This window comes from Nonomuraea antimicrobica (assembly GCF_039536965.1).
Lineage (GTDB): Bacteria > Actinomycetota > Actinomycetes > Streptosporangiales > Streptosporangiaceae > Nonomuraea > Nonomuraea antimicrobica.
This window is the reverse complement of record NZ_BAAAZP010000047.1, coordinates 1-45,127: the sequence shown is the minus strand read 5'-3', so window position 1 is coordinate 45,127 and position 45,127 is coordinate 1. Positions and strand designations below refer to the sequence as shown.

The following is a 45,127-nucleotide window of genomic DNA, read 5'->3' as shown; positions in this document are numbered from 1 at the left end:
TACGAACACCTGGGGACCTCTACTTGGCCACCAGCGGCGACACGCACTCGGCCGTTGACATGTCCGTAGGCGCGCCTGCACAGATGAGCCCGGCATGGGTGCGCGGGAGAGCGGTGTTATCCAGGGGGCGCCGGTTCGGACTTGTCTGCGATCCAGCGCAGCAGCCGGAAGGCGTGTTCGCTGAGGCGCTCGGAGCCGAACAGGGCACTGGCCAGGATGATGGCACCGAGGGCGATCACCAGGCCGCCGATGGTAAGGTTCAGCGCCGGGTGGACGAGCCAGGCGGCAGCCAGCGCACCCGCGGTCGTGAGGGCGGCCAGCCGGCCGTAGCGGGACGTCGATCGAGACATGCTCCCATATCAGCGGGTGAGCGCCGGGTGAGTCAGGTAAGCCGGGCCAGCCCGGATAACCACGGGTCGCCTCGAACGCGGGCGCAAGGACAAGGTGGCCTGTTTCCTCCCCGGATCTGGTCGCGGTGTTTACGCTGTGCTCAGCGCATCAGTTGTCGGTGACCATGATCTTCGGGGGCGGGGAGCAGGAGGATGGCACAGCCGACCACCGGCCTCGACCAGCGCGGCTGTCGCGAGCGTCTCGCGGGCTGGATGCACGGTGGACCTCGGCCGGCTCGTGCCAGGCGGCCCTGAAGGGCACGCGGTCGTGGGGCGATACGTCGCGGCGGTGCGGGCCGTCCGGAAGCGTCATGGCGATCTGGGTGTGGTCGACGCTGCTGGCCGGGGTCGACCCGGCGGCTGGTGCCGAGCGGCGGATCGGCAACACGGGGATGGCCGTGCTCTCGGGGCAGGCGGACGACGGCTGGGGCCTGGACACCTGACACGGCGATCCCCTGGGTGGCGCGGCGCTCGCGGGCGGGGCGGCGCGCGACGTCACCGGCGAGAGCTCGGGGGAGGCAGCGGCGGACGCCTCGTCGTGACGGTTCGCGACACACCTGCGGGCCTGCCGGACATGACCTAGGCATGAACGTCACTGACACCGAGCCGCCGGAGCGCACCCAGCGCTTCGGCCATCTCTACGAGCAGACGTATGCCGCGTTGCTGCGGTTCGTCGAGCGTCGCGTCCACCCCTCTCACGCCGAGGACGTAGTCGCCGACGTGTTCCTCGTCGCTTGGCGGCGCCTGGACGACGTGCCGCTGGCGGTGGATGAGGCGCGGGCTTGGCTGTTCGGCGTCGCGCACCGCACTCTCCGCAACGGGTTGCGGGCTGATCAGCGGCGGCAGGCGCTCACCGTCCGCATCGCCGACGGCCATCTGACTGGCACCGCGGTGGCCGGGCTGGACCCCGAACTGGTGGCGCGCCGGCTCGACCTCGTGCAGGCGTGGCGGCAACTCAGTCCGCTCCACCAGGAGGCGCTCGCCTTGGCCGTGTGGGATGGACTCACAGCCCCGCATGCCGCGCGGGTGCTCGGTATTTCCCCCGTCGCGTTCCGGCTTCGGCTCACCCGGGCTCGGCGTGCCTTGCGCCGCCACGCCGACGCGGCTCCCACTACAAAAACCCAGCCCGTGGCGACCGCCACCGTCGACTCTCGGAGCACGCGATGAACGACATCCTCGACCACACCCTGCGCGACCTCGACCCCGCTGTCACCCCGGCCGACCTGGACACCAGCACCGATCTCAAGGCTCGTTCCCTGCTGGCCCGGGTGGTGGCCGCCGACCCGATGGGCGCGCACGCACCGACGACCAGCAGCCCTCGCGTGCTCACTGCCCGGCGGCTCACCATGGTGAGCGGAGGTGTGGCTGCCGGCATCGCGGCGGCGTTGCTGCTGCCTGGCGTGTTCGGCGGCGGCACGGCGATGGCAGCGTGGACCGCGACGCCGCACACGGTGAGCAGTGACCGGGCCGCCGAGGCCCAGGAGAAGTGCCTCGATAAAGCCCAGGACACCGCCGGGCGCACGACTGGGCGCAAGCTCGACTTCCGGCCCGTAGTGACCGAGGGCCGGGGGCCATGGACGCTCGTCTACGTCAACGACGACAGCAGCCATCTTGCCGAGATCAGATGCCTGCTCCGCGATGGCGACATCGCTGCGGCGGGTGGCACCACGCCGGGGCCCGACGCACAACCGCTTTCGCCGGTTCCCGCGGGGTCGGCGCGGGCCGCCCTCGGCTCGGTCGTGAGCTCGAGTGAGGAGAGCATGCGTATCGTGACTGGCAGGGTCGGTGCCGGCGTGGTGGGTCTGGAGCTCTCCACGGAGGCGAAAGGCAGCGTGACCGCGACCGTCACCGGCGGCTACTTCGCGGCCTGGTGGCCGGACGCGCCGACGACGGAGGAGCGCGAGAACGCCTCACGTCGGGGCGGCGTCACGGGCGTCACGACAATCCTCCAGGACGGGTCGCGGCGCAGCGTCTCGCTCGAGGAGCTCACCGGCCGGACGAGCGCGCAGTTGAACACCCCGGCCACGGGCGGCTCCGTCAAGCTCGACTGACAGTGATGATGTAGATGAGCGCTTCCCGCCGGGGTCTGACCCATCGACTGACTGACCTCGCGGTCCTCAACGGGATCTGTCGTCCCTGGCCGGGAAGCGCTCATGTGCACTCACCGGACGTGGCGCCTGTGACTTCATAGGAGCCTGGCCAGAGGCCCCACCACTGTCTTGTCCGCGTCGCCCGGCTGGTGCGTGCCGCCCTGCCCCCGGTCGAGACGACAGGACGACGACGACCCCCATTACAGCCGAGAACGCGCCGATCAGCGAAGTCGCCGGCGGCGTGGACACCCATCAAGACACTGCGCCTGCCGAAAGCTCCGTCCACGCAGGTCAAGCGGCATATGAGTACTCGTGGAGAACCCCGCCGAGCCGATCTCGTCGGCGTATGTTCAGATCGTCGATTCGCTTCGGATCAGTGATCGGATCCGGGACGGTACGCAGCGGAGCTGCTTGGCGCAGGGCCTGATGGGCTCGGTGCTGGTTGTAGAACCGTTCGTACTCGCGCAGGGCGTGACGCAGGTGGCGCTCGTTCCAGATCAGGCAGCGGTCCACAAGCTCGCGGCGGCACGACTGCACCCACCGCTCCATGACCGCGTTCATGCGCGGCATCCGGATACCGGTGAGCACGGTCTCGATGCCGGCATCGGAAAGGATCTCATCCATGAGGGCCGGGAACTTCGCGTCCCGGTCTCGGATCAGATAGCGCGCCCGGCAGCCCGCATCCTCCAGATCCATCACGAGATTCTTGACCACCTGGATGATCCAGCTCGCGGTCGGGTGCGCGGTGGTGCCCAGCACGCGGACGCGCCTGCTGGCGTGCTCGATGACCGCCAGGATGTACTGACGCTGCCCGTTCAACGTGGTGGTCTCGATGAAATCGCAGGCCAGCAGGGCACCGGCCTGCGAACGCAGGAAGTCGGCCCACGTGGTGGACGCCCTCTCGGGCGCCGGATCAAGCCCTTCCTGCTTGAGGATCTCCCAGACCGTGGACGGTGCGATCGTGATGCCGAGCGTGGCGAGCTCACCGTGCACCCGCCGATATCCCCACGAGGGATTTTCGCGAACCAGACGCAGCGCGAACCAGTCGCAGGATGAGGACACGAATGGAGCGAACCGTAGGCGGGCGTCCTCTCCTGTTCGGCCGGCAGGTACGGGCGTGACGCCGTTTCATCAGATCGCGGTGCCGGCGCAGGACGGTATCCGGCCGGACGAGGAGCCGTACGCGGCGCAGGGCCTCACGTGGCAGCGATGTCAGCAGCGCGGCCAGGAAAGCCCGGTCCCCCTGCGTGAACCTCACCCTGGCATCGGCGCCGAGTTGCCGTTCAAGCACGGTGATCTGATGGCGCAAGGCGAGTATCTCGACGTCCTTGTCCCGATCGCCCATCGGCAGCAACCGCAGCGCGGCAAAGGCGTTCGTGACGGCGAGATAGGCCAGGCGAAAGAGCACGGCCGATCATCATTCCGCATGAGTCTCACTCTGCTGAGGGCCGGAGCTCGCGCACGCCATGCAAGGCCCACATGGCCGTGAGCTGGGCGGACGCAATTATCGGCCAGGCGCACAGCTGTGCCTGGCCGAAAGGCAGATCGACCAGCGCGGGCCTACGCCAGAGGCCCACCGCCTCGCGCAGCAGCCCGCGCCTCCCGGAATCCGCCCGAGGCCAGCAACCGCCGCCCATCACCGGCCAGCTGCCGGAACCGGTGCACATCCACATCCAGCGGGTCGATCGCCAGTCGGTAACCCACCCCGTCGAGCTCCACCGGCAGGCTCTTGCGCAACCGCGAGACCTGAGCCTGGATCGCGTTGGCGGCACCGGCAGGCGGATCCTCGCCGTACTGCCCGTCGATCAGCTGCTCCACGCTGACCACCCGGCCCGCGTTCACCAGCAAGATCGTCAGCAGAGTGCGCGGCCGTGGCCCACCCACCGCGAGTTGCTCACCGCGGTCGGTGCGCACGTCCAAGGGGCCCAGGATGCCGAACCGCATGGCCGACATTCTCGCATTCCTTGTATTGCCTACCCTTTTGAGCTCGTGCCGGACCAGCGACCATTTCCGTCACCATCTTCGGGATCGCAAGACAGTCGGCGGTGTCACGGTTTGTCGGCCGCGCCGATGTCGCTGGCCAGGTCTTGACGACTTCCTTACCGACGCAGGCGGGTGCTCGGATCTAACCTTGAACTGGAAGGGGCATGTAGTGATCATCAACATCGTGCTCGGGCTGATCGTCATGCTCACGGTCTGGCTGGTGGTCAGCAGCATCCGAGTCGTGAATCAGATCGAGCGAGGCGTGGTCTTCCGCTTCGGCAAGGCCCAGCGGGAGGTCCGCCGACCAGGGCTCACCTTCCTCATCCCGGTCGCGGACCGAATGAAGAAAGTGAACGTGCAGATCGTCACGATGCCTGTGCCCACGCAGGAGGGCATCACCCGTGACAACGTCTCCGTCCAGGTCGACGCCGTCGCGTACTTCCGGGTGGAGGAGCCGGTGCGGGCAGCCATCGTAGTGCAGAACTACCTGTTCGCGATCGAGCAGGTAGCGCAGACGTCACTGCGCTCGGTCATCGGTAAGAGCGATCTGGACGACCTGCTCTCCAACCGTGAGGAGCTGAACAAGGGCCTGGCGCTGATGATCGACAGCCCTGCGCTCAGCTGGGGCATCCACATCGACCGCGTCGAGATCAAGGATGTTCATCTGCCCGAGGCCATGAAGCGGTCCATTGCCCGCCAGGCCGAGGCTGAACGGGAGCGCAGGGCCCGTGTGATCACCGCGGACGGAGAGTTCCAGGCTGCGCGGAGGCTCGCCGATGCCTCGGCCATCATGAACGAGACTCCGGGCGCGCTTCAGCTACGCCTGCTGCAGACTGTGGTGGAAGTGGCGGCTGAGAAGACCTCCACGCTGGTCATGCCGGTACCCGTGGAGTTGCTGCGCTTCTTTGAGCGCTCCGCGAGGAGCAGCCCGGCTGCGGAGGCCACTGAACAGGTCGCCGGTCCCTCGGAGGGGAAACCCGAAGGGCAACCGGCCGTGACGGACACCACCGCGCCCGAGGTGGCCCCGCCAGGGCCCTTCTGCGAACGTTCCGCAGCGGAATCGGCCGCAAAGAGCGGCGCCTCGCGCACCGCATAGTCCAAGCACGGATCCGTCGCCCGGCACGCTCCTCCACCCTGGTCGGCTACGACAAGGTGTACCGCTCGAAAATTGAGTTACGTGGCCTGAGCTGCGGTTAAGCGACGTGGCGGTATTCGTTGATCGTGCCTGCAGCGACAGGTTTTCGGTGAACGGTCCGCAGGTCCTTGAGGTCGGTCACGTCCCCGGCGGGCTGCGTTGAGGTGTCCGGGGGTCGTTGGTGTCGGGACTGGTGCGGCCGGTGGCCGTTGTAGTGGATCAGGTATTCGCGGAGCACGAGGGCCAGGTGGCGTTCGTTGAGGATCAGGATGCGGTCCAGGAGCTCACGGCGCAGGGTACCGATAACGCGCTCGCAGATGGCGTTCATCCTCGGCGTCCGCGGCAACGTTGTGATGTCCCGTAGCCCTTCAGCTGTGAAGACCTCCCTGAAGGCGGAGGCGAAGAGCGGGTCGCGATCGTGGATCACGAACCGCAGCCCGGCGATGTGGTCCCCTAGGTCCATGGCCAGGTTGCGGGCTTGCTGCACGGTCCATGCCCCGGTCGGGTGTGCGGTTATTCCGGCCAGGTGCAGTCTCCGGGTGCCGTGCTCGATGAAGACCAGCACATACAGCCGTTTGAGCAGCATCGTCTCGACCACCAGGAAGTCACACGCGATGATCGCGTGGGCCTGAGCGGTCAGGAACCGCCGCCAGGTCGGCCCCGCCCGGCGAGGCGCGGGATCGATACCGGCGGAGTGCAGGATCTCCCACACTGTCGAGGCCGCAATCGGATACCCCAGCCGAGCCAACTCGCCTTGGATCCTCCGGTGCCCCCAGGTCGGGTTCTCCCGCGCCATCCGAACAATCAGTGCCTTGACCGGCCGGCGAGTGCATGGCCGCCCCGGACGCCTCCTACTCGTGAAGGTCCACTTACGCGCTACGAGATGGCGATGCCAGCGCAAGATCGTCGCCGGGGTGAGCGGGAATACCTCCGCCCACCGGCGGCGGTGGATCAGTCGCGACAACGCCGCCAGCCAGAGCCGGTCGATGTGATCCCATTGCAGCCGGCCATGGAGCTGACGGCGGAGTACCCGGTTCTCGTGACGGAGCACCAGCAGCTCAACGCCCTTGGACAGATCAGCGCGGACCAGCACCATCAGCAGGCCAAACAGGCACCTCATCAACCGGCAGACAAGCGATAACAACACCCCGCGATGGTCGCAGCCGCCGCCCTGATCGCGAAGCAAAACCCCAGCTCACAGCACAAAACCCCGTTTTCGAGCGGGACAGGCGTCGACAAGCCCGAACCCGTCGATCCCACTGCTAAGGAGGAGTACAACCCCTACCGCTTCAACGCCAAGCGCTGGGACAACTCCACGGGCATGTATGACATGGGGTTCCGCAACTACAACCCCGGCCTCAACCGCTTCCTCAACCTCGACACCTACAACGGCGCCCTCGACGACCTGTCGCTCGGTCTCGACCCCTGGACCAGCAACCGCTACGCCTTCACCGGTGGCAACCCCATCAACGGCATCGAACACGACGGTCACGAACCACGCCCCGGTCACTGTCAGAGCACCTGCCCCACCTCCCAAACTGACATAGACAAGGCCAACGCCGAAAACCGCTCCGGGCACGAGAGGATGCTCGCGAACTTTGCAGCGCGAGAAAGGAAAGCTCAGCCTACGCAGAAGCAGGCGACAGAAAAAGAGTCTGGCGGATTATGGGATTGGTGGAAGGGCTTCTCGGAAGGGCTCTTCTATACGACTTACCCCTTCGGTTTCGCCCTTCCGGATGACGTTACTCTGGACAACGGCACAGAAGCATATAAGTCAGGGTCAAACGTATGGCCGGAAATCAACCCATGCGGAGATTTGCCTGCAAATACTAACTGCGGTGTAGTCTTCCCGTTCGGGGGAAGAGGCGCCCGAAGTGCTGGCAAGACACGCGCTATCGACGACTTTATTGGTGAGGGCGTCATCGCTTCGATGAGCGATGACGGCATCGTCACCATGGTTATTGAGAAGGGGGCAAATACGCCTAAGGGTGGTCAGATGTTTACAGATGCATTTGCCCGTTTCGGTCCAGATAGCATCAAGGGTTTCGACGCTAAATGGGTTCCCGCGTTGCCCGCAAATCTCGGTGCGTTCAATAAAAATCTCCGTGCCGGAATGAGTATGACCGAGGCTGCGAAGGCAACCTTCACAGGCCATATGCTGTCCAAGTACGGGATCACAGAGGCTGTAGTCGATTATAGCTCTCTACGTGGGACTCGCGGCTGGTATACCAACGTCGAGGTCGAGTTTCGGAGGTCAGGAGGATGACACAGAGAAGGCCAGAGCTTCGAGCCCTTGTGGACGACGGCACGAGCCTCGCAGAGTTGCTGGAGCATCTGAGGTCCCAGGAGTCGTTCACGCTCACGCCACTGGCCTTCCTCAAGGTGGTTCAACTGGAGCTGGGAATCTCCTTCGTGCGAACACGGCATCTCTTGGAGTTCTTCGATCCAGAAATGGAACCCTTGGCCGACAGCGCGGTAATCGAGGAGTATTGGAGGGGCCTTCTTCGCGGAACTTGGCCTTGATTGTCTTTGACGCGATCACGGCCTGCCTCGTTGATTAGAGGATGCCCCGCCAGAGCACTGCTCTGGCGGGGCATCCTGCCGGGGCGCGATCCGACCGGCCCGGGAACTGCGCGCGTCCGGGGTGGCGGTCACCCTCGTGGTGCACGAGCACAAGCGGCTCGGCCGAGCAGCGTTCCGGACTGGGCCAGCGCTAGTACTACAGCGAGCCGCCTTCTGGCTTGGGCTACTTGAATGCATGGACGACAACGGCGAAGAGGCGATAGCTAGCTTCCAGAAGGTTATTGATCTAGGAAGTGATCGATATGTCGACCATGCTCGCAAGATGCTTGATGCCTTGACGATGCCGAAAACGCCCAGACGATCACGCGTCTTCGGAAGCGTGTGGAAGCGTGTGACAACCCTTTCGAAAGGGCCCATGGATCAGTAACTTGGTACGCAGCTTTGACGTCCGGTCCTTGAGCGTCGTCCGGCTCGCTGGTCACGATCCTCCGATCACACCGAAGGCAGCTTCGCCGGCGGTCATAGCGCAGGCTCCGCTTGCTGCGGTCAGCAACGGTCTTACGCGCGCCAGGCCACCCGCCGGCGGGCTGCTGCGAGCCTGCTGAGCAGCGTCTCAGCTGCCAGCACAGCGCCGTGCCCGAGCAGTCGGCAGGAGGATGTGGGATGTGGTGGCCTCCGGTTCGAGCGATCGGTGTCCCGGATTCGGCGTTGGTAGGGCAGTTCCCGCGACTCGGATGGTCTCAACTCCGCAGGTGGGTCGCGGCGATCCAACGCGGATGCGAGTCCGCTGGCGTGGATCGGCATGTGCCTGAACCGGTGGTCAATCGCTGATTGATGCTGATCCCAACCTCATCTGAGACGGCACACAACATGGAGCCACCTGGCTGTCACAGCTAGATTCGAAGCGCGATCATGGTCCACGACTGGTCCACAGCCAGCGAGCTACAACGAGAACGGGCGGGACTCCGTGAGACTGGAGGCCCGCCCGTACCTGCGATGTCTGCCCTGGTCAGCGGCCTGAACCGCTGGTCAAGATCGAGTGCCCCCTGCAGGATTCGAACCTGCGCACCCGGCTCCGGAGAGCATTGCAGGTTTGCTGGTGGGCATGCCTCTGAGCAGGGGCAACGCACGAATGCCACTCGATCAAGGCCATAGATGGCCCACACGTGGCCCACGATCAGGTAGAGAGCCTCCCGTTGACGTGGTGTACAGCGGGCGCGAAGCGCATCACGGGCTTCAACCCATGGCGGTCGTGGAATGCTCTGCGTTGTGATCGCCCCCTGCCAGGAGGTTCGTCGTGTTCCACAAGATCGTGCGATCCTTCACCCAAACTGCTGCAGACCAACGGAAGGCAGCCGAGGACGATGCGTGCGCTTATGGAACGCAGTTGCTCAGAGAGGCCCGCGAGGAGCTCAACCGGGCGGACACCAAAGCCCAGGTACTTCTCGGCATCGTTGGCATCGGCCTCGGTGCCGTCACAGGCGGCCTGCTCGCGGGCAACTGGTCACCTTTTGCGATGTCAAATGCCGTCGAGTGGCTGTGGTGGGCAGGGGCGGCGGCAGCCTTGGCGTCCGTGGTAGTGCTCGCCGGCGCGGTCTATCCGCGGTTGGATCGACGGAAGGGGAACGCCGCCGTCATGTACTACGCCGATGTCTTACGCCTCGACTCCACGGTGACCGTCACCAGCGCTCTGATGCGGTCCTCGGCACTGGACCTGGAGCGGGTCGCTGATCAGCTGTACCGGGTCAGCCGCATCGTCGGGCAGAAGTATCGGCTCATCCGCTGGGGGTTCTGGCTGCTCCTGAGTGGAATGACGGCCACGGTGAGCGCGGCGCTGATCAACGTCGTGCTCACCGGGTCTCCGCCGTGACCGCGCAGGCGTAGGTATGACGCCACTCCGACAGGCGGGTCACATTCCGCCTACCAGCAGCGTTTCGTCCTCCAGCGGCGGAACGGGCAGGCCGAGAAGTTCCAGGGTCCTGCGGAGCACGGTTTCGTTTTTGACCATGAAGTTGAGCATGTCCACCGTCTCGTACCGCTGCATGATCGAGTCGACGGTGCCGAGCAGTTGTTGTGCTCCCTGCTGGCGCTGCTCGACGAGTTCCGCGATGATCTGCGGTAGTTGCTCCGGGGAGACAGCCAATTTGATCGCGTGCTCCACTTGAGCGCTTCCCACCACGGTGGTGAGAAAGTCCTGCCATTCCTGCCGGACCTCGTCGGTGCTTTTGATCTGGAGAAGCGCGGCGGCGGCGTCGGCTCTGATGTCATGCTGCTTTCTGTGGGCATCTCGGTTGAGCTGGCGTATCTCCTCAGGAACGTTGACCTCGGCTCTGACCGCCCACCGGTAGACACCCGTCATCGAGCCTGAGATCGCTTGGAGTCTCTCGTTCGTGGCCTGCTCCGCCGCGCCGGGCGCGGTGATCTCGAACTGTCGGGTGGTCGTACGTACCTCCTGACACGCGCGCTGGAGGACCGCCTCCGCCTCGGGGACTTCATCGCTGAGGAGGGCTCGGGCCCGTTTCCCGCCCGAGGTCGCGGTTCGGAACAGGGTGACGGAGAAGTCATAAGCGTCGCCCTTGGCGGGCGAGGACAGAATGAACGGCTCGATGTCGACGGGCGGTTCGGTCTCGGGCTGGTTCTGCTGGACGCGGTAGAGCATGGGTGCCAGCCATTTGCGCATGAGATCAGCTCCTGTGAACGAGTTGACGCAGGTGATGATGAAGTTCGGCGGAGATCTCGCCGTGGTGCCGCCAGAGCCGGAGGTAGAGCAGGGCCCGCTCAGCGTTCCGCACATCGGTCAGGCTGAAGATCTGGTCCGTGATCTCCCGTACGGTGGGCCGCTCGTCGTAATGGCGCAGCCACTCGTTCAGCAGCAGATCCCAGGACTCGGGAACGACCAGGCTCCCCTCGTCCTCGTAGCTGAGCGCGTTGCGCCAGAGCATCACCAGGGAGGGATGGGGATCGAGCTCACTGGGATGCGGCCGATCGGGGCTCGAGACGGGAAGCGCGGCCAGCCGTCCGAAGGCGAGGGCGGCGCCGCGACGACCGGCCGCTCCTCCGTCACTGACCCAGTCAGCGAGGTGGTTCATGATGGTGGGCGCGGTGTCCCTGCGATAGAGGTAGGCGATGGACTGGGCTACATCGTGGTGGAACTTGGTGCCCCTGGTCAGGACCAGGGTCCTGAATGCGGCGAGGGCTTGGTCGGGTGCGGAGAGGCCGACGGACGAGGCGTAGGCGCGGATCGCGATCGCTTTCTTCGCGTCGTTGCCATGGATCATCGAATCGAGATGGAGGTGGACGCGGCGGGTCATCGATGGGTCCTCGGCGGCGGCTTCCAGCGCCAGGGCTGCGAGTTGATGGTCACGGGACCGGCGGGAGCGGCTCCACACGTCCAGGAACCGCTCGTTCACGAGGGCGAAGTCGAAGGTCGCGAGCTTTCCGACCGCGTGCCCGACCTTGATTCTTGTATGCCAGGATCCCTCGCCGCCGAGCCAGACCAGCCAGTCGACCAGCGAGTCGCGGATGGTCGGCTGGTCCTCCCAGATCACGCGCAGCATGACGGCCGCCAGCTCGGGGCGTCTCAGCCTGATGCTTCGCCCGCCGCCGGGCCCGGCGGGTGTGGCCTCGGCATCCACGTACTTCAGCCAGGCTGGCAGGTTCTCCCAGAGCTGGACCGATTTCGGCGAATGATCACGGCGCCACTTCTCGTCGAGCCGTTCGGCCAGGGCCAGGGCCGCGCCGGAGATTTCCGCCTCGGGCAGTCCGTGCAGTACGGCGATGCTGGTCATGAAGCATCGGCCCAGAGTCGGCCTGCGCTTGTCGAGGTTTTCGCCCACCTTCGCGCGCATTCGATGGAATCGCCGGTTCAGCATGGTTTCTATGGAGCTGCCGGACTCCATGGTGGCGGCCACCTGCCTGACCAGTTCGACCACTTGCCAGGGTGCGGAGAGGGCGCGGAGCTCTTCGTCCAGAATCCGCTGATCGTCTGCGGCAAGCCGTGCGCCCGATGCCTGAACGGACAGATGCTTGGCGAAGATCCGGCGGTTCGGCGGAGGGTCGTGCTCGATCACGGGCGCGATGGAGGACTGGACATGCTCCGGCACCAGGACGATCATCCTGCAGTCCACGTTGACGCCGGCACGCTTGAGACTCGTGGTCACCCTGCCCACGGCATTGGGTGTATCGACCAGGTCCAGCAAATAGCCGTGACCCGATTCCAGTTTCCAGTCGCGGGGGTTCGGCGTGCTCGCTCCGTGCGGCATGATCCAACTCACCCTGCCACCCCAGTCGAGCAGCGCCGCCAGGGCCGTTGTCGCCTTTCCCGTCTCTGCCGCTCCACCGAGCAGGACCAGGCGCCGGCTGTCGAGCAGCCTGCGTATTTCGGTTTGTGACTGGGTCGGTACCAGCGTTCGCCGTAGGTCTTCGATCTCGGTTTCTGTCAGTTCGTTGATGGTCGCTGTCGATTGTGGCCGCCCCTGGCCTACGTGGATGTCGCCCTGAGCGAACCAGATGTTGCCCTTCTTGACTCGGTTGCTCACGCGGCCGCTCAGGTCCCGGGTACCGGGGCTGGGCAGTTCGTCGCCGTACAGGTCGTCCAAGCTCTGTCGGCGTTCCTGCCACTCCTGCCGGGAAGCGGTCATTTCAGAACGGATTGATTGGTTGTCGGGTTCCTGGAATGGCTCGTCCTCCTCTTCGGGCGAGGCGTCCCCGACCAGCGGTTCTTCCGGCTGCGGGACTTCAGGGCCCGATGCCCCGGGCGGGGAGTCGCTCATTTCGTCCTCCGCTTCGAGTCACGAGTGACGTTGATGTCCCCTTGCGCGAAGAGAATGTCGCCTCTCTTGACCTTGTTCGTGATTGGTCCGCTCCCCGGCGACGGTGGTGAGGGAGCGTCCTTTCTGGACGGCGGGGGCTCCGGACCTTCCATGTCGTGGACGTCGAAGTGCGGCACGTACAGGTATGCCTGATATTCCTGTCTCTTCTCCGCTACCGCGACCTCCAGGAACTCCGATGGTCTCGGCCGTCCCGGTCCCTGTGACACGTAGTCGCGGAACACCTCCCGCGAGATGATCAGCGCCAAGTCGGCGTCGCGGAAGGTGTCGAGCGCGGCCCGTATCGGCGCCGAATCACGCAACCTCGCGGGCTGTACCGCATGTTGCCCAGGCCACCCGGCCGCGCCATCCAACTGCAGCGGTCCGACATGGATGGCCAGCCGAATTCTCATCCGCGCCCAGGTGGGATCGGCGCGTCGGCTGTTGTGCGCTGCGATGGCCATATCCAGCTCGGTCAGGAACTGGTCGAGGAGGAGAGGAATCGTGACGAAAGGGCCCGGCTCGGCGGGAAGGCGGGCGGTCAGCGAATCACCGCCCACCTGACGCTCCCACTCCCCATGGTCCAGATGAACGCGGTCTGCCGCCGTCTCGATGGCGCTGATCAGTCCAGACTGAAGGGTTCGCTGTTGGGCGTCGGTGCGGCCGCCGTAGTTCTCGATGTCTGCTGTGAACAGGACACGGTAATCGTGCGCAACCATGGCATCTCCAATGAGTGGGTGGGCTCAACGGTGAGGCACGACCCGGCGGGAGAAGCCTTAGAAATATGGCTTGGCGAGGAACGGGAGGTCAGCTAGTGCAGTCAGCCCTGCCAGGTCCTTCACTACCACGTCGCGGCGCCCACGCCGGATGACCCCCTCTGCGGCCAACTCGCGCAGCGCCTTCTGCGTCGTGATCTCCTTGGCGCCCACCAGCAGGCCCAGCTCGGCTCTCGTGAGTGGGATGCCGATGCTCACGCCGTCATCCGTGGCGGGCCGTGCCGCGAGATCAGCGCGATCAGCACGCGTGCCAGGCAGATCTTCGTCTCATACCCGGCAAAGTCGAGGCGCCGTTGATTGGACCAACGCAGCCGCTCGGTCACGACCTGCGTCAGCGCCAGCGCCGCAGCCGGGCGCCGGGCCACGAAAGACCGGAACACCGGACCCTTGACCTGTTGGCAGACGGCGCGCCCGCAGGTGGCCACAGTCGCTGACCGCGGTGACCCGTCCATGGCGGCCATATCGCCCACGATGTCACCCGACACCCGGATTGCCAGGGTGGCCTCCACTCCGTTCTCAACGCCCCCGGTCACCTTGACCAGAGCGTCCAACAGGATCCAAACCGATGTACTGCGATCCCCCTGCCTGATCAATGCGTATCCGGGCGGAAACGAGCGCAAGGTCCCGAGCCCAAGGAGTTCCGAGCGCAATTCGTCCGTCAGACGGTGCATGAAGGTGCCGATCGGCCATCGGTTGGGTGCCAAAGTTTCCTCCAGCAGGCGACGTCTCACACATATGCCATCCCGGGTTGTCTCGGCAAGATACTTATACCTTCACGAACGTTCAGCCCTATCGTGTCTGTCAATGGCCAAGTGCGTCTGGGCCGGACCCACTTTTACATTGCCGCGGAAACACCGGTGGGGCCTTTGCGCAGGGTGGTCCACCTGCGAGCTTCAACAAGAACGTCTCTATTGCGGCAGGGTGAACCCGGAGGACGTCTTCTGCGTACATCCCGGCGTCTGGGCATATCAGGAACCGGGGCTGAGCATGCTGTTACGTTATGCCCCCTTCGCCGGGGATCTTGATTTGTGGGAGGATTTGACTGTTGTCGAGCAGGCCGGAGACCCGCCATGACGACGCCTACGCCAGTCCCCCAGCCGTCTCCCGAACAACCGCCGGTACATCCTTCAGGAGATCCTCCGGCCCATGCCGACACAACCCCGACGCCTCCCTCTCTAACTCCGCCGGCGGTCGCGCAGCCGCCCGACTGGGGGTACTCGGGGATCGACCCGAAGCTGATGGGCGACTTCGAGCGCGACCTGGGCCAGGCGGAGGCCACGCTCGGCAGGAACGAACCACTGATCCGCCGCACGTTGCAGGACCTCGACCTGGACACCTCGCGGTTGACCGCGATACGGGAACTGGGTAACTGGATCGGCGCCAAGCGTCCGGAGCTACGCCGCCGCAACGACACGATCCAGGCCGTGAGCTCGGAATGGGGCCCAGCGGCACCAGGCGGAATGACACCATTCGACGAGGCCCTGTACAGCAGTGCCTCCGGCGATGCCGACGTGTACGCCGCCGCGGCCAAGTTGAGTGAACTCGACCAGTCCAGTGAGGTGGACGAGAAGACCGTCGCCCAGTTGGAGAAGCGCGCGGGTGACGCAGATTTCGCCACGTCGCTGATGTACGCGCTAGGGACAGAGCGGTTTCGTCATCTCATGGCAGCGCTCGTGTACCAGAAGGATGCCAGGAAGCAGCGTGTGCAGGCGGCGCTGGGTAAAGCGCTCGGCGCGGCCAGCTCGCGGCTGAGCACGTCATGGCGGAATGAGCTGCTCACGAACCTCAGGGTGCCGGTGGATCAGCACGCGCTCGCAGCGCTGCTCCCGTACGGCACGTTCAACCGGGACTTCCTGGTGGCAACAGCCAAGACGCTGGAGGCTCTGGATCGGAAGACTGCGCAGGACAACCTCTCGGGAGGAATCCCGCACGATCCGATGATCGGCGTGATGAGGGCGCTGGCCAACCACCCGAAAGCGGCCCAGGACTTCTTCGCCGGCGATCCCAGCGTGCTGAAGCGCTATGTGACCGAACGCCCCATGTACGACGACGGGGCAGCCTTCGGCAAGGCGCTGGAGGCCGCGACGATGACCTACCGAGACCGCGACGGCTCGCCACAGGAACCATCGCCGGGCTTCACCTCGGCCGCAATTGCCCGGGACTTCATCCACTGGGAGGCTCAGCGAGTCCTGGCAGGCACCGAAGGCCCTTCCTTCGCGACCACCGGCACCACAGCCCGCATCCTCGCCGCCTACATCAACGACGTCAACCGCGCCGCCAAGATGCCCAATGCCGGTGATTCAAAAATCTATGGACCCGACCGCGTCTACCAGCCGAAAGAAGGGCAGATCTGGGGCGCGCAGTTCAACAGAGAAGATCTGCGCAAGGTCATGGAGGACGCGTTCAAGCAGGACCCTAAAGCATTGGCCACAGTTCTGGCAGCCGAGACCACATGGTCGAGGAAACTGCTGGACTACGGCGCTGCACAGGCTGCAGACGGCACGGGTGTCAAAGCTCTAAAAGCCAACGCACAAGAAGCCGGAGCAGGCTTCGGGCTGATCACCGACGCCAGCGGGCTGGCCACCATCCAAAAGGGCAAGGAATTGGATGAGGCGCAGGAGCGGAACATGAAGATATTTATGGCGGTGGTCAACAGCGGGCTCGCGATTCCGCAAGCAGCCCCCTGGGCGATAACAGCCGGGGTAGTGAGCTCGTGGAATAGCATGATCGAAAGTGCAGCCGCGACCGAAAAGAATACGAACCAGGCGACGTACGACGCCAACACGGCGAAGGAGAAGGCGAGGTTCCTACTCGATCAAATGGCCGTCGACGCTATGCTCAAGCACGAGCTGTTCGGCAAGGCAGAGCCTGCTGCCGCCACGCATCCGTGGAGTTCTCTGGAAGGGCTGGGCAAGGGAGAAGACCCTCGGAAGTCACCCAACAACTTCTTGAAAGAGGACGGGAACTCGCTGATGACGCTGCACGAGATGGCTCCGTACCAGGGTGACATCCACCCACGGCTCCAGGCCTACCAAAGATGGCTCTACGACGGCCTCGCCGGGGATCCGTGGGAGAAGATCGCTGGCGATTTGGACACGGGGTTCGAAAGAGGGTTTTCGGAGTACAAACCGTCATGAGATCACGTCTCGCATGGTTGGCCGCAGCGCTGAGCGCATTTTCGCTGCTATCCGCATGCCAACAGGAAGAAGCCCCAGTAAATAAGGCGTCGCTTCCGCCGGTAGCAGCTCCACCGTACATCTGCGATTACGTCCCGCTTGACGCCGTGCGGCTGATGACCGGCGTGCACGATCCCATCGTCAGAGGGCGTTTCAACATGTCGACGAGCGATGACGGGGGTTCCGGAGGGTGCTTCGTCTACCAGCCGACCGGCAACAAGCTGAAGGTTCTGGACGTAACCTTGTCCCCCGGCGGATCTCAGAAAGAGGCCGAGTTCCAAATCAGCCAGGGGGCTCAGCGTCTACCGGAGATCGTTCCCGGCTCAGTCGGCTATTACGGTCAGGACAGCAGCGCCGGCAACACCCAAGCCGCAGCGACACTCGTGCGCGGGGACGACCTCCTGATCGTCGAACTGGTGCGGGGCGTCAAAGGACGGGATAACGCAGCCGACGTGGTGGCCCTGATGAAGCTGGTCGCGCCAAAACTGATCCTCAACGTGACTCCATCTCCGAACAAGGCGAAGGGCTGAGCCGATGGCCGCGATGGTTCGCAACCCGCTGCATGAGGCGCTCCAGCAGGCCATTCGCACAATCGGCCCGATGATCGAGCAGGTCGACGCCGACGTCGACCGGCCCTGCCGGATGTTTCATACCGGCAAGGTCTGGACCGGGCCGACCGCCAAGCAGTTCGACGCCCAGCTCACCCAGTACAGCACCCGAGCCCGCACCTCCGGGCAAGCAATCATGGACGAGTTACAGCAGGCGCTGAACCGCACGCCGAGCGAGGTACCCGAGGAAGAGGCCGCTTCGATCAGGCGGAAGTACGGCATCGTCTGAACCCCGCCGAGGCGCCCGACTAACCGACGACACGAATTACCTGCCGTGCGCCGTTTCCAGTCAGGGACGTCGAAGTTCTCCGTTGTTCCGGAGGAGTCGGGGAACGCGAGTCAGGGTCAGGCACTCTCCTCGACCGATGGCTTGTCGGGGCCGGAGGCGCGTCCCATTTTGCCGCTGTAGACCAGCGTGAACCGATCGGCCGGTACCACGATGTCGGCCGTCTCCACCTGCATCTCCCCCGAGTAGTACGTACGCTTGATCGTCACCATGATCGAGCCCGGCGCGTGCCGTAGCCGCTCGCATTCCTCAGCCGTCCCAGGTCGCGCTCCGACCTCTTCCACCCAGTCGTCGATGGGCATGCCGATGCTCAGCATGCGCTCGGCGACTCCGCGGCCGGCCAGCATGCCATCCTCCGGCAGCACGATCGGCGTTCCACTCGTGATCGCCAACGGTTCCCAACTGGTCGAGAGCATGACCGGCTCGCCATCGGCTGAGAAGACATAGTCAGTCCGGACGACGTCTTCCGCATGACCCGTGGCCTCACCGAGGCTCAGGCGGTCGCGGATCTCCGGCGGAGCCTGGACGCTCTGCGACCGGTAGGTCCAACCGGCCTCGCGGCCCTGCCGTTCCATGTCCTGCATGAACGGTGAGCCGTACGGCGTCGCGCGGTACCACGCGCGGATGAGGCGCTTCGGCTCTCGCGGAAGCCGAACGAACGTGCCGGCTCCGGACCGCGCAACGGCGAGGCCCTCGGACACAAGCACCTTCAGTGCCTCGGAGGCGGTGGAGCGCGAGATGCCGAGTTCGTTCGCGAGCCCTGGTACGGAGGGCAGGCGATCTCCTTCCCGCAACTCTCCTGACCTGATGCGTTCGCGCAGTTGGTCGGCGACTCGCAGGTACAAGTAGCGCTCGTCTTCTCGATTCACGCGGGTAGCTTGACAGCCTTACCGGTAAGCTTCAAGCTTATCGGGACGCAACGCAACCTACCCGAGAAGGTTCTGCATGTGATGTATCAGCAGCACCTACCACCCATTCCGGACAGCATCGACATCGTCGGCGTCTGGGCGCGTGGCATCGCTCAGGCCGAACGCCCAGATCTCGCAAGAGACGCCGAGCGCGTCGCCCGTACCCTGATGGCTGCGGCCATCCGACGCACCATGCGAGGCCAACTCATCCAAACGCGGATCGACGTGGCCCACGACAGCCTGTGCATCGAGGTCCACGATCCGGGCGGTTACGACAACCTCGGCGGCTTTGAGACAGCCGAACTGTCTAGCGCCACCACATCCTTCGGCGCGTCCCGCGACCACAGCGGGCATCGAACGTGGGCCGTCCTGCGCTGGTTCGGGGAGGCACAGCATGACCTCGGATAATGATCACAGTCTTGGCTGGACAGGAGCCGAACTCGGGGTCGCGCCGAAAGGCCATCGATCGGTGGGCGGTGGCGGACCGACTTCCCTGCCCAGCACAACACCGGAAGATCAACCACCTGCGACTTCCGCACCCAGCACCCTGCCCGATGACCTGCGGGGTGCGTTCAGGCGGTTCTACGTCTGGCGCGACGCTCAAGGCAGATGGCGGGCAAGACCGTTGCCCAGGCTGGCCCCCGATGAGGTCGCTTTCGGCATCAGGCAAGAGCTGGTGGCCGATACGCCGCTTGAGCTTGCTTTCGCGTGCACGTGGCAGCGGAGCCGCCGCACCGTCCATCGCTACCTGCAGGAGTACGCCCCCTGACAGGACGAGCCGTGGTTCAGCCAAATGATGGAACGGTCCCACGGCGGGAGCTGTACGCGCGCCCCGTGAAAGATCGCATTCGGATCACCGAGACCTCTTGCTGTGGCGCATACGAGTGGGCCTGCCAGGGAGGGCAGTTCCTCATCCTTCGGGCCAGATGCCCCGAGGGGTACGAAGAGACTGGTAGAGGGCTCTATAGGCAGGCGCGCTCGGTCTGGGACCTTCTCATTTCCGCCCATGAGAACGAACACCGCCGTGAAAACATGATCTCTGGCGCCGTCAAGTCCAGGAGCCGACGTCCGAGGGCACGCCGCGATCCTGCGGCGTAACCGGGTTCCTCCGGCCTGCCTTGGAGAATCACCACGCCCGCCTATGCGCGGGCGTGGGGCTGCGATTCCTCGCAGATCCGAGACCGTCCGCTCTACTCTAGAGACAGTGTGGCTCGGCGAGGGAGCGCGATGAGCAAGGCGAAGGATGGCCCCACCTACGTACGGATAGCGGAGGACCTTCGCCGCCGCATTCGCGAAGGAGATCCGCCCGCCGGCGGAATGCTGCCCTCCGAGGCAGACCTTGCTCGAACGTATGGCGTGGCGAGAGGGACCGTTCGTCAGGCCGTCGCCGAGCTGGAGCGTACGGGACTAGTGGCCAGCGAGGCAGGCCGTGGACGCAGAGTGGTAGGAGACGGTCTGCCAGGCGCTGACCGCGCGGCCTCGACCCAGTACGAAACGATCGCCGAGGCTCTACGCAAGCGCATCGAGAGCGGCGAACTCACTCCCGGCCAGCAACTACCGGGCGAAGCCATGGCCGCGGATCAGTACGGCGTCTCGAAGGGAACTGTCCGACAGGCGTTCCAATTGCTTGCCGCTGAAGAGCTGATCACCGCCGTCCATGGCAAAGGGTGGTTCGTCGGTGGACCCGACCATGCACGGACGCGCGCTGACGATGTTGCCGCCGTCCTGCGGCAGGACATAGTCAGCGGGAGATTCGCCGTTGGTGCTGTGCTTCCTGGGGAGAATGCACTGGCCCAAGAGCGAGGCGTTGGTCGTATCACTGTCAGACGAGCGTTCGCGCTGCTAGAAGCAGAAGGGGTAGTCGAGAAGCGGGCCGGAAGAGGCCGCGTGGTCAAGACGCAACCAAAGGGCTCCTAGTGACCGTGTTCCAGTCAGCCGCAGGTCCGTTCACCTCTCAGGAGGCGCAGGCGACACTTCAGGAGGCATGTAAGGTTGCCGGCCTCTCCAGCGAAGGAGCGCGGTTGATCCGCCTCGGCGAGAATGCCCTCTTCGTTCTGGTGGCCGAACGGGTCGTCGTGCGAATAGCGCGGAGCCTGGACGTGCTTGACGACGCTCGCAAAGAGGTGGCCGTGTCGGCCTGGCTTCATGAGGCGGGACTGCCAGCGGCGCGAACGACCCATCACTCACAGCCTCTTATTGTCAGGGACAGGCCCGTCACGCTGTGGCACTTCATCGACAACGGCGGCGGTTCAGCGACTTTGACTGACCTAGCCGAGGTTCTGCGGGCTCTCCATCGGATGCCGGTCCCTGAAGGGCTGGCCCTGCCACAGATCGACATCCTTGGGCGCGTCTCGGAACGCATCTCCTCCACCAATGTTCTCTCGGACGAGGAACGTGAGTTCCTGCTGAGGAAGTACCAACTACTTCGGACGGCTTATGAGGCCCTGCATTTCCCTCTCGCCGACTGTGCCGTACACGGTGACGCTCACTCTGACAATCTCATCAAGACCACCGACGGGACTATCGTGCTGATCGACTTCGAGCGTTTCGCCTTCGGCCCTCCTGAGACCGATCTCGCCGTCACAGCCCTTGAACACTCCCTGGGCTGGGGCACCCGTGCCGAATATGATCAGTTCGCGGAGCGCTACGGTTTCGACGTCCTGGCCTGGGAGGGCTATCCCGTGCTCAGAGACATCAACGAGTTGAAGATGACGACATGGCTGATGCAGAACGTCAACGAAGACGAGGCCATCGCCCAAGAGTTCCGTAAGCGCCTTTCCTGCCTCCAGAATCCGGACGCGCCTCGTCAGTGGCGGCCTTTCTAATCGCCGAGGGAAGGATATTTCTCGACGATGAGGGTGTTGAACGCCCTGACCGAATCTTCGCCGCCGAAGCCCGCGAGGTCGGCTTTCAGATCTCGAACGTACCGGAGATAACGCGCAGACTTGAGAGGGCCGGCAAGGTTGACGGCTTCTAGCGCCACCAAGGCGGCCTTCGCGGGCTGCCCCATGTGGACGTAGCTGGCCGCCTGCACGAGGCGGTCGAAGGCAAGCGTCCGCACGTACATCGGGTCACAGAGATCGACGGCCTGGCCGACGAATTCCATGGCCTGTGAGGGGATTCTGAGGTCGCGATAGCAGTGCGCGCCTTCGCTAGCCAGCTCCGCAGCGTCGAAGTAGCGTGACCATGGAGGGTCATCCTCCACATTGCGCTTGCTGAAATACCTCTCGGCCTGGAGCAACGCCCGTGCGCATTGGGCCTCGTCGCCATTACCTGCGTGGGCTCGCGCTTCCATGGCGTAGAACAAGGCCATGGGTGTGGCGGTGGAGACGTCCTTGCACCCTTCCTGCGCTGCCCGTGCAAGCTGTATCGCCTGGTTGTACCGACCGAGATAGTTGGCCTGATGGCTCATATCGGCGAGCAGCAGACCGCCCATCATGCGGTCACCCGATGCCTGCGCGAGGCGTAGCCCTTGAAGGAAATACCGCTGAGCGAGCCCATGTCTGCCCAGGTCGTAAGCCGTCCAGGCGACCAGTTCGGTGATTTCCGCAGCCGCCGCGTACAACGATCTTCCTACCGGCTCGGTGAATTTACCGTTCAGCATCGGGACGACTTCGCGGTTGTAATACTGAATAAGCGCGGAACGCGCGTGACCGCCGCCGAACTGAAAACCCATATTGGCGAAGATCTCAGTTGTCGCCCGGATCGCGTGCACGTCCCACGCACCCACGGATGGGCGGGCGTTACCCCTGGCTTGATGCAGCTCCGGCCGCGACAGCAGCCACGCGATCAGAGCCTCGCTCCAGGCGTCCGGCACGATCACGGACTCCAGGGCGACGGGATCATCGGCGAGGTCCCGCCGGGTAAGGCCCAGCAGCAGGCTTCCGACGTCGGATATCCCACCACCGTGGGCGAGGGTGGCTTCAAGCGTCTCCTGAGTGACGGCGCTTCCCAAGCCCACGTCGTCCAGCGAGAACGTCACGCCGGCCTTCTGAGAGAGGGCCTCGGTGATGAACCGTGCTGTCGTCGGGCGAGGCTTCACGCCATCAAGCCACCGCTTGACATCCACATGGGTGCAATTCAGGTTTATGCCGTCTTTCTGGGCAATTTGCCGCACTCGCGAAGCAAGTCCCGAATTTGAGCAATCCGCGCGCCGCATGGCCTGCGCGAGCGCGACATTGGGCATTCGAGACACGTTCACCTCCGGATATCCGCGCCTTCGCATCATGGCCCGGACAAGGCTTCCGCGGCTCGAACTCCACAAATTTGGTCTGGGTGTTTCTCCTGGTCGAGGAGCGAAAGCACCCCCAAAAGCACCCCCTGTGCATTCAGTCCCGGGGGCGATCACAGTGTTGCCGGAGCTCGTAGCGAGGAACCCTTGAGTCAGCAGGAACGAGCGAGGCGAGACCCGCAGGAACCCACGACAGTCGGTGCCTAGGACTTGACTCCCCGTGACTATACATGTTCTATGTCTCTTAGAACCTGCTCGCAGGTTCTCGAACCGAGAGGGCTCAACATGCTTGTCCGTCCGCGAAAGGTGCTCCCGACCGTCCTCATGATCTGTGCCGCCCTCTACGCCCTGAAGGACCCAGAGGGCGCGGCGACCATCGTCAAGGCGGCGGCGCACCTGGTCATGAGCGCGTCCGAGTCGTTCGCGCGGTTCGTCCAGACCGTCAGCAACTGAACGCAGGAAGAGAGATCCACCAGTGGCACACAACACCAACCGCCCGATCCACCCGGCGCGGATGTCGCTCGCCGACGTCGAAGCGACGTGGCGAGTGGACGGCGAAACACCCCTTCCCGAATGCACCTACGACCCCGAGTTGCACACCGGCCCTCGGCTCACGATCGAGACCACCGAGGAACGCGCCGCTCGCGAGGCCGTCGCCCGAGAGGTCTGCGCCACCTGCCCGGCCCTGCTGTTCTGTGGGCTCTACGCACTGGAGACGCGTCCGACCTCGGGCATCTGGGCAGGCCGGACACCCGCCGAGGTGGCCGAGCACGCCGCCGCGCTGGAAGACCTGGAGGCGGCCTGATGGCAAGCCGTATCCTCGCCCGCTTCTGGGACCCGACCGGCGACCGGTACAGCATCCCCACCTACCCGTGGAAGATGGCTCCATCGCACCTGCGCACCCTTCGCCAGCTCACCGCCGAGGGGCTGCGCCCCGGTGGCCAGGGAGTTCAAGCCCAAGTGCTGTGGTGCTCCCGCCGCTACGGGGCTCCCGGCGTTCGCGCCGCCTACCTGTACGACGTCCTGTTCGCCCTGCCCAAGCGCACAGCGACCCCACGCCAGCGCGCCGCCTTGTCGAAGGCGAACGCGGCTCGGCGTACCTGCCCGGAGTGCCTGACGGATGTCGGCTACGTGCTGCCGCGCCACCTCGGCACCTGCCTCGACTGTGCGGAGGAGATGGCCGCATGAACACCTGCCACAACGCACCCCGCCCCCTCACCGAGGGCGAGCGCACAGCCGTAGCCGTCACAGCCGCCGTTACCGGCGCGCTCGGCCTGATCGGGTTCATCAACAGCTTCGAGCGCGTCGCACACGCCGCCGGCCCTTCGTTCGGCTGGTTCGCCTGGACGGTCCCGCTCGGCATCGACCTGGGCATCGCCGTGTTCTCGGCACTCGATATCGTGCTGGCCCGCCTCGGCATGCGGCTGAGCTGGCTGCGATTCATTCCGTGGGCGCTGACCGGCGCGACGGTCTACCTCAACGTGGCCGCCTACCTCAGCGCACCGGGTTCTACCGACTGGTTCGCGGTCGTCGCCCACGCACTGCTCCCGCTGCTGTGGGTCATCGCCATTGAGGTCGGTGCCCACGTCATCCGCAAGCGTGCCGACCTGGCCAAGCCCGACCACATGGACGGGATCCGGCGCTCACGCTGGCTGCTCGCGCCGATGGCGACCGTCGCACTCTGGCGCCGGATGGTGCTTTGGGAGATCTGCAGCTACCCCGAGGCCCTCGGCCGCGAGCGCGAACGCATCCTGGCCAAGACAGAGCTGCAGGACCGGTACGGCCTGCTCTGGCGCTGGAAGGCCACCCGCCGCGAGCGAGCCCTGTACCACCTCGGCGAACTCACCCCGAAGAACATCCCGATGAAGGCGGAAGCCGTACGTGTCATTCCAGAAAACGCCTACCCGGCCCTGCCGCCCGCGCCGCGTAAGCGCTCTGCCACCAACCGCACCCGTGCCAAAAGGTCCCTGCCGCCGAAGCCGAACGTGGGTGACCTGGTCCCCCTCGGGCGACGTGTTGCCGCTGACCTCAAGGCGCAAGGCGAGCCCCTGACCCGTGACCGCCTTCGAGACGCCATTCGCCGCGAAGGACAAAGCATCTCGACCGACCGAGCCGGGGCGCTCCTGTCGCGCTTGAAGACCGAGGGCTCCGCGAAACAGACGACGCCCGTACGCGAAGACGAGGCCGCCTGATGACCCTGAGCATCACCGACACACACATGACCTCGGACGACTGCCCGAACGTGGCCGAACTTCGCGGCCTCCGCTGGAGCGTCACCGGCTACCCCGGACGCACCTTCGACCGCAACCAAGGCATCACCGCCATGCTGCTGGCCGAACTACTGGCTCAGCGCCCGTTTCCGGAAGACCGTACCGAGCTGCTCGCCGCCACCTGGCGCGCCGAACTCGGCATCACCGAAGTGGACGGACCGCACACTCCGACCGCCACCGAAACGCCCGCAGACCGACCGGACGAGAAGCGGTCCGACCGCGCATCGTTGACCGCCACATGGGGCGCGGCCTCATCCGCCAAGACAACGACCGCGCCCCAGGACCCCGCGACCAGCAAGTCAAACGAGGTGCACACATCATGACCCACCGGCACGACAATCCCAACCACGAGGACGACAAGGCCCCGAACCGGTCCGCCGTCCCGGACCAGGAGAACGGCAAGGACGCCGAGATCGTCCACCTGGACGCCGCCCGCGCGGGACGTCAGCCACAGAATCCCGCGGACCGGTCCGAGCAGGACGCCGAGGACAGCCCCGCGAACGCGGACGGACCGGTTCTGGAAGGCGCGGTCGTCCGCGTCGACCAACCCGGTCCGACCGCTGCGGACTGGCTGGCCGCGCTGGAGGCCAAGGCGCGCAGCCGACAGCCGATCGTCCCCCTGTGGCTACGCTCCCGGACGGAGGCCATCGAGACCGTCAAGTGGATCGGCCTCCACTACCTGCACGTGGCCGGATACCAGGTCTCCCGCGTACCGCTGTACGGCGGGCGGCTGACCGCACGCGCCCCGCGAGGGTTCCTGCGCCTGGTGGGCGGCGTCATCAAATGGACCTTCGACCTGGAGGGCGAGCCGGTACGACTGGCCGCCGTCCAGAAGGCCGACCCCGAGGCGTACCTGAAGCTCAGCAGACAGCGTGACTCCCGCGTACGGCTCCGCGCCCTGGTCTCCATCACCGCCCTCGTCACGCTGCTGATCGCAGGCGTCATCGTGGCCGATCAGACGAATGCCGTGCAGTGGATGGCGCTCGCGGTCGCCATCGCCACGCTCGGCGTCCTCGGCAAACCCGTCGACCGTCCGCTGATCAACCGTGCGGTCGTACCGTCCACGGTGGAGAAGCTCACCAGCGACATTGTCGTCCGGTCTCTGACCGTGCTCGGCATCGCCGGCATCAACCAGGCCATGGCCAAGAACCCGAAGGACGCCATTCGGTTCGTCGCCCCGATCACTCGCGACGGCCCCGGCTGGCGGGCGGATATCGACCTGCCGTACGGCGTGACCGTGGCCGACGTGATGGACAAGCGAGACCGCATGGCCTCGGCGCTACGCCGCCCGTTGGGCTGCATCTGGCCTGAGGGCGACTCGACCATCCACGAGGGACGGCTGATCCTGTGGGTGGGGGACAAGGACCTGTCCAAGACCGTCATCAAGTCCCCGCTGCTCAAGACCAGCTCGCACGACGTCTTCAAGGGCATCCCGTTCGGCTGCGACCCGCGAGGTCGCGCCATCGTCGTACCGCTCGTTGAGCAGAACATCCTGATCGGCTCACAGCCCGGCCAGGGCAAGACCGCCTCGGTGCGGGTTCTCGCCTCCGGCGCGGCTCTCGACCCGAGCGCCGAACTGTGGATCCACGAACTCAAGGGCACTGGCGACCTCGACCCGCACGAACAGAACTGCCACCGCTACGTCTCCGGCATCGAGGACGAGGCCATCGGCTACGCCGCAGATTCATTGGCGCTGCTTCGCAAGGAGGTGATGCGCCGTGCCGCCGCTCTCAAGGCTTTGCCGCCGGACCTGTGCCCGGACAAGAAGGTCACCCGGCAGATCGCTGACAAGCGCTCACTGGGGCTGCATCCGCTGGTCGCCATCTTCGACGAATGCCAGAACCTGTTCGCTCACACCGAGTACGGCGACAAGGCAGGCGATGACGCCGAGTTCATCATCAAGCTCGGCCGCGCCCTGGGCGTGATCCTGGTGCTGGCCACCCAGCGCCCGGACAAGGACAGCCTGCCCACCGGCATCAGCGCGAACGTCACCATCCGGTTCTGCCTGCGAGTCGCCGGCCAGCTCGAAAACGACATGATCCTCGGCACATCCGCCTACAAGAACGGCATCCGCGCCACCGTCTTCCAGCCCAAGATGGACGCCGGTATCGGCTACCTGCTCGGCGCAACCCCGATGCCCAAGGTGGTGCGCACCGCCTACTTGGACACACCCGCCACGCAACGCATCGCCGACCGTGCCCACACACTGCGGGCAAGCACGGGAGCACTGAGCGGGCACGCCCTCGGCGAGACACCCGAGCAGCACGCGCCCACCTTCGACCTGCTCGCCGACATCCTGGCCGTGGTCCCGCCGTCCGAGGCCAAGGTATGGAACGAGGCAATCGTGGATCGCCTCGCCGAGCTGCGGCCCGACATCTACGGACCGTGGGCGCGCCTGGAGGGCGGCGCGAAGACGGCCCAGCTCACGACGGCGCTCAAGCCGTACAGCATCAAGACCATGCAGGTGTGGGGCACGCCCGAGAGCGGCGGCAAGGGCGCGAACCGGATCGGCGTGGCCCGAGACGACATCACCGACGCCATCACGCGCCGTGATCGCCGCAGAGGCTCCAGCGCCGCTTCCTAAGGCCCCGATCGCCTCTAGACCTAGAGGCAGACCCCTCTAGGTCTAGAGGCCCGCCTAGAGCTCAAAACGGCATTCGACCTGCGCTCTAGCACCTAGACCCTGACCTGCGGAAACTCCGGAAAACGGCCCTGGAGGCCCTCATGGCCACTGTTCTCACTCTTCTAGCAGTCTGCCTACCGTCAATCACTCTCAGTTACATCGTCATCTGCCTGGCGTGGCCCTGGGGCCGCTGCATCCGATGCCGCCCCGGCGGCAAGAACCGCACGTGCCGCGCCTGCAACGGCACCGGCATGCGGCCCCGCCTCGGCTGGCAGCTCTACGTCTACCTCCGCAGCCTGTACCGCGACGGCAACCACTGACCCAGTTCCGAGGAAGGAAACCCGCCATGTCCGGCGAGACCACCATCACGATCATCGGCAACCTGACCAACGACCCCGAACTCCGCTTCACTCAGACCGGTACGGCCGTCGCCACCTTCACCATCGCCTCAAGCCCGCGCACCTACAACAAGCAACTTGAGCAGTGGGAAGACGGCGAGCCCCTGTTCATGCGCTGCTCGGCCTGGCGCGACCTCGGCGAACACGTCTGCGAGTCCCTCACCCGAGGCACCCGCGTCATCGCCTCGGGGCAGCTCCGGATGCGCAGCTACGAGACCGACGAGGGCGAACACCGCACCGTCTTCGAGATGACCGTGGACGAGATCGGCCCGTCCCTGCGCTTCGCCACCGCCAAGCCCGTCAGAGCGGCCCGCAAGGCCTCTACCAGCCACAACGGCAGCGCGCCTGACGCATGGGCCACCACCGCCCCAACGGGTGACAAGCCGCCGTTCTAGCCACGCTCACGCATCACCGGGACACGGCCTCGGCGACCAGCCGCCAAGCACAACCGCCGAGGCCACCCACCCCGATCACGAGGAAAGGCACTGCCAGCATGACATCGACCAGCACCCATTCCCACCGCTACGCCCGAACGACCGCACCGCGCCCGTACCTGAAGGACCTCAACCACCTCGGCCGGGGCCGGCTTACGCTCGACGCGCACGCCGCCACCCCATTGGACGCACCGATGCACGTCCCTGCCGAGGGCTACCGCCTCCGGTTCCTTGAGGCCAAGGAGGCGTCCAATGGGGTGGCCTGACCTGACCCGCGCCGCCTTGAAGGCCGCCGCCCGTGGCTGGTGTGTCTTCCCGCTCACCCCGCGCGGCAAGAAGCCGTTGCGCGGCTTCACCGACTGGGAACAGCACGCCACCACCGACACCGACCGCATCGTCGCCTTCTGGCCGCACCAGCCGTACAACATCGGCATCGCCTGCGGCCCGTCACGCCTGGTCGTGATCGACCTCGACCAGCCCAAGCCCGGCGACCGCGCGCTCGCCGGCCTCGCCCAGCACCACCTGCAGAACGGAGAGCAAATCTTCCGCCTGCTGTGCGGCGAGCACGACCAGCCCTACCCCGACGACACCTTCACCGTCCGCACCCGGCGCGGCGGCACGCATCTCTACTTCACCCTGCCTGAGGGTCTACGGCTGCGCAACAGCGCAGGTCATCAGGGCGGGCTCGGCTGGCTGATCGACACCCGTGCCCACGGTGGCTACGTCGTCGGCCCTGGCAGCCACGTGATCCAGCCGGACGGCACCGGCCGTTACGAGATCACTCGCGACCTACCACCCGCACCGCTCCCGGCCTGGCTCGCCGAGGCACTCACGCCTGCCACGCCACCCTCGCTCAGTGCCGCTGACCTCCTGGCCAGCCTGCCCGATCACCGGCTGACCAAGTACGGCGAGGCAGCGCTACGGAGCGAGGTCGAGCGCGTAGCCACCGCCCAGCGCGGCACCCGCAACCGCAACCTCAACACCGCCGCCTTCAATCTCGGCCAGCTCGTCACCCGCGGCGTGCTACCCGCCGAGGTGGTCATCACCGCCCTGCAATCCGCCGCCGAAAACGCCAACGCCGAAGGCGACCCGAACCCGCCCCGCCAGATCGCCGCGGTGATCGCCTCGGGCCTCTCCGCAGGCATGAAAGCCCAGCCACGCCGTCGCAGGGCCGCATGAACACCACGCAAGGAGCACCAGCTATGAACGACCGCACGCCCAACGGCGCCGCCCTGCTCGACCGACTACGCGCCGCGCTCACCCGCTACGTCATCCTGCCAAGCCCCGAGGCCGCCGACGCCGTCACCCTCTGGATCGCCGCCACCCACGCCCAGCCCGCATGGGCACACGCGCCCCGCCTGGTCATCCGAGGCCCGGAGAAACGCTGCGGCAAGTCCCGGCTCCTGGACGTGGTGGAGGCCACCTGCCACGAGCCGTTCATCACCGTCAACTCCTCCAGCGCCGCCGTCTACCGCTCCATCACCGAAGACCCGCCGACCATGCTCGTGGACGAGGCCGACACCATCTTCGGCCCCAAAGCCGACGGCAACGAAGACCTCCGCGGCCTTCTCAACGCCGGACACCAGCGCAATCGCCCGGCCAAGCGCTACGACGCCGCCACCAACCGCGTCGAAAGCATCCCGACCTTCGCCATGGCCGCGCTCGCCGGCATCGGCGCCATGCCCGACACCATCGAAGACCGCGCCGTCGTCATCCGCATGCGCCGCCGCGCCCCAGGCGAGAACGCCGCCCCATACCGCCACCGCCGCGACCGCGCTCCGCTTCGCGAGCTGGCGACCGACCTGAACCAGTGGCTTCGCGCCGACCTGTCCGCGCTGGAGGAGGCTGTGCCGAGCATGCCCGTCGAAGACCGTGCGGCCGATACCTGGGAACCCCTGGTCATCGTTGCCGACCATGCTGGGGGAGGCTGGCCTGATCGGGCCCGCGCCGCCACGTTGCAGCTCACCGCCGAGGCCGACGACAACGGCCAGACCTCGGTCCGCGTACGCCTACTGACGGCTTGCCGCACCGCCTTCGGCCCCGACACCGCCCTGCCCACCGCCGTCTTGCTGGAACGGCTCAAGGGCGACCCCGAGAGCGAATGGGCCGACCACGGACCCGCCGGCCTGACCGCGATGAAGCTCGGCACGATGCTGCGCGAGTACGACATCCGCTCAGGCAACATCCGCTTCCCGAACGGCCAGGCCAAGGGCTACCAGCGTGCTGACTTCGCCGACGCTTGGGCTCGCTATTGCCCGCGCCTCGACCCCGTTCCAGACGCCGATGTCGTGCCGATCGAGAGGGACGCTCGTCCCAGCCGTCCCAGCCTCGTCACCGCAGGTCAGAGCGGGACGGCTCCGATCGCTGGGACGGCATGACCCGTCCCACCTGATCAAGCCGTCCCAGACTTGACCTGCGGAAATGACCCTGGGACGGCTGGGACGGCTTCCCCCGCCCATCCGCCCGCGAGCGCCCTCGGCGACCAGCCGCCAAGCACAACCGCCGAGGCATCACCCAGCACCGATCACGATGCCCGAAAGGCAAGCACCACCATGACAACGCGTCCCAAGACCCTGCTCACCATCGCCGAAGTCCTCGACGAGATCGACGTGCCGAAATCCACCTTCTACCGCTGGCTGAACACTGGCCGCGGCCCGCGATCCCTGAAACTCCCCAACGGCAAGCGCAAGGTCCGCCGCTGCGACCTGGACGCCTGGCTCATCACCTTCGAGCAGACCGCAGCCTAGGAGGACAGCACATGGAGACCCTCGACGTCGTCATCTGGACCATCCGCCAGCGCAAGGGCCGCGCCAAGCCGTATGAACTCCGCTGGAAGGTCGGCCCCGAACCCAAGTCCAAGTCCTTCCTCACCCGCGCACTCGCCGACCACTTCCGCGCCGATCTGCTCAAGGCCGCCAAGAAGGGCGATCCCTTCGACACACTCACCGGCCTGCCCCCCTCTATGACGAAGATGGAAAAGGTCAGCCTGAGCTGGTACGACTTCTGCCGCAAGTACGTCCACATGCGGTGGAAGGGTGCCGCCGCCAAAACCCGCGAGAGCATCGTGGACAGCCTCACGGTGGCCACCTTCGCCCTCCTCACAGAGGAGACCGCCGGCCTCTCCAAGAAGGAGATCAGAGCTGCGATGCAATGGGCCCTCATACCTCGTCAAGAGGGCGATGCGGCCCCGCTTCACCTTAAAGACGCCGTTCGCATGCTCAGCAAGGGCACGCTCAATGTGAACGACCTGGCAGACCCCATCGTGGCCCGCAACATTTGCGAGGAACTCACCCTCACACGCGACGGCAAACGAGCGGCCGCCGACACGACAGCCCGCCGACGCCGCGGCCTCAACACCGCCCTTGAATACGCGATCGACCTCGGCGAACTGGCCGAAAATCCCCTCAAGCGCGTCAAGCAAAAGAAGGTCGCCAGAGACAACACCGTTGACCGACGATGCGTGGTCAACCCCGGGCAAGCCCGCGAACTTCTCGTGAGTCTCTCCTACGTTGGAAGCTGGCACCGCGGAAGAGGCCGCCGCCTTGTGGCATTCTTCGCCACGTTGTATTTCGCTGGCTTGCGCCCCGCCGAGGCGATCGGACTTCGCAAGACTGACTGCCATCTGCCTGAAGAAGGATGGGGATTGCTGACCCTCGAAGTTACGCGTCCGAGCAGCGGCAAACAGTGGACCGACAGCGGGACCGTGCATGACCAGCGTGGACTCAAACAGCGGGAGGAACGAGACGTCCGGCCTGTGCCGATCCCACCGGAACTGGTTCGCATCCTGCGTGCACACATTGAAGAGTTTGACGGAGCCCCAGATGGCCGGCTGTTCCGGAACGAACGCGGTAACGTCCTCGGAGCGTCCACCTACTCTCGGGCCTGGGAAGAAGCCCGGCGCTTTGCCCTGACACCACAACAGGTCACCTCGCCCCTCGCTGGGAGGCCCTATGACTTGCGTCATGCCGCTCTCTCTACATGGCTCAACGCAGGCGTCGATGCGACGGTCGCAGCAGAGCGCGCAGGCAACAGCGTGGAGGTCCTTCTCAAACGGTACGCCAAATGCCTTGATGGGCGCGATGGACAGATCAATCGCCGTATTGAAGCCGCACTTGAGGCCTAATTAGGCGGTGCAGCAAGGTGTAGCTATGGCCTCAAGCGGTAAGAGGCGTTGAAGTATGCACGGGACCTCCAGGTGTCTTCTGGAGGCTCCGTCAAGAGGTTTAATGGCAAGCACGACAATGAGCATCATTACCGCCTTGGGAACGCTCAACAGAATACTGTAACGAAGGCGTGCTATTTTTGGGATGAAGGTTGTGGGTAGTTGCACGCACACGTTCCACTGAATCTCTCAAAGCTCGCTTCTGCGCACCATTAAATTGGTGGCGTAGCGCACCGAGCGTAGCGGAAATATAAGGATCGCCACTACTCGTGCTGAATTAAGAACTTTTCGACACTGTCAACAACGAAATATGCGGGATCGTCTCCGCGATCCTTCATGTCCAGCATCTCTATCAAATGGGCAGTTGTGAAAAATAGGACTATTTTCTTATATTCGGAGAAGATGCTGTTGCGGTATCGATGCGCACTGTCGTTGGGGAGTTTGTTGCAGCACATGATGGCCAGCCTGCCCATATCGTTCTTGAGATAGCTGGCCGTTTGATTAGTTTCTTCCTTTCCTATTTCATCTCGCTCGTAGTTTTTAAATTCGATGGGAATCAATCTAGCGGACAGGTCGTGTCGCAACAAACCCCAAGGTGTGCTGGTATCCACGACCCTGTTCGGGAAAATAGCATCACGGCGATCAATTCCCGAGTAGGTTCGAGCTTGAGGTATAGGCTCGGCTAGAGGCGGAACAAATAAGTGTCGCATTGTAGCCAATGCTGTGTTCTCATATGTCCTCCATCCATTCCGGCCTGGTGGGCACGCGCTGAGCATGCGCCGGAGGTCGTGAGTTGTGTGCGGTGTGACGCTGTCCATCAGCGGTTCCCGGTTGCCGGAAAATAGTGGTTGACCAGATCTGGCTGTGCCAACAAAAAGCTCTTGAAACGTACTCCATCGATGACACGGATTTGGACGTTCTTGCGTGTCAGGTCGGCGAGCGCTTCTGAAGCAACGCTCGTAATCTGGGCATTCGTGATAAGTAATCCGTGAGGGCGGTCTGCGTGGGCCGAAATTATTGACGCTAGTCGATGAAGATCCCCCACAAAGCTCCGTTGCCGATGGTGGAACTTGATTTGGACTATATAGGAAACCGGGTCGCCGAACCCGAGGGCGTCGCGGTACTCTGCGGCGAGATCGTACCCCATATCTCGACGAGATGAATTTATTTTTTTTACGTCAAAGTGTATCCTTCTCAGAAGGATGGAGGTGAGTTCTTCGAACTCCTCCGATGACAGGATATTAAGATCTATCCGCGAGTTCACGTTGAGGGCTGACATCAAATCGTCGACACTCCTCGTGACATCGACGACGGTGCGCTCAGCCAATGCTCTCGGTAGGAAGCAAGGTTTAAGTACTGCCGGAATAATCTCAATGCCACGACGCTCCAGGAGTGAGTCCACTTCTGGATGTGACCAGAACGCGTCTACACTCGCTTCTGAAAGAAGCGGCACAAGAGTGTCGCCCGCCTTGATCTTAGACATCACCAGCTCAATGGCATCAGTGGCTTCCTCGCCTTCTGCTGGATGTATGATATTGACGCCTTGTCGCCGAAGGCTTATAGCAACTGATTCTGCGTCGTGGGAATCCGCAGACGCGGAGGCGAGAAATACCCGAGGATTCCGTTCGCCGAGATCGCCAAGATCGCCGAGTGTCACATGCGCATAATTTCGGTTCGCGCGAGGGCGAAGTTTCGCCGTCTGAGAATCCACGAGTGAACCGTCATTGATAGCCTGTTCTAACCCGTAGCGATAGACTGGGAATGCTTCTTCTTCCGCGTCGTCGTCTAGGAAAGGTGTAGAGTCGAAGAAAATTTCAATGGCATCAAAATATTCAAAGACTTTCTTCCAGGACGGCTGAGACTTGCGCGCTGGCCAAGAAACGCCATCACTGATAATTGCATCGAAGGCGTCGATATGAATAGGTTGCGCCTTCGTCGTCGCTCTCTTCGCAAGTTGGGCGCGCATAGATTGTATCGTTGATGCGTATACAAATGTGCGTCCGACGGTCGCTCCGTGAATTGCGGCGGGCGAGTCTGCGAATATAGGAACGACAGCGTTTAGGGACACTCCAGGCTCTACTTCGAGTGCGCCAAACGCATGTATTGCTTGGTTGAGGAGCAATCTGCTATCGGTCAGATAAAGAATTCTACGAGCAACATCAGAGCTGGCAAGTCGGTACATCTGCTGTGCGATCGTTGTAGTTTTACCGGTGCCCACTGCCATAATGACGGATAGCCGTCGACGTCCGCCCTTTAGTGCGTCCTCAATCGCATTGATAACTCCCGCCTGATAATAGTGGAGGTGCTGAGTCGGTGGTAGCTGGTTGAGTGCTTCAAAGGGTTCGAGAGGATCATGCTCCGCCCATTCTTCTAAGGCTGCTGGAGTATGGAACCCTTGGGTTTTTCGCACTTTGCTTTCTTTGTATCGAGCATCTATGAAGTAGATATGCTCGCTATCAACAACATACGCGAAGGCAGGAAATTCCTGAGTGCTGTTCTTTCGTTGCCTTGCATCATTTTTTATGCGCGCGCCAGTTGCGGCCAGTGTCTCTGCGAGAGGTGTGGCATCCTGCTGTACTTCGACTATTCCTAATATTCTCTTGCCGATTGACAGCGTGTAGCTTATCGCGACGTTATCAAGCTGACGCGCGATTGATGCCACAGGCTGGTCTTCGAGGGGCTGAGATGTGGGGGATGCGCTTCGAATCTCCCAGCCAGCCCAGCCTAGTTGCTGCTCAAGGCGCCTCTGCCGAGTATGTGGGTCACCACTCATGGATAGAGCTTAATTGATAAGCGCGGCAAAGCGAGGTTCGTGCCAGCTCGAACTGCGCACTCTCGACCGTACTTCGTAACCACAAGCATGCGGTGCTGGCGAGACTGGCCGAAGAGTTGCCACGCCGCCCTGTCGCAGGGTAGGCGGGGCAGGCGGACGCATCTTGTAGCCGGTGGAGGCAGGGCTGCAGAGAACTGCAGCAACGTCTCCTGAGCTGAACGGCCGCAAATGAATTCGGACTGGTCAGAGCTGGAAGCAGGACTGGTCAGCGCTTATAGCCCTCAACGTCACTCCAGGCGATCAGTTCGAACTCGGTTGGGGGAGCTTGACCGGGCAGCTGTGTGCGATCGGATGGGGGTTGACGCTGGCTGCGCGCATCAAGCGGGATCGAGCACAGCGCCACAGCACACCCCTGAGCCGTGGGTGGCCGGCAGTTGGATCGGCAGTCGGACACTCTTCGACGGATCTAGCGGTCACTACTGCACTCGATCGCATCTGACGGTGCCATGAAATGGGAACCTCGCTGTTCGATCTTGATCATGGCCCACGACTGGCCCACAACCTGCGAGCGTCAACGAGAACGGGCGGGGCTCCGTGAGACTGGAGGCCCGCCCGTACCTGCGATGTTTGCCCTGGTCAGCGGCCGGAACCGCTGGTCAAGATCGAGTGCCCCCTGCAGGATTCGAACCTGCGCACCCGGCTCCGGAGGCCGGTGCTCTATCCCCTGAGCTAAGGGGGCTCGACGAGTGACAAGGCTATCAGCATCTGAGCACCACTCGGCACCAGATAAACGTCCTTGAACACTTCCAGAGAAACCGCCCGTGACCACCCCGCTACCGGTTAGCTTTGCGGCCGTGGGTGAGGCTCTTGGGAAAGTACTGGTCGTGGATGACGACGAGGTCATCCGGCAGCTCATCGCGGTCAACCTGAACCTGGAGGGGTTCGAGGTCGTGACCGCCACGGATGGGCAGGATTGCCTTGATCGGGTGCTGGACGTCATGCCCGATGTGATCACGCTTGATGTGATGATGCCGTTCCTGGATGGGTGGACCACGGCGCAGCGGTTGCGGATGGGCGAGGCGACCAGCCATATCAAGGTTGTGTTGATCACGGCCAGGGCGCAGGACGATGACAAGGTCCGAGGACGAGGGATCGGGGTGGATGCCTATCTGACCAAACCGTTTGATCCGGCAGAGTTGATCCAGGTGGTACGGGATCTGGCGGCGCGCTCTCGGAGTTGAGCCGCGAGTCCCGTGGTGTTCGTTCGTGAGGTCCCGTTCCGTTCGTTTTGGGGCCTGGGGTCGTCAAGTGCTGTGGTGAGCGGATTCAGGGGCTGGTGGTCCCGTGCTGTGCGAGGGGTCTGCGTGGGCAGGTGTCGCTGCAGTGCGGGGCTTTTCCTGTGTGGTGGGGGTCCGGCGGGTGGTCGCTGCCGCGTGCTTCTTCTGAAGGTGCGGGTGTTACCAACCGGCGGCGCGGGCCAGGGTCGTGGTGTCGCCCGGGGTGAGCGGGTTGGTCAGGATGACCGGCATCTGGGCCATGAATCGAGGCTCGGCGCCCAGGTGTTCCTGCGCGGCGTGGACGGTGAAGGGGTGCAGGATGTACGCATCGCCCGGTACGCCGGTCGCCAGGGCGAGTGGACGGTCCCGGCCCGCGTCGTCGAAGACCGGGCCCATCCGCATCGGGTCGCCCACCTTCTCGTCCAGGATCTTGGCGAGGTCGCGCTGTGAGCCTGCTCGGACCCTGGTCGGCGCGTCATCCGGGCCGACCTCCGAGAACAGCACCAGCAGCAGGAGCGTGGCCGGGCGCCCGCTCACGCCCCACGAGCCGTCGGGTCGCTGGGTGTTGGCGTCAACGTGCCAGCCCCGGTCGTCTGCCGGGGGCAGCCTGGGGAATCGGATCGGGATGTTGCCGACGCTGCCGCGCCGCATCCACCCGCCAGGACCGGCAATGGCGTCCAGTGCCCCGTGCAGTCGCGGACTGGCCATGAACTGTCCGAACGGGCCCTCGCCGGTCAGGTCTGCGGTCCACACGACGGGCTGGGTCCAGCCGGAAGGGTCGTCCGGCGACAGGCCGATCCGCTGCCACAACAACGCCCTGGCAGCGTCGCCGACCTCGCGGGGGACGATGCCTTCCACCTTGGCGAAGCCGGTGGCGACGAACTCCTCGACATCGACCCCTTCGACCCCAGCACTTTCGACGCCGGCTTCTTCGATTCCGACTCGTTCCACATCGGCCCCTTCCGATTCGGCATCGGCATCGATGGTTCAACATTCAGGACGTTATCAATGCCGTCCACTGGTTTTGGGGCGAGAAGTGGGTGGCGGGTGCCGGCGTTCCTTTCCTCAGGTGGAGTGATGGCTGGTCGGGTGGTCCTGGTGAGGGGAGGGGCGGGGCACGGTGGGGTCGGCGCCGCGAGGCCCCTGGGACGGGTCCGCGGCCCGTAGGTCGGCGGTCGCGACCACCTTGCTGATGTCGCTGGGTGTGAGCAGGCCGACCAGGCGGTCCGTGGAGTCGAGGATGACGGCGCGGCCGTCCGCGCTGCCGCCCATCCGTCCCAGCAGGTCCGTCAGCAGTTCGTCCGGATGGGCCTGCGGCACCTCGTCCGGTGGGCAGGCGATGTCGCGCAGGCGCGTCTCGTCGCGGTCGGGCGGGTGGACCGTGCGGATGCGGTTGAGCGTCACCAGCCCGGCGAACCGGCCGGCGTCGTCCACCAGCGGGTACGTGGACAGCCGCCGGTGCATCACGACCCGTTCGATCAGGCCCGCCACGGTCTCGTCGGGGTGGGCGACGACGGGCGGTCCCGACATCACCTCGCCCACCCGCAGCCCGTAGAGAGCGGTGCCGAGCTGGGTCTGCTGCTCCTCGGCGGTGGCCGCGTTGACCAGGAACAGGCCGATCAGGACGAGCCACAGTCCCTCGAACCCGCGGCCGGTGACGACCTGCAGGAAGCCCAGGGCGATGAGCATGTAGCCGAACGCCCGTCCGGCGCGGGCCGCGGCGACCGCCGCCCGCGTACGGTCCCGCCAGCGCGCCCACAGCGCGGCCCGCAGCACCCGCCCGCCGTCCAGGGGCGCGGCGGGGACGAGGTTGAAGACGGCCAGCAGGACGTTCACCCCGGCCAGGTACGTGAAGATCCCCGCGAGCAGCGCGGGCCCCGCCACGGCGGTCACCAGCACCGCCACGAGGCCGAAGACCACGCCCGCCAGCAGGCTCGTCAGCGGGCCGACGATGGCGATCTTCAGGTCGGCACCGGGCGTGCGCGGCTCCCCGCGGAGTTCGGCGACGCCGCCGAGCAGCCACAGTGTGATCTGCGACACCTCGATGCCGTGACGGCGCGCTACCAGTGCGTGGGCCAGTTCGTGGGCGAGCAGGGACGCCAGGAACAGGACCGCGGCGACCAGTCCGGCCAGTACGTACACGACCGGCGAGCGCCCGGGGAAGACCGCGGGGAAACGCCCGAAGGCCAGACCGACCACCAGGATGACGACGATGACCAGCACGCTGACGTTGAGCCCGACCTTGACTCCGCCGATGTGACCCAAAGGGATCGAGGAGCGCATTTTTCCTCCCCGGGATGGATGTCCCGGCCCCTCTACCCTCATACCGCCGTTCGTCACACTCGAACTGCGGCGCGAGCCCCCGGCTCTCGGCGGGAAACGGGCTCCCCGCCCGCAAACCGCCTACCGGCCCCCCATCGCAGACGTCCACCGCGCCCTCCGCTCCACGCCTGCCCCGCCCTCCCCTCCGCTCCTGCCCCGCCCTCCGCTCCACGCCCATCCCTCCCTCCGCTCCGCGTCCACCGCGCCCTCCGTCACACATGCACCCCTCCTCAGCGGCATCCCTCGGGCCACCGACAGTGCCTTCAGTGAACAGCCGTCCCTCCCTGCGCAGGGGCAACCGAGTCGTGGTCGATGAGCGCGCGGTCGGCGGCAGGCCCCGCGCGTGTGGGCCTATCCCGGCCGACGTAGCCCGCGCCAGGCGATCCGGCCCTGGTCTTCGCCCAGGTGGGCGCCGCCACTTGCCAACGTCGTCTCTTTTGTAGACAATGTTTTCAGGCGCTCGCACGAGACGGGACGCCGTACGTGGTAGTACTGGAGATCCGCGAAGGAGGCCGGACGGACGAGTAGGTGCATCCATGACCGAGCGCTACCTCGGGGTCGTCGGCGTGGCCGAGGCCCTGGGAGTGACCCGGCACGCGGTGCACAAATGGCGCACCCGCTATCCGGACGGTTCCGATCACCCGTTCCCCGAGCCTGACGTCGAGGTCGACGGGGCTCCGGGCTGGCGGGCCGATCGGCTGGACGAGATCGCCCGGTGGCGTGCGGGCCTGCCGGGGCGCGGCGCGGGGGGCGGTCGGCCCACCGCCGCCCGCCAGGAGTACTTCAAGGCGGCGATGGCGCGCGGCCTGGACCGCGATGAGGCGGCGCGGGCGCTGGCCGCGTTCGCCGTGGAGTTCCCCGAGATGAACGAGCCCGAGCTGTGCGCCTGGCTCATCGAGAAGTTCCGCCGCTGAGCCTGCTCGAACGTTCGCGGATCACCTCACGACGAAAGACGAAAGGTGATGACACATGCCCAAAAGCCGCATGCCCGAGATCGGCGGGGAGACCGCACCGGGATTCGAGGCCGTACGCGAGGCGTTCGCGGCCAACCTGGCCGGCGGCCAGGACGTGGGCGCCGCGGTCGGCGTCTACCTGCACGGACGCAAGGTCGTCGACCTGTGGGGCGGGATCGCCGACCCCGAGACCGGACGGCAGTGGGAACGCGACACCCTACAGGTCGTCTACTCCACCACCAAGGGCGTCACGGCGGCCTGCGCCCACCTGCTGGCGCAGCGCGGCGAACTCGACCTGGACGCGCCCGTGGCACGTTACTGGCCCGAGTTCGCGGCCAACGGCAAGGAACGCGTCCCGGTGCGGTGGCTGCTCACCCACCAGGCCGGACTGCCGGTGATCGACCATCCCGTCACCCCCGCCGAGGCCATCGCCTGGAAGCCCATGGTGGACGCGCTGGCGGCCCAGCGTCCGGCCTGGGAGCCGGGCACCGAGCACGGCTATCACGGGCTCACGTACGGCTGGCTCGTCGGCGAGGTCGTGCGCCGGGTCACCGGACGCAGCCTCGGCACGTACCTCGCCGAGGAGATCGCCGGGCCGCTCGGCCTCGACCTGTGGATCGGGCTGCCCACGTCGGAGCACCACCGGGTCAGCCGCATCCTCACGGACCCGGGCGGCTTCGATGTCTCCGCGATCGACCTGGACGCCCTGCCCGAGCCCGCGCGCGAGGTCATGGCGGCCTGGGCCGACCCGTCGTCGCTGACCGTGCGGACGATGCGCGTCGTCACGCCGCCGCTGGACCACAACGACCCGGCCGAGCAGGCCGCCGAGATGCCCGCCACCAACGGCATCTGCACGGCCCGCTCACTCGCCCGGTTCTACGCCGCGCTCATCGGCGAGGTGGACGGGCACCGCGTCCTCACCTCGGAAACGCTGGCCGACGCCGTCGAGGAGCGGGTGTCGGGCGTCGATCGGGTGCTGCGGGTCCCCGTACGCATCGGCACGGGGTTCGGGCTGCCTTCGCCGGAGGCGTACTGGTACTCCCCCACGGCTTTCGGCTTCCCCGGCCTCGGCGGGTCGATCGGCATGGCGGATCCGGGGAGCGGGCTGGCGTTCGCGTACGTGATGAACCGCCTCAGGGAAGGGGCCCCGGACGATCGGGCGGCGAGCCTGTTCCGCGCCGCCCAGAGCGCCGCCCGAAGCGCCGCCCAAAGCGCCGCCCAAAGCGCGGTCAGGGACATCGGGTAGAGCATCGGGTAGAGACCTCAGGGGCCGGTTCTGGCCAGCAGGTCGAGGATCTCGGCCGTGGTGCCGGTCTCGCCCAGGCGAGGGAAGATCTTCTCCACGCTGTTGCGGTGGGCGTCGGCGTCCAGGTCGGTCATCGCGTCGACGGCCAGGCTCACGTGGTAGCCGTGCTCGTACGCCCCCCGCGCCGTGGAGTCCACGCCGATGCTCGTCGCCACGCCGGTGAGCACGATCTGGGTCACGCCCCGGCGGCGCAGGTGCAGGTCGAGATCGGTGCCGTAGAACGCCGACCAGTTCCGCTTGGTGACCACGAGGTCGCCCGGGTGGCCGGTCAGGTCGTCCGCGATCGTGTCCCAGCCCGCGGGCCGGGCGCCGGAGGCCCCACCGCGGTCGGTACGTCCGGGCAGCGCGTCGGAGCCGTCCTCGGCGGACGTCACGCGTACCAGGACGACCGGCAGGCGGCGGGCACGAAAGGCGTCGGCCAGCGCGACGGTCCTGGACAGCACGTCGGCGCAGGCGTGCGGGGCGCCCGGGATGCCTAGAACGCCGTTCTGCAGGTCGATGACGACCAGCGCGGTCGCCGGGTCCAAAGTGGTGACAGCCATGGTTGCGTGACCTTTCCAGGGAGTGTTTTCCGCGAGCGTTGGAGGTGGTTACCGCGCGCCGACCCGGCGTAGCGAACGGTCGGCGACGGTGAGCAGGAGCAGCGCGACGGAGCACACCAGCAGGAGCCTGCTCAGATGGTGCAGGCCGTCGGTGGTGGCGCCGTCGCGGTAGAAGGCGGCGTTGGCGGCCGAGGCCAGCAGCGCGCCCAGGTACATGAACGTGCGCAGCAGCCCGGCCGACGAACCCATCCGCGCCGGATCGGCCTGGGCGTAGAGGGCGTTCTGGTTGGCCAGGCCGATCAGGCCCTGCGAGACGCCGACGACCCCGCCGACGGCCGCCGGCGCCCAGACAGGGCTGGCCGGGTGGAGCGACAGCAGGGCCGCGCAGCCGCCGATCTGCACGACGGAGCCGACCAGCAGCTTCCCGCGTACCTCGGCGTAGCGGCTGGTCAGGGCGGTGGCGGCGATGGCCGTGGCCGACAGGGGCAGCAGGACCAGGCCCGCCTGCGACGGGCTCAGCGAGCGGGAGTCCTCCAGCCACTGCGTGAAGCCGTAGAGGAAGGCGTAGGAGGTGGTGAAGGCGAGCACCTGGCGGCCGTACGTGGCCAGCAGCGGAGCATTGCCCCGAAGCACCCGCAGGTCGACGAACGGCTCCTCGCGCCGCAGCTCCCACCACGCGAACCCGGCCCCCGCCACGGCGGCGACCGCGACCAGGTAGACGTGCCGCAGGTCCGGCTCCATCAGGAACAACATGAACGACGTCAGCATCCCGGCGAACAACACCATGCCCGGCAGGTCCGCCCGCCGCTCCTGTTCCATGCGCGGCTCGGGTCGCCTGGGCAGCCGCAGCGCGCCGAGCACCAGGCAGGCGAGCGACAGCGGGACGTTGACCGTGAAGATCAGGTGCCACCCGCCCAGCGCGATCAGCAGGCCGCCGAGCGACGGGCCGATGACCGCGATGACCTGGTTGGAGATGGACAGCACGGCGAGGACGCCACCCGGGTTGCGCAGCCCGGTCCGCTCGGCCTCGCTGCGCAGCAGGTACATCGAGGCCGGGTACGCCGCCGACGTACCGATCCCGAGCAGCACCCGCGAGACGATCAGCAGGCCGAGCCCGGGGGCGAACACGGCCATCAGCCCGGCCACGCCCACCAGGGCCGTGCCGGCCAGGTAGAGCGGGCGCGGGCCGTAGGCGTCCACGAACCGGCCGATGACCGGCTGCCCGACCGCCGTGGCCAGGTAGAGGGCCGTCACCAGCCACGCCGTCTCCGAGGGCGGCGCGCCGAACGCCGCGCCGATCGGGATCAGCGCGACGGCCAGCATGGAGGAGTTGATCGGGTTCAGGATCGAGCCCAGGACCATCGGGGCGATCAGCCTGCGGTCGAACGCCGCCGGCTCCCGCGACCCGCGCGCCGGACCTCCCTTCCGGCCGCCTCCCCTCCGGCCGCCTCCGCTCGGGCCGCCTCCGCTCGGGACGCGGCGCCACCGCCGGGCCGGCCTCGGCGAGCCCATGGACCGGCCGTGGCGCGGCCGCCGTACGGGGCCCGTCACGAGTGCGCGACCTCGTCGAGCAGCGCCATCGCCGTGATCACCGCGCGCACTTGCTCCTCGCTGCCCCGCTCCCGCAGGGCGCGGGCCAGCCACGCCTCGCGGGCCTGCCGGTCACCCTGTCGCCAGGTGCGCCCGGCCTCGGTCAAGGTGATCACCTGACGGCGTCCGTCGTCGGGGTCAGGGTGACGTTCCAGGAGCCCGGCCCGTTCCAGCGAGACGACGATCTTCGCCATCGACTGCGGCCTGACCCGTTCGGCGGCGGCCAGTTCGCTGGCCGAGGCGGGGCCGAGCTTGCTCAGCCGGGTCAGCACCGACGCCTGCGCGGAGGACAGGCCGCCCTCTCCCTCCAGGGCCTTGAGTCTGCGGCGCAGGCGTCCGAAGACCACCCACACCTCGGCCGCCGCCCTGGCCGCCTCCTCGTCGCTCACCATGCCACCCCAAAACTAGACAGCTAAGACTGTTCACCTCAAACTACACAACTCGGATTCCTGCGCCTGGGCCGGGGCGGCATCCGGGAGGTCCCGCCGGGCGAATGAGGGGAGGGAACGCGGGAACGAAGGGGGCTCGGCTCATGCGAGGGTGGCCGTTCGTCGGGCGGGAGGCCGAGCTGGACCGCGTCCGAGCGTGCCTGTCCACGGGAGAGGCGATCGGGGTGGTCGTCTCCGGGGAGGCGGGCGTCGGCAAGACCCGGCTCGCCCGCGAGATCCTGGCCGAACAGGCGGCCGGCGGGGCCACGACCGGCTGGGTGGCCGCGACCAGGGCGCTGACCGGCATCCCGTTCGGGGTCGTGGCAGCGTTGCTGTCGGCCGGGCCGCCGCCGCACGAAGCCGACCTGCCCCCGCTGCCGTCGGGGCCGCTGCCGCACGAGGCGGGCCTGCCCCTGCTGGCGCTGGCCGAGGCCCGGGTACGCGACTGGGGCGGGGGACGGCGGGTGGTGCTCGGGTTCGACGACGCCCATCTGCTCGACGAGGGGTCGGCCGCCGTGCTCGGCCACCTGGTCGCCCAGGGGCTGGTCGTGCCCGTGATCACCGTACGCGGGGGCGAGCCGGTGCCCGACGCCGTCGTCACGCTGTGGAAGGACGGCCCGGCCGCCTGGCTCGACCTCGACCCGCTGCCGCCCGCCGCCGTCGATCGGCTCATCGAGCACGAGCTCCACGGCGGCGTCGAGGGCGCGACCCGGGCCCGGCTGCACGGCCTGGCCGCGGGCAACCCGCTGGCCCTGCGCGAGTTGCTGTCGGCGGCGCTGGCGGACGGGACGCTGCGGCAGGCGTACGGGGTGTGGCACCTCAGCGGCGAGGCCCGGCTCGGGGGCGGGGTCCGCCAGCTCCTGCTCAACCGGCTGCGCCCGCTCGACCGGCCCACCCGGCTCGTGCTGGAGCTGCTGGCCTGCGGGGAGCCGCTGCAACCCGCCCTGCTGGAGGCGCTGGCGGGCCCGGTCGCGGTCGAGGGAGCCGAGGCGTGCGGGCTGGCGGTGTCGGAGCGTTCTGGGGCCCGCGTACAACTGCGGCTGGCCCACCCGCTCTACGGCGAGCTGCTGCGGGCCGGTCTCCCCGCGGCGCGGGCCCGGCTGCTGGCGGGCCGCCTCGCCCGCGCCGCGCTGGCC

The 45,127-nt window shown here is 65.9% G+C and carries 49 protein-coding genes and 1 tRNA gene; 30 read left to right on the top strand and 20 right to left on the bottom strand.

Features of this window, described 5'->3' with window-relative positions; genetic code table 11:
* Positions 1-116 precede the first annotated feature (116 nt).
* Complete coding sequence (locus tag ABD844_RS12970) at positions 117-350, bottom strand: hypothetical protein (RefSeq protein ID WP_344876440.1); 234 nt, start codon at positions 348-350, stop codon at positions 117-119.
* A gap of 350 nt (positions 351-700) precedes the next feature.
* On the opposite strand from ABD844_RS12970, the gene ABD844_RS12965 reads away from it, so the two are divergent.
* The 3 genes from ABD844_RS12965 (at position 701) to ABD844_RS12955 (ending at position 2,440) form a co-directional block, all read left to right on the top strand.
* On the top strand, positions 701-832 hold the full coding sequence (locus ABD844_RS12965; RefSeq protein ID WP_344876438.1) for a hypothetical protein: 132 nt from the start codon (positions 701-703) through the stop codon (positions 830-832).
* Between the two features lie 142 nt (positions 833-974).
* Positions 975-1,556, top strand: coding sequence for an RNA polymerase sigma factor (locus ABD844_RS12960; RefSeq protein WP_344876436.1), 582 nt, complete (start codon positions 975-977; stop codon positions 1,554-1,556).
* Complete coding sequence (locus ABD844_RS12955) at positions 1,553-2,440, top strand: hypothetical protein (protein ID WP_344876434.1); 888 nt, start codon at positions 1,553-1,555, stop codon at positions 2,438-2,440. Before ABD844_RS12960 ends, ABD844_RS12955 begins: the two co-directional genes overlap by 4 nt.
* 330 nt (positions 2,441-2,770) lie before the next feature.
* Here ABD844_RS12955 and ABD844_RS12950 read toward each other — a convergent pair whose 3' ends face one another.
* The 3 genes from ABD844_RS12950 to ABD844_RS12940 all read right to left on the bottom strand — a co-directional run bounded on the left by ABD844_RS12950 (position 2,771) and on the right by ABD844_RS12940 (position 4,423).
* Positions 2,771-3,472 (bottom strand): integrase core domain-containing protein, encoded by a 702-nt coding sequence (locus tag ABD844_RS12950; RefSeq protein ID WP_344876432.1) that lies wholly within the window; start codon positions 3,470-3,472, stop codon positions 2,771-2,773.
* A complete protein-coding gene (locus ABD844_RS12945; protein ID WP_344876430.1) occupies positions 3,462-3,887 on the bottom strand; it encodes a hypothetical protein in 426 nt (141 codons plus the stop codon). The genes ABD844_RS12950 and ABD844_RS12945 overlap by 11 nt, the downstream gene beginning before the upstream one ends.
* Before the next feature lie 152 nt (positions 3,888-4,039).
* Positions 4,040-4,423: an AfsR/SARP family transcriptional regulator gene (locus ABD844_RS12940; RefSeq protein ID WP_344876428.1), complete on the bottom strand. Its 384-nt coding sequence runs from the start codon at positions 4,421-4,423 to the stop codon at positions 4,040-4,042.
* A gap of 208 nt (positions 4,424-4,631) precedes the next feature.
* On the opposite strand from ABD844_RS12940, the gene ABD844_RS12935 reads away from it, so the two are divergent.
* On the top strand, positions 4,632-5,558 hold the full coding sequence (locus ABD844_RS12935; protein WP_344876426.1) for an SPFH domain-containing protein: 927 nt from the start codon (positions 4,632-4,634) through the stop codon (positions 5,556-5,558).
* Positions 5,559-5,655: 97 nt separating this feature from the next.
* On the opposite strand, the gene ABD844_RS12930 is transcribed toward ABD844_RS12935, so the two are convergent.
* Positions 5,656-6,744, bottom strand: coding sequence for an integrase core domain-containing protein (locus tag ABD844_RS12930; protein WP_344876424.1), 1,089 nt, complete (start codon positions 6,742-6,744; stop codon positions 5,656-5,658).
* 6 nt (positions 6,745-6,750) lie between these two features.
* On the opposite strand from ABD844_RS12930, the gene ABD844_RS12925 reads away from it, so the two are divergent.
* From ABD844_RS12925 to ABD844_RS12915, 3 genes are all read left to right on the top strand, one after another.
* Positions 6,751-7,863: an RHS repeat-associated core domain-containing protein gene (locus tag ABD844_RS12925; RefSeq protein ID WP_344876422.1), complete on the top strand. Its 1,113-nt coding sequence runs from the start codon at positions 6,751-6,753 to the stop codon at positions 7,861-7,863.
* On the top strand, positions 7,860-8,120 hold the full coding sequence (locus tag ABD844_RS12920) for a hypothetical protein (RefSeq protein ID WP_344876420.1): 261 nt from the start codon (positions 7,860-7,862) through the stop codon (positions 8,118-8,120). The genes ABD844_RS12925 and ABD844_RS12920 overlap by 4 nt, the downstream gene beginning before the upstream one ends.
* Before the next feature lie 1,297 nt (positions 8,121-9,417).
* Complete coding sequence (locus ABD844_RS12915) at positions 9,418-9,990, top strand: Pycsar system effector family protein (RefSeq protein ID WP_344876418.1); 573 nt, start codon at positions 9,418-9,420, stop codon at positions 9,988-9,990.
* Positions 9,991-10,029: 39 nt separating this feature from the next.
* Here ABD844_RS12915 and ABD844_RS12910 read toward each other — a convergent pair whose 3' ends face one another.
* The 5 genes from ABD844_RS12910 to ABD844_RS12890 are packed head-to-tail and all read right to left on the bottom strand — an operon-like array spanning position 10,030 to position 14,435.
* Positions 10,030-10,800 carry a hypothetical protein gene (locus ABD844_RS12910; RefSeq protein ID WP_344876416.1) on the bottom strand — a complete coding sequence of 257 codons (771 nt, stop codon included), beginning with the start codon at positions 10,798-10,800 and terminating at the stop codon, positions 10,030-10,032.
* Positions 10,801-10,804: 4 nt separating this feature from the next.
* On the bottom strand, positions 10,805-12,892 hold the full coding sequence (locus ABD844_RS12905; protein ID WP_344876414.1) for a hypothetical protein: 2,088 nt from the start codon (positions 12,890-12,892) through the stop codon (positions 10,805-10,807).
* Positions 12,889-13,647: a hypothetical protein gene (locus ABD844_RS12900; RefSeq protein ID WP_344876412.1), complete on the bottom strand. Its 759-nt coding sequence runs from the start codon at positions 13,645-13,647 to the stop codon at positions 12,889-12,891. The genes ABD844_RS12905 and ABD844_RS12900 overlap by 4 nt, the downstream gene beginning before the upstream one ends.
* Before the next feature lie 57 nt (positions 13,648-13,704).
* Complete coding sequence (locus ABD844_RS12895; RefSeq protein WP_344876410.1) at positions 13,705-13,902, bottom strand: helix-turn-helix domain-containing protein; 198 nt, start codon at positions 13,900-13,902, stop codon at positions 13,705-13,707.
* Positions 13,899-14,435 carry a Crp/Fnr family transcriptional regulator gene (locus ABD844_RS12890; protein ID WP_344876408.1) on the bottom strand — a complete coding sequence of 179 codons (537 nt, stop codon included), beginning with the start codon at positions 14,433-14,435 and terminating at the stop codon, positions 13,899-13,901. Before ABD844_RS12890 ends, ABD844_RS12895 begins: the two co-directional genes overlap by 4 nt.
* A 507-nt stretch (positions 14,436-14,942) precedes the next feature.
* Here ABD844_RS12890 and ABD844_RS12885 point away from each other — a divergent pair.
* The 3 genes from ABD844_RS12885 to ABD844_RS12875 all read left to right on the top strand — a co-directional run bounded on the left by ABD844_RS12885 (position 14,943) and on the right by ABD844_RS12875 (position 17,717).
* Positions 14,943-16,841 carry a DUF6571 family protein gene (locus ABD844_RS12885; RefSeq protein ID WP_344876406.1) on the top strand — a complete coding sequence of 633 codons (1,899 nt, stop codon included), beginning with the start codon at positions 14,943-14,945 and terminating at the stop codon, positions 16,839-16,841.
* A gap of 155 nt (positions 16,842-16,996) precedes the next feature.
* Complete coding sequence (locus ABD844_RS12880) at positions 16,997-17,410, top strand: hypothetical protein (RefSeq protein ID WP_344876404.1); 414 nt, start codon at positions 16,997-16,999, stop codon at positions 17,408-17,410.
* A gap of 4 nt (positions 17,411-17,414) precedes the next feature.
* Positions 17,415-17,717 carry a hypothetical protein gene (locus tag ABD844_RS12875; RefSeq protein WP_344876402.1) on the top strand — a complete coding sequence of 101 codons (303 nt, stop codon included), beginning with the start codon at positions 17,415-17,417 and terminating at the stop codon, positions 17,715-17,717.
* Positions 17,718-17,833: 116 nt separating this feature from the next.
* Here the strand turns inward: ABD844_RS12875 and ABD844_RS12870 are convergent, their stop codons facing one another.
* Positions 17,834-18,643 carry a GntR family transcriptional regulator gene (locus ABD844_RS12870; RefSeq protein ID WP_344876400.1) on the bottom strand — a complete coding sequence of 270 codons (810 nt, stop codon included), beginning with the start codon at positions 18,641-18,643 and terminating at the stop codon, positions 17,834-17,836.
* Positions 18,644-18,724: 81 nt separating this feature from the next.
* Here ABD844_RS12870 and ABD844_RS12865 point away from each other — a divergent pair, with 81 nt between their 5' ends.
* The 3 genes from ABD844_RS12865 (at position 18,725) to ABD844_RS12855 (ending at position 21,507) form a co-directional block, all read left to right on the top strand.
* A complete protein-coding gene (locus tag ABD844_RS12865; RefSeq protein WP_344876398.1) occupies positions 18,725-19,090 on the top strand; it encodes a hypothetical protein in 366 nt (121 codons plus the stop codon).
* A gap of 819 nt (positions 19,091-19,909) precedes the next feature.
* Positions 19,910-20,599: a GntR family transcriptional regulator gene (locus ABD844_RS12860; RefSeq protein WP_344876395.1), complete on the top strand. Its 690-nt coding sequence runs from the start codon at positions 19,910-19,912 to the stop codon at positions 20,597-20,599.
* Positions 20,599-21,507, top strand: coding sequence for a phosphotransferase family protein (locus ABD844_RS12855; RefSeq protein WP_344876393.1), 909 nt, complete (start codon positions 20,599-20,601; stop codon positions 21,505-21,507). Before ABD844_RS12860 ends, ABD844_RS12855 begins: the two co-directional genes overlap by 1 nt.
* Here ABD844_RS12855 and ABD844_RS12850 read toward each other — a convergent pair.
* Entirely contained in the window at positions 21,504-22,868 is a 1,365-nt protein-coding gene (locus ABD844_RS12850; RefSeq protein ID WP_344876391.1) for an NsdA family TPR-like regulatory protein, read from the bottom strand. The genes ABD844_RS12855 and ABD844_RS12850 overlap by 4 nt on opposite strands.
* Before the next feature lie 330 nt (positions 22,869-23,198).
* On the opposite strand from ABD844_RS12850, the gene ABD844_RS12845 reads away from it, so the two are divergent.
* The 13 genes from ABD844_RS12845 to ABD844_RS12785 all read left to right on the top strand — a co-directional run bounded on the left by ABD844_RS12845 (position 23,199) and on the right by ABD844_RS12785 (position 32,761).
* Positions 23,199-23,366 (top strand): hypothetical protein, encoded by a 168-nt coding sequence (locus tag ABD844_RS12845; RefSeq protein ID WP_189138686.1) that lies wholly within the window; start codon positions 23,199-23,201, stop codon positions 23,364-23,366.
* Between the two features lie 22 nt (positions 23,367-23,388).
* Positions 23,389-23,718 (top strand): WhiB family transcriptional regulator, encoded by a 330-nt coding sequence (locus ABD844_RS12840; protein WP_344876387.1) that lies wholly within the window; start codon positions 23,389-23,391, stop codon positions 23,716-23,718.
* On the top strand, positions 23,718-24,101 hold the full coding sequence (locus ABD844_RS12835) for an RRQRL motif-containing zinc-binding protein (RefSeq protein WP_344876385.1): 384 nt from the start codon (positions 23,718-23,720) through the stop codon (positions 24,099-24,101). Before ABD844_RS12840 ends, ABD844_RS12835 begins: the two co-directional genes overlap by 1 nt.
* The gene (locus tag ABD844_RS12830) at positions 24,098-25,105 is read left to right on the top strand and encodes a DUF2637 domain-containing protein (protein ID WP_344876383.1); all 1,008 of its coding nucleotides are present in this window, start codon (positions 24,098-24,100) and stop codon (positions 25,103-25,105) included. Before ABD844_RS12835 ends, ABD844_RS12830 begins: the two co-directional genes overlap by 4 nt.
* Positions 25,105-25,506, top strand: a complete 402-nt coding sequence (locus tag ABD844_RS12825) for a hypothetical protein (protein ID WP_344876381.1) — start codon at positions 25,105-25,107, stop codon at positions 25,504-25,506. The genes ABD844_RS12830 and ABD844_RS12825 overlap by 1 nt, the downstream gene beginning before the upstream one ends.
* On the top strand, positions 25,503-27,767 hold the full coding sequence (locus ABD844_RS12820) for a cell division protein FtsK (RefSeq protein ID WP_344876379.1): 2,265 nt from the start codon (positions 25,503-25,505) through the stop codon (positions 27,765-27,767). The genes ABD844_RS12825 and ABD844_RS12820 overlap by 4 nt, the downstream gene beginning before the upstream one ends.
* A gap of 140 nt (positions 27,768-27,907) precedes the next feature.
* On the top strand, positions 27,908-28,126 hold the full coding sequence (locus tag ABD844_RS12815; RefSeq protein WP_344876377.1) for a hypothetical protein: 219 nt from the start codon (positions 27,908-27,910) through the stop codon (positions 28,124-28,126).
* A gap of 26 nt (positions 28,127-28,152) precedes the next feature.
* Entirely contained in the window at positions 28,153-28,599 is a 447-nt protein-coding gene (locus ABD844_RS12810) for a single-stranded DNA-binding protein (protein ID WP_344876375.1), read from the top strand.
* Positions 28,600-28,697: 98 nt separating this feature from the next.
* The gene (locus tag ABD844_RS12805; protein WP_344876373.1) at positions 28,698-28,904 is read left to right on the top strand and encodes a hypothetical protein; all 207 of its coding nucleotides are present in this window, start codon (positions 28,698-28,700) and stop codon (positions 28,902-28,904) included.
* Entirely contained in the window at positions 28,891-29,817 is a 927-nt protein-coding gene (locus tag ABD844_RS12800) for a bifunctional DNA primase/polymerase (RefSeq protein WP_344876371.1), read from the top strand. Before ABD844_RS12805 ends, ABD844_RS12800 begins: the two co-directional genes overlap by 14 nt.
* Positions 29,818-29,840: 23 nt before the next feature.
* Positions 29,841-31,016 (top strand): DUF3631 domain-containing protein, encoded by a 1,176-nt coding sequence (locus ABD844_RS12795; RefSeq protein WP_344876369.1) that lies wholly within the window; start codon positions 29,841-29,843, stop codon positions 31,014-31,016.
* A 174-nt stretch (positions 31,017-31,190) separates the two neighbouring features.
* On the top strand, positions 31,191-31,385 hold the full coding sequence (locus tag ABD844_RS12790; protein ID WP_344876367.1) for a helix-turn-helix transcriptional regulator: 195 nt from the start codon (positions 31,191-31,193) through the stop codon (positions 31,383-31,385).
* An 11-nt stretch (positions 31,386-31,396) separates the two neighbouring features.
* Entirely contained in the window at positions 31,397-32,761 is a 1,365-nt protein-coding gene (locus tag ABD844_RS12785) for a tyrosine-type recombinase/integrase (protein ID WP_344876365.1), read from the top strand.
* A gap of 302 nt (positions 32,762-33,063) precedes the next feature.
* On the opposite strand, the gene ABD844_RS12780 is transcribed toward ABD844_RS12785, so the two are convergent.
* The 3 genes from ABD844_RS12780 to ABD844_RS12770 form a co-directional block, all read right to left on the bottom strand.
* The gene (locus ABD844_RS12780; protein ID WP_344876363.1) at positions 33,064-33,411 is read right to left on the bottom strand and encodes a hypothetical protein; all 348 of its coding nucleotides are present in this window, start codon (positions 33,409-33,411) and stop codon (positions 33,064-33,066) included.
* A gap of 206 nt (positions 33,412-33,617) precedes the next feature.
* Positions 33,618-35,573 carry a DEAD/DEAH box helicase family protein gene (locus tag ABD844_RS12775; protein ID WP_344876361.1) on the bottom strand — a complete coding sequence of 652 codons (1,956 nt, stop codon included), beginning with the start codon at positions 35,571-35,573 and terminating at the stop codon, positions 33,618-33,620.
* A 667-nt stretch (positions 35,574-36,240) separates the two neighbouring features.
* Positions 36,241-36,312: transfer RNA gene (locus ABD844_RS12770), tRNA-Arg, on the bottom strand.
* A gap of 145 nt (positions 36,313-36,457) precedes the next feature.
* Between ABD844_RS12770 and ABD844_RS12765 the strand changes: the two genes are divergently transcribed.
* A complete protein-coding gene (locus ABD844_RS12765; RefSeq protein ID WP_425568550.1) occupies positions 36,458-36,814 on the top strand; it encodes a response regulator transcription factor in 357 nt (118 codons plus the stop codon).
* A 216-nt stretch (positions 36,815-37,030) separates the two neighbouring features.
* Here ABD844_RS12765 and ABD844_RS12760 read toward each other — a convergent pair whose 3' ends face one another.
* Positions 37,031-37,801: a phytanoyl-CoA dioxygenase family protein gene (locus tag ABD844_RS12760; protein WP_344876359.1), complete on the bottom strand. Its 771-nt coding sequence runs from the start codon at positions 37,799-37,801 to the stop codon at positions 37,031-37,033.
* A 114-nt stretch (positions 37,802-37,915) separates the two neighbouring features.
* Complete coding sequence (locus tag ABD844_RS12755) at positions 37,916-39,133, bottom strand: site-2 protease family protein (RefSeq protein WP_344876357.1); 1,218 nt, start codon at positions 39,131-39,133, stop codon at positions 37,916-37,918.
* A 575-nt stretch (positions 39,134-39,708) separates the two neighbouring features.
* On the opposite strand from ABD844_RS12755, the gene ABD844_RS12750 reads away from it, so the two are divergent.
* Positions 39,709-40,086, top strand: coding sequence for a hypothetical protein (locus tag ABD844_RS12750; protein ID WP_344876355.1), 378 nt, complete (start codon positions 39,709-39,711; stop codon positions 40,084-40,086).
* Positions 40,087-40,141: 55 nt separating this feature from the next.
* Complete coding sequence (locus tag ABD844_RS12745; protein ID WP_344876353.1) at positions 40,142-41,371, top strand: serine hydrolase domain-containing protein; 1,230 nt, start codon at positions 40,142-40,144, stop codon at positions 41,369-41,371.
* A 17-nt stretch (positions 41,372-41,388) separates the two neighbouring features.
* Here ABD844_RS12745 and ABD844_RS12740 read toward each other — a convergent pair whose 3' ends face one another.
* The 3 genes from ABD844_RS12740 to ABD844_RS12730 form a co-directional block, all read right to left on the bottom strand.
* The gene (locus ABD844_RS12740; RefSeq protein ID WP_344876351.1) at positions 41,389-41,973 is read right to left on the bottom strand and encodes an isochorismatase family protein; all 585 of its coding nucleotides are present in this window, start codon (positions 41,971-41,973) and stop codon (positions 41,389-41,391) included.
* A gap of 48 nt (positions 41,974-42,021) precedes the next feature.
* Complete coding sequence (locus ABD844_RS12735) at positions 42,022-43,335, bottom strand: MFS transporter (protein WP_344876349.1); 1,314 nt, start codon at positions 43,333-43,335, stop codon at positions 42,022-42,024.
* A gap of 185 nt (positions 43,336-43,520) precedes the next feature.
* Positions 43,521-43,955: a MarR family winged helix-turn-helix transcriptional regulator gene (locus tag ABD844_RS12730; protein WP_344876347.1), complete on the bottom strand. Its 435-nt coding sequence runs from the start codon at positions 43,953-43,955 to the stop codon at positions 43,521-43,523.
* A gap of 140 nt (positions 43,956-44,095) precedes the next feature.
* On the opposite strand from ABD844_RS12730, the gene ABD844_RS12725 reads away from it, so the two are divergent.
* A partial coding sequence (locus ABD844_RS12725; protein WP_344876345.1) for an AAA family ATPase occupies positions 44,096-45,127 on the top strand: 1,032 nt, incomplete at its 3' end.

Coding starts and splice junctions, on each gene's coding strand:
- ABD844_RS12970 (WP_344876440.1), bottom strand. CDS start 350: ATGTCTCGATCGACGTCCCGCTACGGCCGGCTGGCCGCCCTCACGACC.
- ABD844_RS12965 (WP_344876438.1), top strand. CDS start 701: ATGGCGATCTGGGTGTGGTCGACGCTGCTGGCCGGGGTCGACCCGGCG.
- ABD844_RS12960 (WP_344876436.1), top strand. CDS start 975: ATGAACGTCACTGACACCGAGCCGCCGGAGCGCACCCAGCGCTTCGGC.
- ABD844_RS12955 (WP_344876434.1), top strand. CDS start 1,553: ATGAACGACATCCTCGACCACACCCTGCGCGACCTCGACCCCGCTGTC.
- ABD844_RS12940 (WP_344876428.1), bottom strand. CDS start 4,423: ATGCGGTTCGGCATCCTGGGCCCCTTGGACGTGCGCACCGACCGCGGT.
- ABD844_RS12925 (WP_344876422.1), top strand. CDS start 6,751: ATGGTCGCAGCCGCCGCCCTGATCGCGAAGCAAAACCCCAGCTCACAG.
- ABD844_RS12920 (WP_344876420.1), top strand. CDS start 7,860: ATGACACAGAGAAGGCCAGAGCTTCGAGCCCTTGTGGACGACGGCACG.
- ABD844_RS12910 (WP_344876416.1), bottom strand. CDS start 10,800: ATGCGCAAATGGCTGGCACCCATGCTCTACCGCGTCCAGCAGAACCAG.
- ABD844_RS12905 (WP_344876414.1), bottom strand. CDS start 12,892: ATGAGCGACTCCCCGCCCGGGGCATCGGGCCCTGAAGTCCCGCAGCCG.
- ABD844_RS12900 (WP_344876412.1), bottom strand. CDS start 13,647: ATGGTTGCGCACGATTACCGTGTCCTGTTCACAGCAGACATCGAGAAC.
- ABD844_RS12885 (WP_344876406.1), top strand. CDS start 14,943: ATGGGCGACTTCGAGCGCGACCTGGGCCAGGCGGAGGCCACGCTCGGC.
- ABD844_RS12880 (WP_344876404.1), top strand. CDS start 16,997: ATGACCGGCGTGCACGATCCCATCGTCAGAGGGCGTTTCAACATGTCG.
- ABD844_RS12875 (WP_344876402.1), top strand. CDS start 17,415: ATGGCCGCGATGGTTCGCAACCCGCTGCATGAGGCGCTCCAGCAGGCC.
- ABD844_RS12865 (WP_344876398.1), top strand. CDS start 18,725: ATGTATCAGCAGCACCTACCACCCATTCCGGACAGCATCGACATCGTC.
- ABD844_RS12860 (WP_344876395.1), top strand. CDS start 19,910: ATGAGCAAGGCGAAGGATGGCCCCACCTACGTACGGATAGCGGAGGAC.
- ABD844_RS12850 (WP_344876391.1), bottom strand. CDS start 22,868: ATGCCCAATGTCGCGCTCGCGCAGGCCATGCGGCGCGCGGATTGCTCA.
- ABD844_RS12845 (WP_189138686.1), top strand. CDS start 23,199: ATGCTTGTCCGTCCGCGAAAGGTGCTCCCGACCGTCCTCATGATCTGT.
- ABD844_RS12835 (WP_344876385.1), top strand. CDS start 23,718: ATGGCAAGCCGTATCCTCGCCCGCTTCTGGGACCCGACCGGCGACCGG.
- ABD844_RS12830 (WP_344876383.1), top strand. CDS start 24,098: ATGAACACCTGCCACAACGCACCCCGCCCCCTCACCGAGGGCGAGCGC.
- ABD844_RS12825 (WP_344876381.1), top strand. CDS start 25,105: ATGACCCTGAGCATCACCGACACACACATGACCTCGGACGACTGCCCG.
- ABD844_RS12820 (WP_344876379.1), top strand. CDS start 25,503: ATGACCCACCGGCACGACAATCCCAACCACGAGGACGACAAGGCCCCG.
- ABD844_RS12815 (WP_344876377.1), top strand. CDS start 27,908: ATGGCCACTGTTCTCACTCTTCTAGCAGTCTGCCTACCGTCAATCACT.
- ABD844_RS12810 (WP_344876375.1), top strand. CDS start 28,153: ATGTCCGGCGAGACCACCATCACGATCATCGGCAACCTGACCAACGAC.
- ABD844_RS12805 (WP_344876373.1), top strand. CDS start 28,698: ATGACATCGACCAGCACCCATTCCCACCGCTACGCCCGAACGACCGCA.
- ABD844_RS12800 (WP_344876371.1), top strand. CDS start 28,891: ATGGGGTGGCCTGACCTGACCCGCGCCGCCTTGAAGGCCGCCGCCCGT.
- ABD844_RS12795 (WP_344876369.1), top strand. CDS start 29,841: ATGAACGACCGCACGCCCAACGGCGCCGCCCTGCTCGACCGACTACGC.
- ABD844_RS12790 (WP_344876367.1), top strand. CDS start 31,191: ATGACAACGCGTCCCAAGACCCTGCTCACCATCGCCGAAGTCCTCGAC.
- ABD844_RS12785 (WP_344876365.1), top strand. CDS start 31,397: ATGGAGACCCTCGACGTCGTCATCTGGACCATCCGCCAGCGCAAGGGC.
- ABD844_RS12775 (WP_344876361.1), bottom strand. CDS start 35,573: ATGAGTGGTGACCCACATACTCGGCAGAGGCGCCTTGAGCAGCAACTA.
- ABD844_RS12755 (WP_344876357.1), bottom strand. CDS start 39,133: ATGCGCTCCTCGATCCCTTTGGGTCACATCGGCGGAGTCAAGGTCGGG.
- ABD844_RS12750 (WP_344876355.1), top strand. CDS start 39,709: ATGACCGAGCGCTACCTCGGGGTCGTCGGCGTGGCCGAGGCCCTGGGA.
- ABD844_RS12745 (WP_344876353.1), top strand. CDS start 40,142: ATGCCCAAAAGCCGCATGCCCGAGATCGGCGGGGAGACCGCACCGGGA.
- ABD844_RS12740 (WP_344876351.1), bottom strand. CDS start 41,973: ATGGCTGTCACCACTTTGGACCCGGCGACCGCGCTGGTCGTCATCGAC.
- ABD844_RS12735 (WP_344876349.1), bottom strand. CDS start 43,335: ATGGTCCTGGGCTCGATCCTGAACCCGATCAACTCCTCCATGCTGGCC.
- ABD844_RS12730 (WP_344876347.1), bottom strand. CDS start 43,955: ATGGTGAGCGACGAGGAGGCGGCCAGGGCGGCGGCCGAGGTGTGGGTG.